Source organism: Vibrio sp. PSi01 (genome assembly GCF_054960695.1).
On sequence record NZ_JBHNYN010000025.1, the window covers coordinates 1 to 49,490 of the forward strand.

Consider the following 49,490-nt stretch of genomic DNA (forward strand, 5'->3'; position numbering starts at 1 on the left):
CAGATTTACAGTCTGCTCCCTTTGGCCACTCGGGAACCCCTCCAGGGTGTTTTTTCCTAACTCGTAATGGATAGGCTAAAGAGATGTTTTTCCCAACGCATCTCTCAAGTGCGGAGCGCATCATAGCAAACACGTTAAACCTGTAAAGAGTTTTTCTTATGGTTTTGTGTTAAATGCTGCCTTTTTGGGCAAAGATGGCGAAAAGTACGCATATTGCTCGTGAAGTGAACATCTCTATTAAGGTTTGCGTAGTGATAGGTAACACCTTGAGGTAACTGGCTTTCTGTATTGTGTTTGGTTTGTGTAATTTGCGACGAAACGTAAATGGAATTTGACCTAGATTTACACTTCTTGACGTTACAGCATTCATCAGTTGATAGAATATCGTTAATTTCATTTATAGATCTTAAATCTTACTTGCAGACCATTATTATGAAGCATAAATCTGTTTTAACCCTGCTTAGCTTGTCTATTCTTATGGCGTCTCCAGCCGCACTCGCAAAACGCATGGGCCCAAGTACTGTTACTGTTGTTACTGAACAGGTTGATATTCACCAAGTTAGCCAATCTCTCTCGTTGGTCGGTAAGTTAGAAGCCGAACAATCTGTGATTATTACTTCTGAAGTGGCTGGCAGAGTTGATTCTATTAATTTCAAAGCTAATCAAGATGTCACCAAAGGGCAAATGTTGGTTCAGTTAGATGACGACAAAGCTAAAGCTGCGGTTTCAGAAGCGCAAGCATATCTAAAAGATGAAAAACGTAAGCTAGCGGAATTTGAACGCCTAGTGAAACGTAACGCGATCACACAAACCGAAATCGACGCTCAGAAAACCAATGTAGAAATTGCTAATGCTCGACTGGCTGCCGCAAATGCAAACCTAAAAGATCTTCACATTAGCGCACCTTTCTCTGGCACCGTTGGTTTCATCGACTTTAGCCGCGGAAAAATGGTCACTGCAGGCACTGAACTGGTGACATTAGATGACTTGTCTGTGATGCAGTTAGACCTTCAAATTCCTGAGCGTTATCTTTCTAAGCTATCTAAAGGCATGAAAGTAACGGCTCGCACCAGTGCGTGGGGCGATACTCAATTTACAGGTACTGTGGTCGGTATTGATTCTCGTATCAACGCTGAAACCTTGAACTTACGAGTTCGAATCCATTTCGATAACAACAATGATTATCTGAAGCCAGGCATGTTAGTGGCGGCTGATATGGATTTTCCACCAGTAGAAGCGCCGATTATTCCAGTTCAAGCATTGGAGTATTCGGGCACTAAACGTTTTGTTTACGTAATTGATGAAGATAACAAGGCAACTCGAACAGAAGTGTTCCTAGGTGCACGTATCGATAACGAAGTCGTGATTGAGAAAGGTATCGAGATTGGTCAGAAGATCGTGGTGCAAGGTATCGTGAACATGCGCGACGGTGTTTTGGTTCAAGAGCTAGCCGTTAATCGCCCCGCTAAACTTGAGGCCGATACAGCTAATCTTGATGAAAATGCAGCAACACAAGAAGGCGCTAACTAATGTTGTTATCTGATGTTTCTGTAAAGAGACCAGTAGCGGCTATCGTATTGAGCCTGCTTCTGGTTGTGTTTGGTATTGTCTCATTTAACAAGCTTGCCGTTCGTGAGATGCCAGATATTGAAAGTCCAGTGGTGTCGATCAGTACACGTTATGAGGGTGCGTCTGCCACCATCATTGAAAGCCAAATAACTTCCAATCTTGAAGATCAGTTATCCGGTATTAGTGGTATCGATGAGATCGAATCTACAACGCGTAACGGCATGTCGCGTATCACGATTACTTTTGAGCTTGGTTACGACCTCAATACGGGTGTGAGTGATGTGCGTGATGCGGTCGCTCGTGCTCAGCGATCATTGCCTGATGAAGCCGACGACCCGATTGTTTATAAGAACAACGGTAGTGGCGAAGCATCGGTTTATATCAACCTAAGTTCAACCGAGATGGACCGAACGCAGTTAACTGACTACACAGAACGTGTGTTGATTGACCGCTTTAGTTTGATCTCTGGTGTGAGTTCGGTGGATATCTCGGGTGGCTTGTACAAAGTAATGTACGTGAAGCTGAAACCTGCGCAGATGGCGGGTCGTGGCGTTACTACCTCGGACATCACTTCTGCTCTTAACAGTGAGAACATTGAAAGCCCAGGTGGTGAAGTACGTAACGATGCGATTGTAATGTCGGTGCGTACCGCTCGTTCTTACACTGAAGCGGAAGATTTCGAATACCTAGTCGTTAAACGTGCCTCTGATAATACACCTATCTATTTGAAAGACGTAGCGGATGTGTACATTGGCGCAGAAAACGAGAACTCGACCTTTAAAAGTGACGGCGTTGTTAACGTAAGTATGGGTATCGTGCCTCAGTCAGATGCGAACCCACTTGAGGTTGCTGACTTAGTCCATAAAGAAGTCGAAGCAATTCAAAAGTTCTTGCCAGATGGTACTCGTTTGGCTGTCGATTATGACTCAACAGTCTTCATCGACCGTTCGATATCAGAGGTTTACAGCACACTCTTTATTACGGGTGGCTTAGTTATCCTTGTGCTTTACATCTTTATTGGTCAAGCACGTGCAACACTTATTCCCGCGGTAACCGTGCCGGTATCTCTGATCTCGTCGTTTATTGCCGCGTACTACTTCGGTTTCTCTATCAACCTGATTACCCTGATGGCACTTATCCTGTCGATTGGTTTGGTGGTCGATGATGCGATCGTGGTGGTTGAGAACATTTTCCACCATATTGAACGTGGTGAATCGCCACTGCTTGCTGCGTATAAAGGTACTCGTGAAGTAGGCTTTGCGGTAATCGCAACAACGCTTGTATTGGTAATGGTATTCCTACCAATCTCGTTCATGGACGGCATGGTTGGTCTCTTGTTTACCGAGTTCTCTGTATTGCTCGCTATGTCGGTGATCTTCTCGTCGCTAGTCGCATTAACGTTAACGCCAGTGTTAGGCAGTAAAATCCTACAAGCGAACGTTAAACCAAACCGCTTTAACCTGTTTGTCGAGCGCGTATTTGGCAAACTTGAATCTGGATACCGCTCAGTATTGCGCCGTGCTTTAAACTGGCGTTGGGCTGCTCCAATCATCATTATCGCGTGTATGGGCGGTAGTTATGGTTTGATGCAACAAGTGCCGTCGCAACTGACTCCACAAGAAGACCGTGGTGTTATCTTTGCGTTTGTTCGTGGCGCTGATGCAACCAGCTATAATCGTATGTCTGCCAATATGGACATCGTTGAAGAGCGTCTAATGCCGTTGCTTGGTCAGGGCTTCTTGAAGTCATTCAGCATTCAATCACCAGCGTTTGGTGGTAATGCGGGCGACCAAACGGGCTTCGTTATCATGATCTTAGAAGATTGGGATGAACGTGAAGAGACGGCTCAGGAAGCGTTGAGCGAAGTCCGTAAATCGTTGAATGGTATTCCTGATGTGCGTGTATTCCCGTTCATGCCGGGCTTCAAAGGTGGTTCAAGTGAGCCTGTGCAGTTTGTACTGGGTGGCTCTGATTACTCTGAGCTTCAGAAATGGGGCGAACTGTTAAAGCAAGCGGCTGAAGATTCACCAATGATGGAAGGTGCGGACATCGATTACTCGGAGAAAACACCAGAGTTGTTGGTAACCGTAGATAAGCAACGAGCAGCCGAGTTGGGTGTCAGCGTATCAGATATCTCAGACACGCTAGAAATCATGCTTGGTGGGCGCAGCGAAACCACGTTTGTGGACCGTGGCGAAGAATACGATGTTTACCTTCGTGGTGATGAAAATAGCTTCAATAACGCTAACGACTTAAGTCAAATCTATATGCGTACTCAATCTGGTGAGTTAGTGACACTAGATACGCTGACGCATATTGAAGAAGTCGCTTCATCGATTCGTTTGTCGCACTACAACAAGCAGAAATCGGTGACCATTAAAGCGAACTTAATGGAAGGTTATACGTTGGGTGACGCACTCGACTTCCTTGATGAACAAGCGATTGAGCAACTACCGGGTGATATTTCTGTGAGCTACTCTGGAGAGTCAAAAGACTTCAAAGAGAACCAATCGAGTATTTTAGTGGTGTTTGCGTTAGCGATGCTAGTCGCGTACTTGGTATTGGCTGCGCAGTTTGAAAGCTTCATCAACCCGTTAGTGGTGATGTTCACGGTTCCTATGGGTATCTTCGGTGGCTTCTTAGGCCTCGTACTGATGAACCAAGGTCTTAACGTGTACAGCCAAATAGGTATGATCATGTTGATCGGTATGGTAACTAAAAACGGTATTCTGATCGTAGAGTTTGCTAACCAACTTCGTGACCGTGGCATTGAGTTTGAAAAGGCGATCATTGATGCTTCAGCACGACGTTTGCGTCCAATCTTAATGACGGCGTTTACGACGCTAGCCGGTGCAGTTCCATTGATTACCTCAACAGGCGCAGGCTATGAAAGCCGAGTGGCAGTGGGTACAGTTATCTTCTTCGGTATGGGCTTCGCGACGTTGGTTACTCTGTTCGTCATCCCTGCGATGTACCGATTGATTTCAGGCACAACACGTTCACCTGGTCATGTGGAAGCGGTTCTAAATAAAGAGCTGAGCCATGACAACGTGGGAAGAAGCAGTCACGGTTAATGAACACGCACGGCCAATGAACATGGAATAGTGTAACAATATAGAAAAGCCTGCGTTTGCTCCTAGCGAATGGCAGGCTTTTTTTGTATAACAACTACAGCTCAACGAATGAATACAAGAAAACAAATACTAAAGGAAAGTAAAGTGGCTGAATTTAAATACAAAGATCTTTCTCAAGAAGAACAAGATAAACTAGACGCAGCAACCTTTCGTCGCCTGTTAGCACATTTAGATAGCAATAAAGATGTGCAAAACATCGACCTAATGATCTTGGCGGGCTTCTGCCGCAACTGTTTCAGTAAATGGTACAAAGCCGAAGCTGAGCAACAAGGCCTAGATTTGGATATCGATGACGCTCGTGAGCGCGTTTATGGCATGACTTACGATGAGTGGAAACAAAACCATCAGCCAAAAGCGACACCTGAGCAACTAGCGGCGTTTGAAGCAAAGCAGAAGCCAGAATAATTTGTCGCATTAGCAGTAAAGACATAGGAATAAGCGACACTGACTGCAAACTATCTATAGCAAAAAGAGCCCATCATGGGCTCTTTTTTGTTTTGTATTTAGGGCGTGTTGATCTTTCGAGCTGATTTTTGCAGCGAGTTGCAGGGTATTTATACAAGGCAGAGGCTTTGATGTGTAGCTAGCCTACATGAGAAGCCGATAACGCAGTAGAAATGACCAGCAAACGCTGCCCGGAGGGTTCGAGCTGGGCGTCCCCGCAAAAAGCGTTTTACTCTTTGTTGAGGGAGATTTGCTTAGAATGACTAGGCGACTTCCCCCTCGCCGCGATTAAAACGCTTTTGACTAGGCGTCCCCATCCGAACAAAATTTAACCACGAAAGGTCAGCACGCCCTAGTCTTAGCTATGAATGCTAGTTTCGATCTTAAGCCAGCTCACCCGTTTGCGAGAAAGCTTCTAGCTTCGCCGCGTAAGGTTGTAGGTCACCGATATTCAGATTTACCCACTCGTCATTGAAGTAAGTGTCTAGGTAACGTTCACCGCTGTCACATAGCAAAGTCACGATAGAACCTTTCTCTCCACGCGCTTTCATCTCACTGGCTAGCTGAAGCACACCGTACATGTTAGTACCGGTTGATGCGCCAACTTTGCGGCCAAGAATATCAGACAACCAATGTGTCGTTGCGATGCTTGCTGCGTCTGGGATTTTACGCATTTCGTCAACCACACCAGGAATGAAGCTTGGTTCTGCACGTGGGCGACCAATACCTTCAATCTTGCTGAATGTATTGCCTTTCACGTTCGCATTGCCTGTTTGGAAGTATTCGAGGAATACTGAGTTCTCTGGGTCGACAACACAAAGCTTAGTTTCATGCTGTTGGTAGCGAATGAAACGGCCAATAGTCGCTGAAGTACCGCCAGTACCGGGGCTCATTACTACCCATGCTGGAACTGGGTGATCTTCCATCTGCATTTGATTGAAAATCGAGTTCGCGATGTTGTTGTTACCACGCCAGTCGGTTGCGCGCTCAGCGTAAGTAAATTGGTCCATGTAGTGACCATTCAACTCTTCTGCTAAACGGCGAGACTCATCGTAAATCTCATCTGAGCGATCAACAAGGTGCGCTTGGCCGCCGTAGAATTCAATCTGCTCAATCTTCTTCTTCGCTGTGCATTTTGGCATTACCGCAATAAACGGAAGACCAAGTAGGCGAGCAAAGTACGCTTCAGACACCGCCGTACTGCCCGATGAAGATTCAATGATCGTTGTTTCTGGGCCAACCCAACCGTTACAGATAGCGTATAAGAACAGAGAACGCGCTAAACGATGCTTCAAAGAGCCAGTAGGGTGTGTACTTTCATCTTTAAGATAAATATCAATGCCTTCTACGCTAGGTAAATCGAGCTTGATCAGGTGCGTATCCGCTGAGCGTTGGTAATCTGCTTCAATTTTACGAATCGCGTTGTTAATCCATTGATGGTCAGTACACATAGGCATTCTCTTGATACTAAGTAGGAATTATTTGTAATTGGTATGGTTATAATCTAGCGATATCTAAGGAGAAAAACTTTGCCATATTTCCTTTGTTTTGCTTAAATTGTAGAAAATTATTCTCTTTAAAAGTGGTTTGGTGAAATTGTGATAGATGCCGTAGATAAAAAGATATTAAGGCTGTTACAAGAGGACAGCACGCTGTCGTTGAATGACATATCTGAAGCGGTCAACTTGACGACCACGCCTTGTTGGAAAAGGCTTAAGCGACTTGAAGAGAACGGCATTATTGAGAAAAAAGTCGCGTTGTTGAATCCTGAAAAACTCGACCTTTCCTTTACCGCGTTCGTGTTGATTAAAACCAGCGATCACTCTCATGAGTGGTACGGTCGTTTTGTAAACACCGTGTCTGAATTTCCAGAGGTGATGGAGTTCTACCGTATGGCGGGCGAGTATGATTATATGATGAAGGTTCAAGTGAAAGACATGAAGTGCTTTGATGATTTCTACAAACGCTTAGTGAATAGCATTGATGGTATCTCTAACGTGACATCGACTTTTGCGATGGAACCATTGAAGTACACGACAGCATTGCCGCTTTAAGCAGTGTCTGATAAAACACTCACCATCGTCTCAGTTTAGATGTCGCCTCTGCGATAAAGAAAAGGACTATTCATGTTTGCAAAAGTATCTACTGCTATCCAGCTGGTATTGGCGGTCGCCATTTTTTATTTGGGTTACACCATCTACTCATTTACCAATAAAGTCGGTGAAATCGTTGATACTTACCCGCAGGTGATCGAAGACTTATCGGTACTGACCAAGGAACTCAAAGTTGAAGAGTGGTTGGCATTTGCTGAGCATGTTGATGAACTTGCTCCTCAAGTATTAGAGACGGTTGAAGATGTTAGAAAAACCATCGCTCAAGTCAATAACACAGTTTCATCGGTCGATAGAAAAATCCCCGCCATTCTAGATGAAGTTAAGAGTGTTCGAACAGAAGTCGAACAAGTTAGAACCGATGTGATTCCTCCAACATTGACGGAATTAAAGCGATATCGTGTCGATGTGATGCCACCAATGCTTGCTGAGAGTAAATCTTATCGAGAGCAAACCATTCCAGTGATTATTACTGAATCTGAAATGCTAAGAGCGGAAGTACCGGATATTTTGGTACAAGCGAATTTGTTGGCAGATAAGAGTAGAGAATTAGCTCAGGGCGCAGCAGAAGGAGCGGTGAAAGGAGTGGTGCTATCACCATTTAATTTACTGCGAGACGCGGGAGATGGCATTAAAACGCGCGTACAAAGTGAACTCGAGCCGATGCTTGAGGTTGAATAGAGTTTTATTGATTTTTATGTGACGAGTTTTCTTAAGCGTCATTAAAGAAAGAGGCTAGGTATTATAAACCTAGCCTCTTTTTGTTTGCTCGTACTTATTTGGGGCTTTTAAAACAGCGCTTGATCGCTATTTAGTAAAGCGCATCACACCTTCTTGTACTGCAGTCGCGACTAATTCACCTTTTTGGTTGTAAATTTCACCACGTACTAGGCCGCGAGTATTAGCCGCGGTCGGGCTTTCAATCGCATAAAGTAGCCATTCATCCATCTTAAACGGGCGATGGAACCAAATAGAGTGGTCAATCGTAGCGACCTGAAAGTTTGGCGTCATAATGGACACTTCATGAGGATGAAGCGCTGTCACTAAGAAGCCCCAATCGGATGCGTAGGCCAACAAATATTGGTGAATAAGCTGATTATCTGGCAACGCGCCATTTGCTCTTACCCACAGATATTGCTTCGCTTCGGCCTTTTTAGGGTTTAGCGGGTTAACAACCGTGACAGGGCGCATCTCAATCGGTTTTTCTCCACAGAAAGTCTTACGCAGTTTCTCAGGTAAGAATTCAGCAATGTGACTTGCCAGTTCAGTTTCTGATGCAAAGTTCTCCGGACCTGGAATATCAGGCATAGGATTTTGGTGCTCGAAGCCTGGAGCATCGCCATGATAAGAAGCCGTGAGATAGAAAATAGGGCGGCCATTTTGAATCGCTTTAACACGGCGTGTGCTAAAGCTGCGTCCATCTCTTAAGTTTTCAACATCATAAATAATGGGCTTTTCGGGATCACCTGGGTACAGAAAGTAACTATGGAACGAGTGAACACTTCGGTCATCTTGAACAGTATAGCGAGCAGCAGAAAGCGCTTGTCCCAATACTTGACCGCCATAAACCTGCGGAAGACCTAGGTTTTCACTTTGCCCTCGGAATAAACCTTCTTCCAGCTTTTCAAGCTGAAGTAAACTGAGTAATTCTTGTAAAGGTTGACTCATCGTCAGTATTCCTCTTCGTAAAATGGGTGTCAGATTAGTGTGCTAATGATTTAGCTTAGTCAAATATCTGTCAATAAATCATAGGGTTTCGAGACAGAATATGAAAGCTCTCTTATAATTAGGCCGTAGATTTGTCGATTCCGACAAACATGTTGAGAGAAATTGAATATGAAAAAGGCTCTAATTTTTATTACGTCTTTATTATCGTTTGGCCTACTTGTTGGTTGCCAAGCAACATCAGAAACGAGCGCTTCTCAAGAAGCCGTTGCAGAGAATACTCAAGTGATTTCAGGCACAGTAAGCTATCGCGAAAGAATTGCATTACCAGAGAATGCCGTGATTACCGTAACGCTAGAAGATATCTCACTTGCTGACGCATCATCAATCGTGATTGCGACTCAAGAGTTCACTGCTGATGGTAAACAAGTCCCTTTCGCATTCGAATTGAGCTACGACAACAACAAAATTCAAGCTAACCACCGTTACAACATGCGTGCAACGATTCATGTAGACGGTAAGTTACGCTTCACGACAGATACAGTTAAGTCTGTGATTACTGATGTAGAAAACACGCAACAAGCAGACCTGCGCTTGGTTGGTGTTCGTTAATTAGAAATGGATGGCACCCCTAGGGCTGCCATTTGTATATTCTGAGTTTGATCTTTCCTGCATCACTCACTTCAATCCCTTCTTCGACCAGATGCTTCTTTTGGCGATCCAATGAATCCCCTTTCAAAGAGATCTCACCTTTACTGTTAATCACCCTATACCAAGGTAGTTTACTTCCTTCTGGTAAGTTACCTAACGCTTTACCTACATGGCGTGCATAGCCCGGAAAACCTGCAAAACGTGCTATATCTCCATAAGTTGTTACTTTTCCATATGGAATTTGGTGAATCACAGCAAAGATTTGGGCTAAAAATTGGTCCATACTAAAAGTTCCTAGTTCATTAATACCACGGATCGGTAGAAGGAGAGGGCTATGGTATTTTCAACATTTCAGTTCTTGATCACCACATTATTAGCGGTTGTTTGTGCGAGAGCAATCAGTTTAAGTGAAGGTGACATTCCAGTGCTTGCAATGGTCATTCCTGCATTGTGGATATTACCGCAGGGCGGCATTGCAGGATTAGCTTTGCTTGTTTCTATGACCACTTATGGTTTAACGCTTCCTTTACAGCCTATCACGCTATCGGTCAGTGCATGGGTTTTGTTCCCATTGCTGATGGTTGTCTTTTCAAAACGCAGCAGTTTATCCGTTGTCATTATTTCCGGACTGATCGTTACCACTTTACAGGTGGGAATCATGGTTACGCAATCGGCAGGTAAGCTTGATGGTGTTCCATGGGTTACCACACTACAAACATTGTCAATCATCGTTATTTGGTGGGCGGCAAATCACCTTAAGCCAGCCAGCCGACACAGCTGGTGGTCATTGGGTTTGATATTGCCATTATGGATAGCCGACTTGCCATATGCCGCTTTGGTTGCTTTGTGTGTAACGGGCATCATGGCGTCGATGGAAACGCTGACACGCTTGAAGACCTTCCGTTGGAACAAGCTATTATGTTGGACACTGCCTACGGTAGGCTTTGCTGCTCTGGTGATCACGCCAAGCATTGAAGTTCCAAATCCGGTATTTGTGGTTTGGTTGTGCTTGCTAGGCACAGCATGGATGACTGATTACATCATTCGTACCGAAGATAACGAAGACATCGATATCTAGCCTTAAAGATGCTCAAATCCTTCGAACGTAGGTAAATGGTGAATTTACCTACGATTTTCTAGTGGTTTGAATAAAGGATAAGCACTTAGACCGCAATTGTTCAAAAATAGGGTCGAAGAGCTTGCAATGGTTGCTGCGATGCTTAATAATCCAATCACTCTTTGAGGCAAGCCTCTTAGAAAAAGAATCTATGGAGGCTCTGGTCCTCCCGCAACACTAACTTGTGAACTCGGTCAGGCCTGGAAGGGAGCAGCCGCAGCAGGCGACGTGTGTGCCGGGATGTGGCTGGGGCTTCCACCCATAAAAAAAGCCGCTCTTAATGAGCGGCTTTTTGCTATCTGTAGCTTTAAAAAAGTGAACAATACTTGTAAGTAGTGAAGTTCACTTTTTACTCTAGTCTATTCGTAAATGCTGTACGAAAAGTATTTGCTCGCAATTTTTTGGTGCTGACCATTGTCAATCAGCCTTTGTAGCCCGCTATCGATAAGATCTTTCAATTCGTTATCTTGTTTTCTAACAGCGACGCCAATACCTCGACCAAACCACTTCTCTTCTGTAAATTTAGGGCCGGTAAAATGGTAGTCCTTGCCTTGTTCCGTTTCAAGGAAGCCTGTGTTGAGTCCCATTGAGCCACCAAACACAGTATCAAGGCGACCGTTCAGTAAATCAGTAAAGGCTTCATCGAATGATCCATAACGTTTAATGTCTACATCTGGGTATATCTCAGAAAGATATTTATCACCAATCGTTGCCCGCTGAACCCCAATAGTCAGGTTATTCAGGCTGTCATCATCCATGTTGATCTCTCTGCCTTTTTTCATCACAAAGCGAGTAGGTACTTTGGCATATGGGATGGTGAAGTTAACTTTCTTTTCACGTTCTTCGGTGATTGTCATTGCTGCGATTATCGCATCATTCTTACGACTTAAGAGTGACGGGATAATACCGTCCCAATCTGTTTTTGAGATAATACATTTGACACCCAACTCAATACACAACGCGTTGGCTAAATCGACCTCGAACCCTTCAAGCTGACCATCTTGTGTTGTCCAACTAAATGGTGGGTAAGCCCCTTCAACAGTAAAACGAATCTGTTTCCAATCTTTTGCGTATGTGAACACAGAGAAAACACTGACGAATGCAACTAATATCCATTTCATTTTCATTTCCTTATAGTAGTAATGGATATCGATAGTTAACTACTTGTTAATATTTATCAATATAAATGTGGGTAAATTTGTAATAAGGCTCAAATATGCAGATGAGTTGGTATAAGTACAGTGTGTAACTTCGTTGAATCGCCTTCTAATATGCAACTGGTTTTATTTGTCCTAATTAGCTGGCAGCACAACAGCAGAAGCTTCTTCCTCTGAATCTTCTTTGTGTTCTATTTGCCCCGCAAACCAATCTACTGTCTTTGTGAAATACAGTTTGTTGGTTTCGGTATCGCACCAATTTTTTGACAACCCTCTTCGATTAAACTCGCTGCCAATTGCGGCGAGTGTTTGGTTACTTGAGCGCCCGTAATATAAAGTATCGCACAGTTGTAAGTTGGACATCGACTGTGGGTAGGTATTGACTGATGAAGTGTTCACATTCAGTATTTTTGACTGATTGTGCGTGCATCCTGTCAGGTTTAACAGAAATAAAATAATCAAGGTTGGTGTTGGTTTCATGGCTTTTTAAGAGAACTAACGGAGTTTGGTGTCGATTATGAGGATGGATGACGTTAAAAATTGTCAATTTTAATTCAATCCATGACGCAATGAGATCTTTGTACCAACTAAGTGGTAGGTTGTTGTGTTCTGTTGTTTCTTGACCTTCTTGTTAAACGACCAAATGCGCAATTTTGTACAAAAGTTGCGAGAGCCTATAGAGTAGACTGATAAGTCGCTCGATAATTAACAGGCTTGGGGATGGTTATGGATAACAAAAAGCGTTCTAAAGAGAAAGCCGAATACAAGATCACAGAAGAGCTCGGTGGCCTTGAAATCCTCAATGCAGAATATGAAAAGCAGAACTTCTCACGTCATAGCCATGAAGGTTACACACTCGGTGTGATTGAGCAGGGGGCTCAGCGCTTCTATCGAACCGGAGGGCATCATGTCGCGCCTCAAGATGCGATCATTCTGGTCAATGCTGATGAAGTTCATAGCGGTCATTCTGCTACCGAAGGTGGCTGGGCGTATCGTGCAATGTATCCACTGCCAGAACAACTTGCCAAAATCACGCAGGAACTCAATCTGCCGAATTATGGGGCTCCTTACTTTCCTAGAGCGGTGGTTGAAGACCCTGAACTCGCCAATCAACTCAGATTAGTTTTCAACACGATTGATGAATCAGATAATCGCCTGCTAAGAGAAACCTTGATGTACGGGATGTTGGTTAAACTGATTAGCCGACATGGGAAGTCGAGCCTTAAGCCTCTGTTAGATGGAAAAACTCAACGCCAACTTGTTCTAGTGAAAGAGTTTTTAGACGATTTTCCACAAGCAGATGTGTCATTGGAAGAATTGTCGAAGCTTGCGGCTTTAAGTCCATTTCACTTGGTGCGCTCCTTTCAAAAAGAATTTGGTCTTCCGCCACATGCATATCAAATTCAATCCCGACTCAGGCTTTCGCGTAAATTGTTAAAGCAAGGGCATTCGATCTCGGATACCGCGCAAGAGTGTGGTTTTCACGATCAAAGTCATTTTCATAGGCACTTTAAGAAAGCCAACGGTTACACTCCAGGTCAGTACATTAAGATGCGTTGATTTAATTTGATTGCTTTGACTTGGTACCTTAGCTTTTGTGACAAAGCAACTTTGTACAATCGAATAAGTGAGCGCTCTTTTACAGTGGAAAACCAATGTAACGAGAACTAAGAGAATATGGATAACAACACAATGGATAAACGTACGCAGTTATGGAAAGGCGTTATGGCAGCGATGCCGTTAAGTATTGCCGTCATACCGTGGGGCATATTAGCAGGCTCGTATGCGATAGATGCTGGACTGAATCAGCTTCAAGCTCAGGCTATGTCTGCCATTTTATTTGCGGGCTCAGCTCAGCTAGTGGCTGCGGGTATGTTTAAAGCGGGTATTGGTTTAGGGACTATGTTGTTAACTACGCTGTTTATTACGTCAAGACACTTTCTTTATAGTGTCTCTATGCGTGACAAAATTAGTCACCTTCCTGCACGTTGGCGTTTACTGCTTGGTTTTTGGCTCACTGATGAACTGTTCGCGATTTGCAGTGGGCAATCCCAACAAGAGTTTAATCGTTGGTATGCCGCGGGCGTGGGTGGCGGATTTTACCTCGTTTGGAATATTGCCAGCTTTGTCGGCATTGTCGCAGGTAGTCAAATTCCATTACTTAACGAAATTGGCCTCGATTTCGCGGTCGCCGCAACTTTCATTGCTTTGGTTTTTCCTTTGATTCGAACACTGCCAACGGTGGTGTGTGTTGTGGTGTCATTGGTGACCTCTGTGGCAATGGCGGTCAATCAGGTTGAAGGGGGGCTGATGATTGCTGCGATTTCAGGTATGTTGGCGGGCTTCATTAGTGAATCATTTGTTGAACGACACAATGGTCAGAAACAAGCGAATGAAGGAGAATCAGCGTGATTTGGTTATCGATATTGCTCATGACAGCGATTGTTTTTTTTAGTCGGTATGTGTTTCTAGAGCCTTCAATTCCTCTTCGGCTGAATAGTACGGCAAGGCGCCTACTGCGATATTCAAGCCCCGCTGTATTAACGGCTATTTGGGGGCCGATTGTATTCGCTCCTGAGCAATCATTCTGGCCAAGCCTCGAAAACCCATATTTAATCGGCGCTCTTGTGACTGGGTTACTGATATGGAAAACAGGAAATGTGCTGTTAACGATTGGAGTCAGTATGGCCGTGTTTTTGTTCTATAACTTAGTCGCAGTTGAGTTTCTTTTCCTTTAATTTCCTGCTTAAAAGACATGGTATGTCTAAAACACAGTGATCTTTTGAAACGAGCTGCTTTCAGTGATGTCCTTCGTATATTTTCGTAATGGTGCGGTTTAAGATTAGATGCATTTGATTACATATGCTTTCGTGTGGTTTAATCTGTTTTAATTATGAATTGCAAGTAAGTAAATTTATAGTTAATTCAAAAGGTTGATATGTAATTTGTGTTGAGCCACACAATCACTTAGTGATAAATCGAACGAATCTTTTCTCTAATATAAATCGCCCAAAGGACTTAATAATGCACAAACTTCTCGCCATTTTCTTTCTGCTAGTTCCGCTACAATTGTCAGCTGCACAGGACACGAAGCAAGCGTTAGTAAAAGAGCTTCTTCAGATCATGGATGTCGATTCCACGTTGGACGCGGTATTCCTTCAAATGGATAGCATGATGGCTGATATGTCTAAAGAACTCGAGGTTTCAGACTCAGAACGAGATATTTTTGATGAATACTATCACAGCATGAATGACTTGATGAAAGAAGAGATGAGTTGGAAAAAGCTAGAGCCAACAATTGTAACGATCTACAGTGAGCAGTTCACTGAAGCTGAGGTCGAGGCTATGATCGATTTCTACAAAACAGAACATGGTAAGAGTATTCTGAAAAAGATGCCAACTGTGACAACAGAGTCAATGATTATGACTCAGTCGGTAATGCAGCAAGTTATACCTAAGATTCAAACTTTAACTTCCAAATTAAAACAGGATCTTAAGGAACATAGAGGCTCCTAATTAGATGGATGCTTTCAGGTTGTGATTAAAATTAGCGCTCTATACTTGATTGACAACGCATCTATTCTCACAACACAGTGTGTCTTCTATGTAATGATTTATGTGTTGCGAACATAATCAGGCATAATAACATCCCCACAGCAGAATCATTTTGGTGTGGGGATCGTGTTTTAAGGTTCTGGTAAGGAGTTAGTTTGGCTAAGAAATATTATGTGGTTTGGAAAGGTCGTACACCGGGTATTTTTACCACTTGGAATGAATGTAAATCGCAAGTTGATGGTTTTGCCGGTGCGAGATACAAATCGTTTCCCACATTAGGTGAAGCTGAATCTGCTTTCGGTGGTAAAAAGTCGTCTGTGTCTGCTCCAACTTATAATTTTACATCCGTAAAACCAAGTGCTACAAGTAAGGCGAGCAAAGCTAAAACTCCGCCGCTTTCGGAGCAGCAAATCACTGATATGCCTTTTGACATCAAGATCTTTACTGATGGTGCTTGTGAGCCAAACCCTGGAGAGGCCGGTACAGGTTTAGCGGTTTATCTAAATAATGAGTTAACGGAATTGTGGTATGGCTTGTACCAAGCTACGGGCACCAACAATACCGCAGAGCTACAAGGTTTGAAGCAAGCATTTATACTCGCCAAAGAAAAACTGCAAGCTGGATTGTCTGTTGCGATTTATTGTGACTCAAAATACTCAATTGACTGCATTACCAAGTGGGCTTCAGGTTGGGAGAAAAAGGGCTGGACGAAGTCGGGTGGTGAGATTAAAAACCTCGATATCATCATGCCAGCCTATGCAATGTACCAAGAGATCGCTTCTCAAATCACTATCTATCATGTTAACGGTCACGTTGGTATTGAAGGTAATGAACTTGCAGACCGAATGTCTATCGTTGCGATTGCATCGAAAGAACAAGGCCTGAGTCAATATACAGAGACGGACGATCTTACTGAGATTTTAGCGTTGCGAGCGGGTTAAGAAGCACACGACAAACTGTTTTAGTCAAAGGAATCATTATAGCCCAGAGTTATTGGGCTACTTCTATTCAGACTCATGGTGTATAGAACTAAAGCGTTACAGTGTGTATCAATGTGACGCTATGGTTTTTTGTTTAGCTTCTAATCCATTGCACACCTATTTGCGTGTTTATAGACAATCTTAAACTGGATTCTCTATCCAGTGAGACAGCTGCTGAGCTTGTTTAAGAGAGTTGAAGCGTTTCTCTACTCTTGTTCTTGCCATCATGCCCATCTCTATTTTGTCATTACTACTTAATTGCGCAAAACGCTCAATGCTTTCTCTTAACTCGTCGACGTTTTTTTCATTCACTAAAAAGCCAGTATCAGGTGTGACAATCTCCTTACAGCCCATAATGTTGGTTGTAATCACGGGGGTTCCGACAGCCATAGCTTCTTTTAGTACTAACGGCCCAGTATCAACACAACCTGTTTCTGAAAAACAGAAAGGAGCGACTAAACAATCGTAATGCGGAAGGTTTTCTTTTACCCATTCATGAGGCTTTGAGCCCAGAAAGGTGACATTTCGAGTTAACCCTTGTTGCTCTACTTGCATTTTTAACTGCGACTCTAAATCTCCAGTGCCAACGATATCGAGATGAATGTCGAGAGGCTCGGCTATCGGTGCTAAAGCGTCAATGAGAAAGTGGATACCTTTTTGTTCAACTAGTCTTCCCAGGAAAACAAAACGAAGCTGCTTGGTTTCAGTCTTTGGGTGTAACCGGAATTGCTTGGTATTTACACCGCAATGTAGGAGCTTTATGTTTCCTTTGGCCATGTGATTAAAGTCTGTGAGCATGTCTTTACAGACTGCGACCACAAAATCACTCGATGTAATTTTACGTTCAATATCGTAAGCGAATTCGTAAACATCATGACCATGGGCGACAAACGAACACGTTATATTGAGAAGCTTAGCGGCGACTATAGCGTGGGCGGTGGTGTGTTGGCAGAAATGAGCATGAACATGGTTGACGTCTTTTTCTGCAAGTTGTAAAGCCAGCTTAAACCCATAAGCAAAAAGTGACTTCTTCGGCATGCTAGTCTGCTTAGAGACAAACGAAAGTGCTTTGACAAAACCCACCCAATTGATGCTAGTTATCTTGCCCGCCCGAACATCCTTGCCAATTTTGACAATGTCATAGTCGAAAGCTTTTTTACTTTTTTCTACTTCGAATGCCATTACGCATACCTGATGCCCACACGCTTTCACGGAGTCGACCTCTGTTTGAATGAAGGTCTCACTGAGCACAGGATAGGTTGGCGCTATAAATGCTACTTTTTTCATTTTCTTCTCCTTGTGTATCGGCCACTACAATGGTTTAAGCAAAATACGAACCAAGATGAGAGGGTACTGAAGAGGTGCTTTTTAACGGTTTTTTGCTGTTATCGTCAGATCGCTTTTGATTTTCTCAAATTGGTAGTCAAATTGGATATTTGAATTTCTGTGTCGACAGTGCTTGTTCGTCATTTTGCGAACAGATACGTAGGGTGCTGATATAAGGCCAGTTTAATAGTGAGGAATACTCGGCACAGGATATGCAGACATGCTGTGTAAGATATAAATCTGAGATCGTCACTATGGCTAAAGTTAGTATTGTTATTCCTACTTATAATTGTTTGGGCTACCTGCCGAAGGCAATCGGCAGCGTACTCAAGCAGACTCATCAAGACCTTGAGCTGATCATTATTGACGATAACAGCAATGACGGGACGTCAACTTATCTTTCTTCGATACACGATGAGCGAATTATAAAGTTATCGACGTTGGGCGTAGGTGCTCCTCAAGCCAGAAACTTAGGGATCGAAAAAGCGTCCGGTGAATTCATCGCTTTTTTAGACGCTGACGACTTTTGGTTCCCTGAAAAAATTGAACGACAACTTGAATTCCATCAGCGGAACCCCGATCTGGCGATGAGTTTTACTAACTACGAGCATCTCACTGAAGACTACCAAGTGATTGTCGACTGCTTCAGTTATTGGTCGCAGTTTCAAGATCATGACGAGTTATTCTTTAATATTGAAAACCCACTAGAGTTTATTATTGAAAATAACGTGATTGGCACATCGACAGTGATGGTGAAAGCCGATGTCTTTTCGCAAACAGACACTTTTAACGCGGACATTACTTACGGAGAAGATTGGGAGCTTTGGCTTCGCGTGAGTGAGAATCATCAGATTGGCGTATTGAATTCAGTGCAAGTTGGTTACTTGATGAGAGCGAATTCTGTTACTCAAACGGAAAGCTTCAAGCTGAGGAATTTGCAGTCTATAGAATCTATTCTTCAGCATTACCAAAATGACAGTGAACGTTGGAACCTACCTTCTTCTAGTTTCAAGATCGCAAAGGCGAGAATACTTGAAGGTTACGCTGACTATTACCGAAGCCTACAACACAACCGACAGGCGGCCGCTTACAGTTTTAGATCTTTGGTTTTGGCTCCTCAAAAACGAACGTTACTACACCTAATCAGAGACTGTAAAAGTTTCCTAACGCCAGCAGGGTAAAGGATAGGTGACCGCTATGGGTTCATTAAAACAGTCAGCCTATTACGCTATTGGTATTGTGATGATGAAAGGGATATCACTTGTGATGATTCCTTACATTACTCACAAAATGACACTAGCAGAATATGGTTCTTTAGAAGCGATTGTCTTGTTAGCAGACATTGGAACGATATTGTTTAGCTTTGGTATCGTTGAGGCAATGTATCGTTATGTGGGCGTGTCCGATGGCGATGAAAAGCGGGAACTCGTTTCTAACTGCTTTACGCTAAGTGTTTTGGTGTGCGTGCTAGGAGGGTTATTAATTGCGCTCAGCATGCCGCTATTGATTTTAATGTTACCCGTCGAATTTCAACCCTACCAAATTTTTATCCTACTCATTCCTACAATGCTTGATGGGGCAATCTCTATTCCTCTGACCTTAATGCGAATGAACGCGATGGCGAAACAATTTTGCCTGCTTAATGTATTGAAAGCCGGTGTTCAAGCCGTGATGACTTTTGCATTGCTTGAGGCCGGATATGGTATTGATGGTGTGTTGATTTCGGCAGCGGTATCGAGTTTGCTGCTAATGATCTGTTTACTGCGCTATCAATGGCAAGAGATGGGAACATTTGGTTGTTTTAAATACTCAACCAAGATCCTGAAGTTTGGGTTACCCGCTTTGGTGGGAGGGGCATCAATGTATATGATCATGGGGTTAGATCGTTGGGTAATGGCAAGTTTCGTTGGAGTCGAAGAACTGGCGATTTATGCAGTCAGTGGTAAATTTGCGTTGATCCTTGGATTGTTATTGCAACCCTATGCACTGTGGTGGTTCCCAAACCGTGTCGCCATTCTTCAGCAATCAGGAGGTAGTAAGGATTGTGCAGACAAAGCCTTAGTTGGCGTCAATTTCGCCATCGTATTGGGTGCTTTGATGATTTTAACTGTTCCAGGCTTTATCGCTTTAATTCTGCCAAGCAGCTATCAATATTCGGGTACGATTGTTGTCGCATTGCTTGCCATTAGTGTTATCAAGAACGCAGGTGATTATTTGAATCTTGGTTGTTTCAGTGGGAAATCAAGTCAATCGCAAATGTGGATTCAAGGTGGATGCGCGATCTTGGCCGCTATTGGTTATGTCACCGTGACGCCCAGTTATGGCGTATGGGGGGTTATTGTTGTCCTCTGCGGAACTTACATATTGCGATTACTACTTTTATATTTCGTCAGCCAAACAATGGAACCGTTACCTTATCAGCACAGTAAATGGATAGTTGCGCTCAGTATTGCCGTAGTTGCGGTCGCTTGTGATCGATTGCTCGGGTTGGTGCTCGTTGATGTTCATGACTTTGTTTTAGGCTGCTTTGTGGCAGTGGTGACATTAGTGGCCTTCGTAAAATATTCGGTCATCATTATTCCGCCTGTGTTGCTTGATAAGTTCACGTTACGCAAGCACTCCCAGATAAGTTGAAATTACGGCATTTATCTTTAAGCTTTTTCCGGGGTAGACAATGAAAATCTAAGTTTATCAAAATAAAACACTGTTCATAATGTTTGTGATTAGATAGTATTTATAAGTTTGATGAATATTAACTATGGAATGAATTATGAATAAGTGGATTGTATTTTCAGCTATGTTTTCGACCTTATCACATGCTTCCTTAGAGCTTTCTAGTTCTGATTTATCGGCTGGAGATTTTGATATCCCCGAGGCTATCTCGTTAGAACAACAAAGCATCGTATGTGAAAGTGTTGTTTGTAATACGGTATCAGAACCTAAATCTGTCCCGGTTGTTGGTGAAGTGCCGGAGCGTGAGCCTAATCAAACGATAGAAACTTTCGCCAGTGCGATTTATATCGTTGGTGAGATTGGAGCTGCGGAAAACTTATCAACTCCAGAATATGAACAATTTTTCGAAAACTGATTCAAAGGTTTTGACAGAGGGAGGGACAGTTTTCAAGTGTCACTATAAAAGATTTCAAATGCTGTTATAAAAGGTAATCTTGCGTTAAACGATTCAATAACCTTGGTATATTGTAGCTAGGAAGCCCTCAATGGAAATATGGAAGTACTGCTATTCATCCCAGCCTGCTTTGCGCTCAATATGCTTAAACAGGTAAAAACTCACTCAAGTTAACAGCACGATACCATGCATCAACACAACGCTAGAAGTTAGTCGAGTTCTCATTTCAAAATACCCATCAGGCCCTTCGCTTTTATTCTGTTCCTTCATCGACCTCTCTGCTCGCCAAACCGAAATGTAACCGACCAAGAGAATAAGTGTGGTTATGAATTCCTTTTGCTCACCGAGTAGTACCGCTAGCCACGCTGCTAACACAATAACATTGCTTAGAATTAGAGCATTGTTACTTGATTGGATTTTGAAGTTCTCTATGCCATTTCCCCATAAAATACCAGACAAGAAACTTAAGATAACCACGCTGTAAGTGATGAAGAGTGTTTCTCCGCTCAAGTTAAAAAACTGACTGTCGGTGAGCGATAACAATAGGCCGAATAAAAAGGGGACTAAACCCATATAGCCGAGCTTAGCCATGGTGTTACGTGTTTGAGTTGTTTCCATGTAATCTGACTTCATAGCTGCTGCTCGATAGCATTTTTGAGGGTACTACTGGTTGGCGACGTAGAACTCGGGAAGGTTGCTATCACTTTGCCTTCTTTGCTGACCAAGAACTTGTAGAAATTCCATTTCGGTTTGATACCAGCTTGTTGTTGGATTTCGGCAAAGACTGGATTTGCGTTCGGCCCAGAGAGTGAAGCACGCGCCATCATTGGAAACGTGACGCCGTAATCCAGATAACAGATTTTGGCAGACTTCTCCTCGCTTCCTCTGTCTTGACGAAAATCATTGCTTGGGAAACCAACAACCGTGAATCCTTGATCTTTATATGTTTGATGCAGTTGCTCAAGTTGCTCGAACTGTGGCGTGAAACCGCATTGACTTGCTGTATTCACGATCAATAAAGTTTTACCTTGAAACTCTTCACACAGCTCAATCTCTTCGTTTGAATTTAACAGCCTTTGTTTGCCGTTGAGTATCTCAGGACAGCTTGCTGAAAAAGCGAATGAACTTGTTAGGCTCGCGATTAGGGCGGTGGAGCACAGCAGCGAATGCTTCATTAGTCTGACTCATTTTAGTTGGCGTAACTGTTACTACTGTTCAACGACTTGAAATGATCACTTTAAAGACCAGAATGGCTTTAGTATCAGCTGTCGCTTAGCAAATAGGGTTCTACCAAGCGCCTGATGTTCACCTTGGCCCCAAGGCGAGATGCCAGCAGATACATGCCTCCAATCTTTCGGTGGAGGAATAGGGCATCGGCTGGTGGTGTGTGCCAATACTCTTGCTCCATGCTGAGTATGGTTCCTGCCTCACGAAGCCTTTGTGCTAAACCACTAGCTTTGAAGTCGTAATCTTCATCGACAAGCATGGGTTCACATGCCATTGTCACTAGGTTGAGAATCGCTTGGCGCTGGTCAGGGAGGATGGTCTCGCTAAAAAATCCAATTTGCTCTAACGCCTTGTTGAGTCCTTGTTCATTGTGATCAATCACAGAGGTAAAGGCTGAACGATAACCATCACTGAAGCGATCACTGTATTCACGGGTGGCACCAAAATCCAACAAGCCAATTTGACGTGTTTGTTCTACATACAAGTAATTAGCGAAATTGGGGTCGGTTTGCACCATCTTGAAGTCAAACAGCTCTTTGAACATTAACTCGATTAGGCTGTGCATCACGAAGTCACGGGTGCTTTGGTCGTAACCTTCTATTTGCTCTATCGAGACACCTTCAATGAAGTCCATGGCGAGGACGGAGTCTGAAGAGACTTGCGGGTGAATTTTAGGTACGACGAAGTGAGAGTGCTCTTTTAATGCATCATGGTAACGAATCGCGTAGTCAGCCTCGCGAGCATAGTCCGCTTCATCATGGAGCTGTTTCTTTGCCTCTTCTAGTAAGCTTTTGTAGTCGACCGACTTTGGTATCAACCCAACAATGTTGAGCAGTGTGCCTACGTTGTCTACATCGCTGTCGATACTTTTTCGAATGCCTGGATATTGGACTTTGATAGCAAGTTTGTCTCCTGCATCACTGTAAGCTTGGTGGACCTGGCCGATAGACGCACTAGCTAAAGGCTTAAAGTTGAAGGTAATAAATTCCACCTTCCAATTTATTCCAAGTGAATTTTCTAATACTTGGTTAAGCTGCTTAGCGGGTAATGGGTCGGCGTCTGAGCGCAAGCGAGCGAGTATATTGGCTAACTCCGGTTCTAGGATATCACCGGCATCCATCGACAGCATCTGACCTAGCTTCATTGCAGCGCCTCGCAAATGTGCCAACTGATCTGTAAGGCGAGCGATATTTTGAGGTGTTAATACCAAGTCTTTTGCTTTGGGTCTGTTTCCCTGCGCGAGCTGTTTCGTGCCTTCAGTTATGACACTTCCCGCTACTCGAGTTGCGAGAGACGCGAATTTACTGAATCTTGAAATACGATGGGTAGGTAGATTTCTTTCTTTTGCCGACATAAAAGTTCTCTCTGGGAATCAAGGTTCTCTACAAAGTTCTATAAATCATTACCCAACCGAATGTTTTGTTGTGGTAACTTATCTCGCGAAATAGTAAACAGAATTTAAAGGACAAAACATGAAATTTATTTGGTTAAAAGTCGCGGTTACCGTTTTAGTTTTTGCTGCGCTGTTTGGTGTGGTGTATTACAAAGTCGCGAGTGGTATGTCTTAACCAAGCACTATTTAGTGCAGCTGTTTCCATTGCAGCGTGACTTTCCTGTTAGCCAGAAAGAAACTTTGTATCTGTTCTTGGCAAATCGTAGATAACACCAGTCGGCCATTGGCTTGAATATGGCCCAGCGCAATGGGGCGTATAGCCAACCTTTTCCTACTAAGCGCCACGCTTGGTAGGTCACGTCTAAACCTAGCAAAAGTTTTCCATTCTCATCCAGTGCATGCAAAATGGTGTTGGCTGCGTCCGCATCAATCTGAGGGTAGTCTGAAAAGGCTTCACTGTAGATATCGATGGTTTGAATCTTATTTTCAGTGTCATGCTTGGCAAGTGCCGCCATCTCTTTTGCACACAATGGACATGTCCCATCATAAAATATCGTTAATGCCGTCATCATTTTCCTTACTATTCTATTCCTATTAATTTGTACGGTGTTATTTCTTCAGTGGATCATTTTGCGGAGTTAACCGACACTGTCATTGTGACAACTATTTTACGGTATTATTCCAAGATAAAATCCGTGCCTTGCAATGACATATTAAGAGTTTAACCGCAATGACAATAAAGTTAATCAACCGCTTCATTATCGCTTTTTCTGCCCTGATGCTAGGTGGTTGTGTGAGCTACAGTATTACTGAACAAGACATGACGAAATACCTACAAGATTCAGTGATGTTAGAACAAGAAGTTGGTGTTCAAAGTGTTATGTATGCGCAAGTGGCTGTTGATGATTTAGAAGTGAAAATTGGACGAACAGACAATCAACGAGTCTCGGTTATAGCTAATACTAATGCAAAAGTTGAGATATTTAATATGCCAAATATGGGATTGGATTTGGATATTGAGTTCAGTGCTATCCCTGAATATGACAAAGAAAGTGGTGAAGTGTATTTGAAATCGTTACGACTAGAGCGTTTTCAGGAAAAAGGACAACAACTCTCCCCTGAGGTTGAGAGGTTGCTTAAGCCTGCGGTATCCATGATTGGCTTTGCTTTGTCTCAGTCACCGGTTTATAAATTGGATAGCAACAAGGTGCAAGAGTCATTGATTAAGTCATCGGAGCCTAATCTAGTGATTAAAGATAACAAACTGGTTATTGAGTTGTTTGATTAGTTTTTTAAATTCTGAACGGCATTATGGTTATCTTTCAGGTAGCCATTTTTTATTAGCTTCAGTTAATTTGCACCTCACTACTTTATTGCCAATTACCTAGTTCCTAATTACTTCGCCGCGAGTCGGTTTATTAAAAATCATATCGTTATCATAAAAATAGTAATCGCTTAGCTCGTTGGTGTTGGTATTCAAAGTTCTGCTCTCTTTACTGGTGATGGAGGCAAGCTGTGGTTACTATTAAGTTAAAGTGAACTTTATCTATTTGTGAGCACCAAGGACAAGGTAATAATGAGGAACATCGTATATTTGACGATAGGACAGTTATCAGAGCGCAGTGGTGTTGCTCCTTCGGCACTCCGCTTTTATGAAACCAAAGGGTTGATTGCTTCGATTCGCACCAATGGCAACCAACGTCGTTACCAATCAGCTATGTTGCGACGAATTGCTTTGATACAAGTAGCGCAGTCGATAGGTTTTACGCTGGAAGAGATTACGGAAGAGTTATCTACCTTACCTATGAACCAGACCGCAACTAAGCGAGATTGGGAGCGAGTTGCGAAGAAGTGGCAAGGTCAGTTAGACAGCAAAATGTCGCAGATCCGTTCGTTACAAGAGAACCTGACAGGTTGTATTGGCTGTGGCTGCTTGAGTATGCAGAAGTGCCACTTGTTGAACCCTGAAGATATTTTGCATGATCAAGGGCAAGGTGCACAACGCATTGTTGATTAGTCTTTATTGCGTTAAATAGCTAACCAAACTCTATGCTTTCATTCAATGAGTTAAGCAACAACTATGACCGAATAGCGTGCCTGGACAAACGCAAATTATAGGTCTAGCTTGGGAGGTTCTTTCAATCAAAAGAGGTGAGTTATGTTTAGTCATGTTTTTCTCGGAACCGAAAATATTGAACGCGCGAAGTCATTCTATGATCCAATTATGCAAGAGCTTGGTTACAGCGAAGGGACAATCGATCCCAAGGGGCGTTGTATATACGTTAGTAAAACGGGCGTACTAGGTTTAACTAAGCCGATTGACGGTCAGCCCGCGACTTATGGTAATGGGATGACCGTCGGGTTCTTGGCAAGCTCAACAGAAATAGTCGATGAATGGCATCGTCTTGGTGTTGAAAATGGTGGTACCAGTATTGAAAATGGTCCAGGTGCCAGAGGAACAGATGAACGTCGACTCTATATGGCCTATTTACGAGACCCTGATGGAAACAAGATTTGTGCAACTCACTTTATGCCATAGTTAATTTTATGCCATAGTGGCGTATAATTAGCTGATGTTGATAGTTTTGAGCCAATTTATCGCTGCTCTTAACCTCCCTCATGATTCTAAAGACTGGCTGATTATTGCAAAGGAATTGCTAGATGAAACCGAATGAACTGTTTTATGAAAGCTTTGAGCGTTGCCGGATTGATCAAGAATTCTTGGAAAGCTTTCTGGCAGACTTCTGCGAGCATAACCCAAGGTTTTCAGAACGTTTTGAAAAGATAGGGTTAGAGCAGCAAACTAAGATGCTTAAGGCCTCGATCATTCTTATTTATAATTCCTCTGGTCTGCCAAGTGTGCGGAACTCGGTCAAGAAACTGGGTAAAAGGCACAAAGATTTGGGGTTGGACATTTCAGAAATTGAATTAAACGAATGGTTTAATTCGCTGCTCAATACGGTTAAAAAGTACGATCCTCATTATGATGAGAACGTAGAACGAGCTTGGGCAGAAACGCTGGATGTTGGTCTAACGATCATGAAAAAAGAGTGTGTTGAAAAATAAAATAAACTTCGCATAATAACACGAGGTTTATCTTATTTTTAAAATGATGGCTTTTAATTCATTACCCTAAATGGTTTTTATTCAGGGTAATGAATATGTTGGCTTAAAAGGTAAAGCCAGTTTGAATACCTAAAGTTGTTTCCTTGGTATACCAATCATTTGAACCTCCGAGCTCATACCAATCAAACCCTACACGAGTCAACAGCTTGGAGTTGCCAAACAATGGTTTTGATGACTTGTACTCTGCGCCGATACCGTAAGTTAAGCCAAAATTACCATGAGAACTTTTATGAATTTCATTTCCTTTGCTAGAGCTTCATTTAGATTGAATTAGAGAACAATTTAATAGAGATTAAATACTCTGGCTGACTAGTCATTCCGCTTGTGCTTAATGGTAAAACAACCAGTGGCTTAAAAGTGAGCAGCCCAACCAATCAAAAACCCTTGCGATGCGGTATCGTATTCAAAGGTTCCCTTGTTTTCGTAATCAACCCAAGTGGATTTATACGCCAGATTTAAATCCGACCAATCGTTAATTTGATAGCGAGCGCCGGTTAGTATGGAGCTAGTAAAATCGGTGTCAGCACCAAGGCCGATATCTAAACTGGTGTGAACTGTCCAATCTTTGTTGAGTTCTTTAGTCCAGCGAACGCCGACAAGGTAATCGATCCAATCTTCATTTAAAGACCGAGAGTTGATTGTTGTACCATCGTTTTTATAAAGCCTTGAGTCAATATCATTGTCCCACCAACGTATACCGACCATATAATCAATCATGCCGATATCGTATTGAAAGCGTTTAAACCCTTTTGCTTCCAAAACACCCTGTCTTATATCGAGTTTACCATTAAGAATTCCTGTATTACCTATTATGGAGTCAGATTTGCCACTCAGTTTCATGTAGCTGTAGTCTAAATAGTAGCCCCATTGATTGTCGTAAATCCCCTCTAATCGCAGCATCGCACCCATATCCAGATGATCCATGATAAACGCTGGGTCAACATCAACACCTGTAGATATCTTGCCGATTGTACTATCACCACGGATATTCAAAGCGAGCGCATAAATTTCTATACTGTGCTGCCATTTTTTTGTGTCCGAGTGCGAGCTTGTTTCTTGTGCATTTATGGTTGAACTTGCAGCCAACACTGATGCGATGAGGTAATGCCATTTAGCCATGTTGATATCCCTATCCCAAGATTGAAGAGTACATACCATAAATGTATGTATTAATTATCCATTTTCCGTGTATGCAACTTGTACATTGCTGATTGTAGACTATGTTTTTAGAAAAGAGCCAAATTACAAAGAGGAAATAAATGAAGCAACAGAGTGTGTTTTTGTTGGTCGCCGTTCTGGGTTTAACGCCCATAGCTTTGTCTTATGGTTATGCACCAGTTATTTCTCTGGACTACCTTTTCGGGATAGATGCTCGTCCTGTTAACGTTACCCACATCTTTCGTGCGGTAACGGGTTTATATTTGGCACTTGCTCTGTTTTGGGTGAGTGGCGCATTGACTAAAAAGTATCGACTGCCAGCGCTTTATAGCTTGGTGGTCTTCATGTTGGGTTTGGCTGCAGGCCGAGTCGTCAGCTTAGTCTTAGATGGCATGCCTCACTGGCTGCTTTTTGTCTATCTAATCTTGGAGCTTGGCTTTGGTTTAGTCGGAATAAAAATGATTCAAAAAGAGCAATCTGAAACAATATAAGGATATTCTATGAAAGGGATTTTTCACCTTCTCACCTTAAGTGTGCTGAGTAGCTTTTCGCTATCGGCATGGTCTGCACAAGAACAACCTAATATATTTGTTATTTTTACTGATGATATTGGGATCTCAAACTTGAGTGCTTATCACAATGGCGTGATGAGTAGCCAAACACCAAACATTGATAGTATTGCTGAGAAGGGAATGCTTCTGACAGACTACTATGCGCAGCCATCTTGTACCGCGGGTCGTTCAGCTTTCTTAACCGGGCAATTACCAGTTAGAACCGGAATGCATACGGTTGGATTACCGGGTGGTCCAGTGGGTTTAAGCGCAGATACACCAACACTTCCCGAGGTATTAAAAACCATGGGCTACGTGACTGGGCAATTTGGCAAAAATCATTTGGGTGACCGAGATGAGTATTTGCCAACGATGCATGGTTTTGATGAATATTGGGGTTGGTTATATCACTTGAATGCCATGGAATACACCGAAGATCCAGATTGGCCGAAAGATGGATCGTTAGATGCCTTTGCTCCTCGAAACGTGATTTACTCTAAATCTGATGGTAAAGGTGGCCAAAGCATTGAAGACGATGGTGCGCTGAATATCGAGCGTATGAGAACACTAGATGATGAAGTAAACAAACATGCGATTAACTTCATTGAACGAGCCGTAGAAGCGGATAAACCGTTCTTTACTTGGTACTGTCCATCTAGAGGGCATGTGTGGACGCACCTTTCTCCTGAATATGAGGCAATGCTTGGCCAAAATGGTTGGGGGCTTCAAGAAGTCGTGATGAAAGATCTGGATGATCATGTCGGTGAAATGTTGGCGAAAATAGATGAACTTGGCATCGCCGATAACACGATTATTATTTTCACGTCCGACAACGGGCCTGAAATTATGACGTGGCCAGATGGTGGTATGACACCATTCCACGGTGAGAAAGGGACAACATGGGAAGGGGGAGTTAGAGCTCCTGCACTGGTTAGCTGGCCGGGTGAAATCCCTGCGGGTAGTGTCGGTAATGGCATCTTCGATGGTATGGATTGGTTACCAACATTGGTTGCAGCCGCAGGTGGTCCAACAGATTTAAAAGAGAAAATGCTCAAGGGCCACGATGGCTTTAAAGCACACCTAGATGGTTACAATCAAGTCGATATGCTGACGGAAAAAGGCGAATCTAATCGTAACGAAATTTACTATTATGAACGAGATAAACTACAAGCTGTTCGCGTAGGCGATTGGAAGGCTCACTTCATTGTACAAAATCGCGGATGGGGTGGTCCGAAAGATGAATTGAATGCGCCGTTACTCTTCAATCTACGTCGTGACCCTTATGAAAGAGCGGCAGAAGAGTCAGGTATGTACTTGAAATGGATGGGCGAAAAAATGTGGGCATTTGGTCCTGCACAAGCTGCTATTCAACAACACTTAGCGACATTCCAAGAATGGCCTCCAATAACGCCTGAAACACCAGCAGAGAAAGTAGGTGGTGTGGGTAATTAGTTGGCAACTAATAAAAAACATCTAGAGACAAAATAAAAACTAGTAGAAAAAATCCCGTTAGACATCTTATATACTCTTGATATAAGGCGCCGAACGGGATTTTTGTATTTTGGTCGTTTAAAGGCGTATTTTAATCATTCAAAAAAGCTGAAGAACAACACTATTTCGCTTTCAACGTGGTGTTTCTTTCAATGAACTTCACTGGCACCATCAACTTGACCAAGCTCGTGTCTTGCTCTTGAATCTGACTAACCACAATTTTCACAGATTCACGTGCAAGGCGTCTGAAATCTTGCTTAAAGGTAGTGAGTTGATAGTTCAACCACTGAGTTTGTGGAATATCATCAAAACCAATCACTTGAAGATCTTCAGGAATACGCAGATTGAACTCTAAGCGCGCCACATCCATGACGGCCATCGCTAGGTTATCTGTCGCGCAGAAAATAGCTTGAGGATGTGTGGGTTCAGAAAACAGAGTCCTAATGGTTTCTAGTGCATCAAGGTAGTCATAGTCGGCTTCAATAACTCGAGCTTGTTCACCGGTAAGTTCTTCAAATTCTGAGCAGAACCCTGCTTCACGTTCGCCGTTAGTGTAGGTTGGAACATTACCTGTCAGGTAAACCGCTGACTTTGTCCCTACGCTATGCAAATGCTGAGCGGCAACTTGGCCAGCGGCGTAGTTGTCGCTCACCACATGGCTACTCTTAGTCCCTTCAACAACACGTGCGAACTGAACGATAGGAATGTCGAATTCTTCACACTCTTCATAAAGCGACTTGTTAAAGGTCGCAGAAGCAGCAATCACGCCATCAACTCGGTATTGGAAGATATTGGGAATTGAGTGGTTATCGTTGCCATCAACTTGCCAAGGGATCAATACCGCAGAATATCCCTGTTTTTGTAGTTCTGTGGAGATAAGCTGCAGCGTTTTCATGTGAATAGGGTAGTCGGCATCAGGGAAAACTAAGCCAATCAATTTTGATTCATTTGTCGTAAGGCTACGGGCAAAAGCATTGGGACGATAATTCAACGATTTCGCGGCGTCGAACACTTTCTGCTTGGTCTTTTCAGACACTGAACTTCCCGGTACAAATACGCGAGATACAGTTGATTGAGAAACGCCAGCAAGTCTAGCGACATCTTTAGATGTTACGGTTGTTTTGGACAGCGAAGAGTGTTTTGGAGAGTTCATAGACCATACTTTTGAACCAAATTGATTGTGCATAGAGTAACATAATTAGGTACGTACTCAAAAATACAATATGCCATGATAGGATGAAAATAAGGGGTAATAGAGAATGTTGGATATTATTCTGGGTACGACCCAAAAAAGCTCTGCATTAAGAACAGAGCTTTGTTTAGCGAATTTATGACTCGATTAACTGGGCGTTAGAAGTAGTAACGGATACCCGCAGCGAATTGGTCATCGCTATTTTCATAATGGTTACCAACAGATTTGTCGTTGCCATTATCAAATTGGTATTCAGTCCATACTAAGAACTTGTTCTTCTTAAAGTGGTATTCAAGGCCAGGGATAATCAACTGACGATCGTAGCCATTAGCGTTGTCGTCTGTGTCCATTAAGTAGTTAACGTTAAAGGTTGGACGCAAACCATTTTCAAAGTGGTAGTAAGTGAAGAATTCAGCACCACGGTGGTCGTAAAATTCTGCTTTGCTGGTGGTTTCCCAATTTGAGCCTTGGCTGTAAGTGAAACCAACGAATAGGCTATTATTGGTGTAGTTCACACCCAATAAACCAATACGTTGTGTATCACCATCTTTGATGTTTTTAACGCCCGCATCGACATCATCAAACTCATTCTGGTGGTAAGCTAAACCAATTGTTAGGCCATCCATAACCGTGTACAGCGTTGATGCGCCCATACCGTTTTTCAGCGTTGCTGTTAAACCGTCAGCAAGGCCAACATCTTCACGGGTAGTTTGGTAAGTGAAGCCGTATTTCCAGCTGTCGTTAATGCTGTTGCGGTAAGTAATCGAATTCTCAGCTCGGCCTGTACCAGACGCAATACCCCAGTCAGATAAATTGTAGTAGCCTGAACCACGCGAACCAAATACACGACCCATATCGGTAAACCAAGCCACATCGTAGAAGGTAGACCACTGCTTAGTGCCGGCAGCAATCTTGCCATATTTGTCGTGCTCTACGCCTGCGTATAGAAGTCGGTCGTAAATATTGTCGCCGTTAGCACCCGAGTTGTAACCCCATTCAGCATGGCCAAAGCCAGTCCAGCCGTTATCAAATCCCATTTGGCCTTTTAGGCCGAAACGAGAGCTACCGCTGTTCCACTCACCGTTGTGGTCGCCGCCTTTATCTTGGTAACGAACGTCGAAACGACCGTCTAAAGTAAGGCTATCGCCCGCGTCATTGGTGAAAGTGTGTGCAGCAAAAGCAGAACCCGAGGTAAGTGCTGTCAGGATCACTGCAGAAAGAATCGACTTTTTCATTGTAATTCTATTTATTCAGGCTGTAGAAAGCCACCGTGCTTTCAAGCCCGTTATATTGGTAATGGTTTGGCAGGGTGTACCCCATCCATGAGGCACTAGTAGATTCAGTTATTAGTGGAGCAATAATGAATTGGTTGGAGCACCTACTAGGAGCGAGAAGGATCTCCCAGCAAGCGTGGAAACCTAAATCAGATGTCTATTTAGGTTGCCACTATTTCGTTTCAATCTTTTGGATTAAAGCGTTTCGATTACAGTGTTGGGTTCATGATGGTTGAAGTGCGTTCGAACACGTCTAGACCTTGCTGTTGTAGCCAGTAAGGAAGGTCGATAAGAACCCAGTTCTCAGATAGCTTGTCACCGTCACGGTAGTACACGTCAACCACTTGCATGTTTGCGCGTACTTCGCCGCCAGTCATACCTAGGAAGCCACCCGTTGGTGTGTTTGATAGGTTTGGCCAACCGAAGAAACAAGAGAAGTTACCTTCAGCGAAACGACAAACATGGCCGTTAAATTTCTTGTCTTTCAAGTTGTTACGGAAAGGAAGTTGGTGCTGTTGTTGGTAACGAGGAATCGTGTAAGACGCGCCGATACCACAAGGACCGTACCAAATCATGTCTTTTGACCAGCTCTTCGCGAGTACTTCTGGTGGGCAACCCATTGCGCCGCTGTCGTTAAGTGCAGAAAGGTCATCAACCATCTTGTTCACTAGAGCAAGTGTCGCAACGCCTTCTTCTGGAGCTGCATCTTCAAACAACAGACCATCGTGGTTACGTGGACCAGGGTATACGAAGTGCTTACCAGTTGATGGTGGAAGTGGGTAGCAACCCGCTTGATCCATCATGCCTAGTAGGTCTAGGAACAGGCCTGTCTTAGTGATTTTGCCATCAACAACACAGTTAAACTCTGCGTAGCGAACGTTCATGATCTTGCCAGTAGGGCGCATGCCTAGGTATTCAGCGTCGAACAGACCCATGAAGTGACCCATGCTCATTACCCAAATTTCATCTGGGTTAACTTCGTTGTTACCACCGATGAAGATATCTTGACGACGCTGCATGCGTGTCATTGATTTCATCATTGGTGCCCAGAATACGTCAGCCGCTGCTTGTGCGCCTTCTTGCTCACGGAATGGGTAAACACCACGCCACAAGTAATCTTCAGAAGTGTGTGCTTTTAAAACTTCAGCAACGTTTTCGTGGGTAGCGTTTTCCATTGCGTCAAAGTAGTCACGAACAATGCGTTTAGCTTCTTGATATTTAGACATAGTAAATTCTCTTTTGTGTTGTCGAGCCAACATTCGGAACAGGACTCGATTTGGATTTTGTTACCGGCTGACTTCTCAGCCGGATTGATGTTTATTTCGTGCCTTTAGAGGTTTCAACTTTTAGAGGTTTTAACTAAAGGGGATTAAGCTTTTGCTGTTTCCGCTTTTTTACTCTTGTCGAAAATGCCGCCTTTCAATGTTTCTGGTAGAGATAGCCACAGTAGACCAGCCAGAATCCATACGATTGGTGAACCCCACATTGCTGTTGCAAGGTCGCTGCGCTCTTGGATGAATACCAACACCATTGGTGCCCACATACCGATGATACGACCGCCGTGGAATAGTGCTGCACCGAAGCTACGTAGGTGAGCAGGGAACAACTCAGAGAAGTAACCACCCCATACCGCAGAAGCAGAGAGGCCGAAGTTGTAGATAAGGCCTAGGATAGCCAGCATGTTTAGGCTGCCGATCATCACGTCGCTTGGTGCCACGAAGAATACTGAAGCCATGACACCTGCAAGGATGAAACCAAACGCGTTCACTTTACGGCCGTATTTGTCGGCGATTGCACCCCATACCCAAGCACCGAATAGAGAACCGAATGCTGAGATAGAGAAGATGATACCGATAGTTGAACCGTCAAATTGGCGAACTTCTTTCAGGTACGTTGTCACGAAGCCTGAGAAGAATTGGTAGCCGTAGAAGTTAAGGCCAGCCAGTAATAGACAAGTGATGGTGAGTTTGCGGTAAGGCGCGCTTAGCATTTCACCCCAAGAACCTTTCTTTGCTGGTGCGTTAGATGCTTCAGCTGCGGCTTGATCTTCTTCCCCGTAGGCGATCACTTTTTTGTCGCTAGGCAGGATAAAGATCATCAGTGCAGCAGCGACTAGAGGAGGAATACCACCTACCCACATTAGGCTCTGCCAAGGTGCATCGATGCTAGAAATGAACGCTGCGTATGCACCCATTGCCATTAGGGCAACCGAGAACATAGAAGAAGCGAATGCGGTTAACTTACCGCGAACGCTTGGTGTGAAGAGGCCGATCATCAGGCTTACCGCTACTGTGAAGTAACCACCCAAAGATATACCGATAATGAAACGCATCGCTGCCCACATTGCGTAGTCAGTAAACATCATATTGATGATGGTTGCGCCGCCGTTCAGTGCCGTGATGACAATAAGAGTTGATTTCTTACCAAAGTTTGATGCCACCCATGCACAGCTTAGAGCACCAATAAGTGCACCAACCGACTGCCATGTATAGAACTGAGCGGTATCCGCCAAGTTAATACCATCATACGCATCAACGATATATGGGCGTACGTAGTCAATAATTACAAAGTTATAACAATAGAAAAAGTAGCCAACTAGAATTGCAAGATAAGCAGCTACCCTTTGAATCATAGGAACTTCGCTCATGTGTTTTTTAGTAGTCATGACCGATAAACCTTTATTTTTTATAGGGTGTTTGTAGTTTTGATTTTTGTGTGGTGATTATCAATCTTCATCACACAGTCTTCATTTCGGGAGAGATGATAGAATTTTTGTGGTTATTAGATCCGTGATCAAAGTCAACTTTAAAATGAGTGCGTACCCATTTTGTGTGTTTTAGTGATCTTGATCTCATTAGATCGTATTTTTGCGCTTTTGAAAGCGTTTTGAGCGTTTAATCATCTATATTAGTGACAATACTCACACTTACTATGGGTTTTTGAGGGAAGTTATCCATTTTTGAGTAATATTAGCGGCGAATTGATTGCACAATATAATAAACGGAATCTAGAAATGGTTACGTACTCAAGTTTTTTGGTTATTGCTCTTTATGTGCTAACTACCCTATTTATCAGCTACTTAGTTAATAGACGCTATAGCGTTGGTGGCGACTTTTCGACTGGTGGTAAACAGTTTGGTTGGTTTACGGCAGGTGTGTCGATTCTTGCGACCTACATCAGTGCAATGACGTTCGTGGGCATGCCGGGTTGGGTTTACAGCTCGGGCATGGAAGCGATGAGTGTTCACCTGAACTACCCAGTTGTGATCTTTTTCACTGTGATTTTCTTTGTTCCGGTGTTTTACAAGCTCGGCTTAACTTCGATCTATGAATACTTGGAGCACCGCTTTGGCGTTGTTGCTCGCACGATCAATTCCATCGTGTTTATTGTGGTTCAGTGTATTTCGGCAGGAGTTATTTTGTATGCGGTTGCTCTGATCTTAGTGCAAGTGCTGCCGATCAGTATCTCTGAGGCGATCATCTACATCAGCTTATTTACCGCGTTGTACACCTATGCGGGCGGTATCTCGACAGTAATATGGACTGATATGCTGCAGTCAGCAGTGTTGATTATCGGCAGCATTGCGATCTTTGTTTTATTGTTGATGAAAATTGATGCGGGCGAGGTGTTGTCTCCTGAACATCTGAATATCATCAACCTTGATTTTGACTTAGGCGTTGATACCACATTGTGGGCAGGCGTAGTGGCTGTGAGCTTCCTGCACCTGAGTGTGTATGGAACTAATCAATTGATTATTCAGCGAACATTAGCAACTAAGTGTGTTAAAACAGCGCAAAAGTCGATGTTGCTTTGTGGTTACGGCGCATTCTTTGTTTATCTGTTTTTTGCTGTGATGGGGGTGCTGTTAAGTGTCTTTTATCAGGACAGCAGTTTTGAAAACAGCAATGAAGTAATTCTCGATTTTGTGTTTAATCATACTAACCCGATCATTGTTGGTTTGGTGATCTCGGCTTTATCTGCAGCGGCAATGTCGACATTGGATTCCACTTATAACTCAATGGCGACTGTGGCAACGTTCGATTTCTACAAGCGCTTTTTCCGTAAGAAAGCCTCTGACGCGCACTATGAATCGGTTGCTAGAAAAATGAGCCTTGTTGCAGCGGCGTCGGTTGTTGTTCCTGCACTGCTTGCGGTTTCAAATGAATCCGTACTTAAAACCATTGCTAGCCTGACCTCCATTTTTGTTGGTATTCGCCTTGGTTCTTTCATTCTTGGTTTGTTCTTCAAACAAGCGAACGAGAAAGGGGTGATTGCGGGCAGTATTGGCAGTGTGGCCGTCGTATTCATCGCTAAATACAGTGGAATAGCTTGGCCTTGGTTTGCCTTGATTGGCACCGTGGTTTTCTTAGTGTTAGGCGTTGTCGTCAGTCGCTTCTGGGGAGAGGTAACCGAGCAACAGAATGAATTTATAGCCAAGCAAAAGCATTTGTTTGCAAAGCCTACCGCGAGTCATTACGGCTTGTTGGTGTTCGCTGTTGTGACGATTGCTGCTTGTACTGTTATCCCTGATTGGCTTTATGCCGCTCTTTCTTAATTGACCGATTTTTTACTGGTATATCTATGTTATCGATCTTTGATATCTACAAAATTGGTGTGGGGCCATCGAGCTCTCACACCAACGGCCCAATGATTGCGGGTTTCCATTTCACACAGTTAATCGCTGATAAAATCGCAGAAGTGACGCGTGTTCAGGTGGATTTATACGGTTCTTTGTCATTGACTGGCATAGGTCACCACACAGATAGAGCAACCATCTTGGGGTTGCTCGGTAATAAGCCAGACACCATCAAAATTACCAGTGCCAACCGAGCTATGCGTCATGCAGTAGATAATGGTGAGATGGATCTTGCGGGCACGAAGCGTATTGTCTTCAACTACCAAACCGACATGTTATTCCACGAAGACAACCTGCCTTTACATGAAAATGGCATGATGATTACTGCATTCGATCAGACTGGAAACGTAATCGTTGATGAAACTTATTATTCGATTGGCGGTGGTTTTATCGCAACTGCTGACGAACTGCAAAATGGCACTCAAATCCAAGCAGTAGAAGTCCCTTTTCCATTTAAAAATGCCGATGAAATGCTGCAACAAGCCGATAATAGTGGAATGAGCTTGGGTGGCATGATTCTAAGAAATGAAGCGCAGTTCGAAGGATCTGACATTATTTTAGAGAAAGCGGATCAAATCTGGCGAGTGATGAGTCGTTGCATGGAACGAGGCTTTGAAACTGAGGGCATTCTTGATGGTGGCTTGAACGTCACTCGTCGTGCTCCAAACTTGTTGAAGAAGCTTGAAGCGAATGCGGCGGTTGAAAACGATCCAATGGAAATCATGGATTGGATTAACTTGTTCGCCTTTGCGGTGAGTGAAGAAAATGCGGCTGGTGGCCAAGTGGTAACATCACCAACCAATGGGGCGGCGGGTGTTATTCCTGCCGTGTTGATGTATTACCATCGCTTTATTAAAGAGCTCGATACTAAGCAATTAAAAGACTTTTTAGCCGTATCGGGCGCGATTGGTATTTTATACAAAACCAACGCTTCCATTTCCGGCGCGGAAGTAGGGTGCCAAGGTGAAGTAGGCGTGTCGTCTTCTATGGCGGCTGCGGGATTAACGGCACTACGCGGTGGCAGTAATGAGCAAATTTGTATTGCCGCAGAGATTGCGATGGAACATTCACTCGGTATGACGTGTGATCCGATTGGTGGCTTAGTACAAGTACCGTGTATTGAGCGAAATGCGATGGGCGCGATGAAAGCTATCAACGCATCACGCATGGCTTTGAAGCGTAATAGTAAATCTTTGATCTCGTTAGATAAGGTTATTGCGACCATGTATCAAACGGGCAAAGACATGAACAAGAAATACCGAGAAACCTCACTCGGTGGCCTTGCCCTAATTCACCTTGCAGCGCCATGTGAGTAGCTATCAAACAGATCAATTAGGCTCAATATCAAAGCCCAGCATCGTTAGATTTTAAGATTTTAAGATTTTAAGGTGGCTGGGCTTTTAAGTATCATTTTTTGTTGCAAGACGACTGCTTATTAACTGAGAGCAAGATTATTCTCCAAGAGGGAGCTTATAGCTGTTTTTCAACTCTTTAACCGAGATATTCGATTGAATCGCACTCACACCTTTGACTCGCCTGATCGAGCTAATACGCTCAAAGTACTCTTCTAAATCTTTAGCCAATACTTGCACCATATAATCGGCACCGCCGGCAATACAATGGCACATAGGAATCCAATCGGTTACAGCAACAAACTCTTCGAACGGCTCGGTATTCTCAACTTCATGGTTGCCCAGTGTAACTAAGGTAAAGCCTGCTACATGCAAACCTAACTTCTTGCGATTGAGTTTGGCGGCATAACCATCGATATAGCCTGTCTCTTCCATGCGTTTCCAACGGCGCCAGCATGGGGTTTCGCTGAGGTTAACCTTCTCAGCGAGCTTACTGTTGCTCATGCGTCCGTCTTGTTGGATGTGTTCTAAGATGGCGATATCAGTATCATCTAATACTTCTTTGGTGGATTCTTTCTGTTTCATAGTTTTTTTTGAAAAGTCTTGCTCAAATTTGCATTGATATTAGCCTATATAGCAATTTAATTCCTAGTCGAATCTGTAAACTCTCTCCGTATAAATACTTTACTTATTAGGAGTGAGAGGAAATGAGCTCTCAATTAATGCTGGCGTTCTTGCTATTTTCAACATCCATTGCAATTACACCTGGGGCAGGCAATATCGCATTACTTGGGATTTCAAGTCGTTATGGATTTGCTGCGACTTTACCTTTTATATCTGGAAACGCTGTTGGCATCATCATCGTACTGGCGGGTTCCAGTGTCGGTTTAGTGAGCCTATTCACCCTTTATCCAGAACTGTACAACATTTTGAAATACGCAGGCGCGGCTTATTTGCTATTCATGGCGTGGTCGATTGCGAACATGCAAATCGAAGAAAGCACTGTCGACAATCGCTCGGGCTTTATGTCTGGCGTATTGGTGCAGGTGTTAAACCCTAAAGGTTGGATAGCGTCATTAACCGTGTTTTCACAGTTCATCACTCCGAACGCAGACTACCTGATTCAAGTGGTGACGATTATTGCTGGTATGGTGATCACGGGCGTACCGTGCATGTTGGTGTGGGCGTATTGCGGCACCATGCTTAAAAAGTTACTGCAATCACCAAAACAGATGATGTTTGTGAACCGTTGCTTGGGCGGAAGTCTCGCTCTGGTGGTTGCTTTCATGCTTTATCAACCCGCATAAATTACAAATAAAAAAACCACTCCTAAATCCATAGGAGTGGTGTCTAAAAATCGACTAAGTGGTTAACAATAATTAGTAAGTTAACAAGAACGTTTTAAGGAATGTTTGCTTAAAAGATTAAGCGGTTTCAGCTTCTTTAACCGGAGCTGAGTTACGGATTAGGTGGTCAAATGCACCTAAACTTGCTTTTGCACCTTCACCCATCGCAATGATGATTTGTTTGTAAGGCACTGTTGTTACATCACCCGCTGCGAATACACCTTTCATTGATGTTGCACCATGAGCGTTAATTTCAATTTCACCGCGTGGTGAAAGCTCAACTTTTGAACCCTTCAACCATTCACTGTTTGGCATCAGGCCGATTTGAACAAAGATACCTGCTAGTTCGATCTGTTTAAGTTCATCGGTGTAGCGGTCTTTGTATTCCAGACCCGTTACTCGATTACCATCACCAACCACTCGTGTTGTTTGAGCCATTTTGATGATTTCGATGTTCGGTGTCGTGTTCGCTTTGTCTATAAGCACTTGGTCAGCACGTAGTGTGTCTGCAAATTCAAGTACGGTTACGTGTTCAACGAGACCAGCCAAGTCAATCGCCGCTTCGATACCTGAGTTACCGCCACCAATAACCGCTGTTTTCTTACCTTTGAACAAAGGACCGTCACAGTGTGGGCAGTAAGCGACACCTTTATTGCGGTACTCTTGCTCACCCGGAACGTTCATTTCACGCCAGCGCGCACCAGTACTGGTGATCACCGTACGAGCTCGCAGTGTTGCACCGCTTTCTAACTCAATATGGATGTAACCGTCTTCTGTGTCTTCTGCTGCGATGATGTTCGCTGCACGCTGCTCAGTCATTACCTCAACACCGTACTCTTTTACGTGCTCTTCTAAGCTTGCGACTAACTTAGGACCGGTGGTTGCTTTTACTGAGATAAAGTTCTCAATCGCCATGGTATCCATCACTTGACCACCGAATCGGTCAGCAACAACACCAGTGCGAATGCCTTTACGTGCCGCATAAATTGCCGCTGAAGAACCCGCAGGGCCGCCGCCTACAACCAATACATCAAACGGTGCTTGTTGGTTTAGGTTTGCCGCTTTCTTTTCTGCTGCGCCTGAATCGACTTTGTTCAATATTTCAGCCAGTGACATACGGCCTTGACCAAATAGCTCACCGTTAATGAATACGCTCGGTACTGCCATGATGTCGCGAGACTTCACTTCGTCTTGAAATGCTGCGCCGTCGATCATGGTTGTCTTAATCAGAGGATTAATCGCCGACATCATGTTGAACGCTTGAACTACTTCTGGACAGTTTTGGCATGATAGCGAGATGAAAATCTCGACATTAAGCTCTTGATCTAATTCTTTTACTTGCTCGATTACGTCAGCTTCAAGCTTGATAGGGTGACCACCACTATGAAGCAGTGCCAGTACCAGTGAGGTGAACTCGTGACCCATCGGTAAACCTGCGAAGCCAATCGCTGTACCTTTATCTTGGTTCACCACCTGCATGATAGGGCTGCGAGTGCTTGCGCTATCATTTCGAATTACTTCAATTTTGTCAGTGAGAGAGGCGATATCATTCGCTAGGTCTTGAAGTTTGTTTGCGGTATCGCTGTTATCAAGGCTCAGCACTAACTGAACATTGGTTTTTAGGTTTTCTAGGTATGCTTTTAGCTGCTGCTTCATTGCTTGATCTAACATAATCGTGCCTGCTCTTAATTCTGTGTCTTGGTATTGACCAATACCTTCTTGCTGAAAAAGGAAAATAAAAAAAGGGCGCAAGTCGGCAAATATTGTGGTGTTGATGGTTTGAAAGGGTGGCGCGCAACTGCCCTTTAGGAGGGAGGCCGAAGCGCGCCTGTAGAACCGTTTTATTTGTTCTTTTTAGCTATTCTTGTTAGCTAGGCTTAGATTAAATCTTACCTACTAGGTCTAGAGATGGCGCTAGAGTCTCTTCGCCTTCTTTCCATTTAGCTGGGCAAACTTCACCTGGATGAGCGGCTACGTATTGTGCTGCTTTAACCTTGCGTAGTAGGTCTTCAGCGTCACGACCGATACCTTCAGCGGTGATTTCCATTGCTTGGATAACGCCTTCAGGGTCGATTAGGAAAGTTGCACGGTCTGCAAGGCCTTGACCTTCACGCATTACGTTGAAGTTATTTGTGATGTTGCCCGTTTGGTCGCCTACCATGAAGTATTCGATAGTGCCGATTTTGTCAGAAGTATCGTGCCATGCTTTGTGAGAGAAGTGTGTGTCAGTTGATACTGAGAAAACTTCTACGCCGCGAGATTGAAGCTCTGCGTATTTGTCTTGTAGGTCAACTAGCTCAGTTGGACATACAAACGTGAAATCTGCTGGGTAGAAGAAGAATACAGCCCACTTACCTTTAACGTCTTGCTCTGTGATTTCTACGAATTCGCCGTTTTTGAATGCTGTTGCGTTGAATGGTTTGATTTCTGTGTTGATCATGATTTGACTCTCTTTCTAATTTGTAGTGTTTAACGCTATCCCGCGTCGATGTAGATATATTGCATTCGCACCGAAAATTAGTGAAATCGGACATTTCTATAGATTCAATAGGCAAATCCTATCCTTGATAGAAGAAGGCTATCGATAAAAGTTATCAACAGAAGTTATCGACAAAGCTTATCAACAAAAGCCATCAAAGCGGGCACCGCTCTATTTGGGTAGCTACGCTTTTTAGGTTGTTCTCTACATAAGGCTTATCTCTATTAGCGTGAGCATCTATTTATAGTGTGAGCATCTATGTATAGCGTGAACATCTATGTAGATACTGCTTCTTTAAGTGTTCTGAGATCTCATGGTTATCTATAAATAACAAAAAATTATCATTAATATAAATTATGATAATTTCAGTTAATCTTATTATATCCATATACTCTCTCCATCGAAACGAAACACCGAAGCTACTCTTCGGAAAGCACAGAATTAAAAACGAATTTGGAGCAAGTTATGAAAATGAATCACGTAGGCATCATGGTGGGCGACATGGATAAAGCAGTCGAGTTTTACACTAAGGCTCTGGGTCTAAGAATCGTAATGAACAACACTAAGGTTATGGAAGAGCGTGAATCAGCAATCGGACGTATGTGTATCGCAGTATTTGGCGAAGGCTTCAAAGGCTTCAACATTGCACACCTAGTAACATCTGATGGTATCGGTGTTGAGCTGTTCGAAATGAAAGATCGTCAAGAGCGTCACGAAGTAGACTTCTCTCGCCTAGGCATCTTCCACTTCTGTCTACAGCTTCCAAAAGAGCAGTTTCATTCAGCGATTAAGCGCGTTGAAGAGTTTGGCGGTAAGGTTCGTATGGACATCATGCGTTACCACCCAGAAGACGAACTAAAACAAGCGCAAATGGTTTACCTAGAAGACCCGTTTGGCAACCTATTCGAATTCTACTCGCACACATACGAAGACACGTACGCGACTGATTACGAGTAATCGCGTTACCTGCCTGTTATAAGGCAGAAAAACGAAACACCCCCTAAAGAGGATTGGTAGAGATACCAATCCTTTTTTTGTGTCTGCGATATTGAGTTAGAGGTGATGGATAAACCATATCAAAGGAGTGCTTCGTGGTCTCCGTTTGCACTAAAACAAGCCGACAGTGTTGCTCTATAGTGCAGCAATGGCTAGAGATGAAACTTAACCGATTGATAAATATAATGTTAAACCATTGGCATATATGTTGCTCTATTGTCTTTATGTAAATTGTATACAATAAAAAATACATTAAGGAAATCACATGGAACATAACAGTGAATTGATTTACGGATTGGATGACCGACCATCCGTCAAAGCAGCCAGTTACGCGGCGTTGCAACACGTTTTAGCAAGCTTTGTTGGAATTATCACACCCACACTCATTATTGGCGGCGTTTTAGGGTTAGGTGAACACATTCCTTATTTGATCAGCATGGCACTGATGGTGTCTGGTGTAGGTACATTCATACAAGCGAAAAAAATTGGCCCTGTTGGTGCTGGAATGATTTGTGTCCAAGGGACTAGCTTTGCATTCTTAGGGTCAGTTCTAGGGGCAGGCTTTCTAGTGAAAGCGAATGGAGGTGGTCCAGATGAAATGCTTGCAACTATCTTCGGAGTTTGTTTCTTTGGTGCGTTTGTCGAGATCCTATTATCGCGTTTTATCGAAAAACTGAAGGTGGTTATCACTCCTGTTGTCACCGGAATCGTTATCACGACGATTGGTATCTCTCTGATCAAGGTCGGTGTTACTGATATTGCTGGTGGTGTTGGTGCAGAAGATTTTGGGTCTGCAAGTAACCTGATGCTAGGTGCTATCGTTCTCGGAACCATAGTTGCACTTAACCTTAGTAACAGCACTATGGTAAGGTTGTCATCAATTTTAGTCGGGTTGGTTGTTGGTTGGTGCGTGGCTATTTTGATGGGTAAGGCTTCAATGGTAACCTTTGCTTCTCAACCTTTATTGAGTATCCCTGTCCCATTTAAATATGGTTTCGCTTTCGATTGGCAAGCATTTCTCCCGATTGCTTTTATCTACTTAATCACCGTTATTGAAACGACAGGTGACCTTACCGCCAATAGCATGTTCTCAGGACAGCCTGTTAAAGGGCCTAAATATATCAATCGACTAAAGGCAGGTGTGCTAGCTGATGGCGTGAATTCGCTTATCGCCGCTGTTTTCAATACTTTTCCGAATACGACTTTCAGCCAGAACAATGGTGTGATTCATTTTACGGGAATAGCGAGCCGATACATCGGCTACTTTATCGCGGCTATCCTTTTCCTATTAGGGCTTTTTCCTATCTTAGGTTCGGTATTAATGACAATTCCAAAGCCAGTATTAGGCGGAGCTACATTGGTGATGTTTGGTACGGTTGCCGCTGCTGGCATCAAAATTATTGCTAATGAGAAGCTGGATCGCCGAAGAATCATGACGATTGCTATCTCACTAGGTTTGGGGCTAGGGGTCATGCTTGTGCCGGACTTATTGAAAGAAGCTCCTAAGTTAGTGCAAAGCATATTTGGCTCGCCAGTGACCATGTCGGGTATTGCCGCACTTGTAATTACAGGGCTGATGTCTTTAGTGCCAGACACTAAAACAAAACCGCTTACGAATTCGGTACAAGCCAGTAAAGCGTAACTGTTTTGATGGGAATGGCTTTTATAATCTTAAACAGAGCCGAATACTGCTATACATGGCTCTGTTTAATTTTACTGGGGAAACCTTAGAAAAATGACAGGTTAATTCCAAAGGGCGTTACCTCACGTAAACGTCAGATTGGTCCTGCTGTCCAAAAGGCAATTGAGAGCTTTTGGAAAGTAAAAGCTGTTATCTAATAAATAGGTAACGAAAAGGATTGGTAGCAATACCAATCCTTTTTGTATTTTGAGTATGTTTAAATTTTTATGTGTATATACGTTAGTTCACTTTGGATGCTGCGTGTTGCTCTAGCATGAAGGTGATCACTTCATCATTTAAGCAAGACTTGCTCACATATTGGCGCTGTTTACCTATGTGAAGAATAAACCCTAAATCCGTTTGTTGAAGTTGGTCGATTTGACTCCAGGTAATGCTACGGGTGTTTTTAACGTTTTTATAACTTACACCTTTAGAATCAACCTGAAATACTACCCTGCTGCCAGAACCCGAGCTGATGGTTTGTCGCCATAACCACCAGGTTCGCTTGCAATAAACACTGAACGCTTCAATAACACTTAAAACAATAAAGAACCAACCAACATAACCGTTGGGCAATAGCTCAAATTCTAATAAAACCACACCGAAAATAAGAAAAAGTATGCCTTTCAAATAGGCTTTCGGAAATTTAGCAGGAAGGCTAGTTTGATCATAACACTCCGCAAAAAAGGGCTTATCGAGGGTGTATTCTGTAGTGAAATCGAAGTCTTTAGACATAGGTGGCTGCTTTCAGGTTTTCTGTGAATGAATATTCTATGCTGCGATCTCGCAACCCGAGTATTGTATAGCTTCTTTTGGCTTTTCTTTAGCTGTTTTGATTCTCTTTTGTAAACCAATGATACGACCGAGGCCGCTCTCACCATCGCTAAATTGGTTGGTTTTTTGCTAACTTGGCTATCAAATTGTACTGTGAGATCTCTCAACTCAATACTCAGGTCAAAACATCGCCTGTTATTGTTTGTTTATTCGAGCGTTTAGTTATCTAAAGAACGGCTTGCATTAACCACTGAAAATAACGATGAGGAACACACTATGCCTACACAAACCATTCTGTTCGATATAAATGAAACGGTGCTTGATTTGCGCATACTTAAACCTAAGTTTCGTCAATATCTTGGAGATGAGAGTCATATGAGTACCTGGTTCTCGATGTTATTGCATTCATCCACCGTTTGCTTAGTTACTGACACCTCCAGTGATTTCAAAAGCCTTGCATTATCAGCCTTACAGTCGATCGTGGGTCGTTTAGGTAAAACAATCTCTGATGAGGGCTACCAAGATATTTTGAGCACATTTGCTTGCTTGCCTGCTCATGATGACATTAAGCCCGCGATGATTGAATTAAGACAAGCTGGCTATCAGTTGGTTGCGTTGTCCAACTCTTCATCGGAGCTTCTTAAATCTCAGTTGTCCTTTTCGGGTTTACTCGACTATTTCGATAATACAATTTCTGTCGAGCAAGCTAATACTTTTAAGCCCGCGAAATCAGCTTACCAATATGCGTTGCAACAACTACAAATAAAACCTGCTCAGGCTCGATTAGTTGCAACTCATGATTGGGATACGCATGGTGCGCTCAGTGCTGGTTTAAAAGCCGCTTATATTGATCGATCCGGCGCGCCATATAATCCACATTATTCGGTGCCAGATGTCTTGAGCGATAATATGGGTGATATCGTTAAGCAGATTATAAGTAAGGACGAACGTTAAGCTCTTTGTTCCAAATAAAGTAAGCTTTCGTTTCACTATATGACTCTGATTTTTAAGAAGAGGTGCAATTTAGCGCCTCCTTTTAACGGTAACGTTAATCGTCAAGTCACATAAATCGTGCATAAGATTTTAGTTAAACTTCAAATTGACAACACCTATAAGGTAAATGCAATTCTACTTTCTCTTACCTTTCCTGCCTTTACCGCGATGGTGATATTCACGATGTCACGATACTTCTTCAGATATCCATGGTCATTTATGGCATGGGGTTACGCGTCAAATAAACTCAACACTCGTGGCAGATTAAGCCAAATAGCCACTAAAGTGGGGAATACCCGCACAGAGCAATCAACATTATCCTCGTAGACGCTGGCGATACCATCCAAGGTAACTTCGTAGAAACATCAACGATGATCTCGTCAATTCAATGATGCTTGGTTTTAATCACCTAAAAGATCAAATGTGCTGATTCTGATGAGGACATGGACGAACTGTATCATCGATATCATAAACAAATTCGAGAAATCATCCAATTTAAGACGTTGTTAAAATTGACGGTTTGACGATAAAACCTTTCACGAATATGACGGAATAAATCGTCGTACATGAAAATATTGGTAAGTCATACCGAATGGAAGCCTTGACTGATTAGCGACTATACTCAGACGTATACAGCTGAACCAAAAACAACGAAAACAGAGAACATGCAGAAATTAGCGCACCTAAATCACATGAAAAAATTACATATTATCTTTACCGCTTTTATTCTTATGATATTAGCCGGATGCACCTCAACATCGGCTGTCGGCAGTTCTAAAACAAAGGAATATGCCGAGTCACATGCTCTTGCTGGTAAAGCTTCTTGGTATGGCGATAAATTCCATGGAAGGCTCACAGCAAGTGGTGAGACATACAATATGAATGCGAATACTGCGGCTCATAAAACCTTACCTTTCGGGACTATTGTGAGAGTGACCAATACAGTCAATAATAAGTCTGTTGATGTGAAAATTAATGATCGAGGCCCTTATGTCAAAGGCCGGGTTATCGACCTTTCGCACAAGGCATTTGCAAGAATCGGCAATGTTAAGCAAGGAACCGTGCCTGTCAAAATCGAGATTGTTGATGATAGCAATACCTTTAGGTACAAACATTAATTGCCTCTTAGCCTGAACTGGTTTGTGAAACTCAAAGGATTGGTAGAGATACTGATCCTTTTTTTTGGGTAAACCTAATGAGAGGCGAATTACATTTCGTTACTTACTGAAGTAAATCTGAAACATCGCTGACACGGTTCTGAAATTTTTAATGGCTAGCTTATGGGGTTCTGAAACAAATCCAAATAAGGAAATACCCGTGAAGCTAACACCTGTCGTTACCGCCGTAATCATGTCTTTCAGTTCAGCAAGTTTTGCTTTTAGCTTGCAACAATCAGCCAATGAAAACAGTGAAGATCTCGTATGGACGGGGCACCTTAGCCCAGATAGCGACACGGTAATGTCTGCAATGCTCGCGGCTCATATCTATGGTGGTACAGCGACAGTGCCTGAGCCAATCAACCCTGAATCAACGTTTATCTTGAACTACTGTAATGCAGAATCACCACGAGTAGAGTCAGATTACTCTTCATACCGAGTAGGGCTGGTGGACTTTAACCAAGTGACTCAATTAGCGCCAACCATCGATCAATCATCTATTGTTGCTGTGGTCGATCACCATGCGATTGGTGGCTCACCGATTAATACGCCACAAATTGTCGAGATGGATATTCGAGGTTGGGGTTCGGCTGCCACTATTCTGGCTGACAACGCTGAAAAGCTTGATGTGACCTTACCTAAACACCTTGCTTGTGTCGGCTTAGGCGCGATTCTTTCTGATACTGTGGTATTCCAATCATCAACCACCACTGAACACGATCGTGAATACGCAGAGAAACTGGCAAAAATTGCAGGTATTCCTGATGTCGAAGATTTCGGACAACAGATGTTGATTGCTAAATCGGATCTCAGCCATCTTACTTCTGAAACCATTCTGACGCTGGATTACAAAAACTTTAAATACGGTGGCAAACAGGTGGGCATCGGCGTTGCTGAAACACTAACCGCTCAACAACTGATTGACCGCAAAGACGAGCTTTTGGCGGCTATGAAGTCTTATAAAGAAGAGAACGGCTTAGACCACCTGTTCTTCTCAATCACAGACACCAAGAACAAAGAAGCTAACCTATTGTGGGTAGACGAAAGCGATTATCAAGTCATCAAATCGGCTTTCAACGCTGAACCAACAAGAGATATGTTAACTTTGGAAGGCGTCACTTCACGTAAGCGCCAGATTGGCCCTGCGGTTCAAAATGCAATTGAAAGCTTGTAAGTATTAAGAGAGTTTGGGAGAGGGATTGGTAGAGATACCAATCCCTTTTTGTTTTGGGACTGAATTGGAGTTGGACAGAAATGAGTTTCGGAGAACCAAGTCTTAGCAAATCACGAATTAGCATAAGTATGGAAAGTCACTAAGATCACTGTCCAGTATTGATGGTGCACATCACTATCTTGCTTTTACACAAATCTGACATTGATGAATGCCATAAGCTATCGATATAAACATCGATATATTGTATTATTACATCCGTATTTATACTTATTAGGATTTTCTATGTTGATTCACGAATTTTCGAATAAGGACGTTACCGCTGAGCATGTAATTTTAGCTCAAGCAATACTAGCAGGGACTGCTCAAGGTGATAAAAGTAAAGCACAGCGCTTTATGATTTTTGTAAATGAGATTCCCGATGCGCCGACTGTGCAAAACCTGATTCCACGCTTTAGTCAATTTATGAAGCGCTTTAAAGCCAGTTGACATTCTGAATACGTTACACAGGGATGTGTAATTAAGATCATCAACTCCCCCCAACCACTACCTACTTTTAAACTCTATCTGACCCTATGCTCGCTCTATATCTAGCCGTTGTTGTCGGAGGACAATAGAGTTTGATCAGCTTTAAAAACGTTTCTGGACAAAATCTTT

At 43.1% G+C, this 49,490-nt stretch carries 49 protein-coding genes, 1 other RNA gene and 2 pseudogenes; 32 read left to right on the forward strand and 20 right to left on the reverse strand.

Annotation, left to right across the window (positions count from 1 at the left end):
* The first annotated feature begins 432 nt into the window (after window positions 1–432).
* The 3 genes from ACFI6G_RS20685 (at window position 433) to ACFI6G_RS20695 (ending at window position 5,108) form a co-directional block, all read left to right on the forward strand.
* Window positions 433–1,530 carry an efflux RND transporter periplasmic adaptor subunit gene (locus tag ACFI6G_RS20685; protein WP_022570816.1) on the forward strand — a complete coding sequence of 366 codons (1,098 nt, stop codon included), beginning with the start codon at window positions 433–435 and terminating at the stop codon, window positions 1,528–1,530.
* Window positions 1,530–4,643 carry a vibriobactin export RND transporter permease subunit VexH gene (gene vexH / locus ACFI6G_RS20690; protein WP_010439574.1) on the forward strand — a complete coding sequence of 1,038 codons (3,114 nt, stop codon included), beginning with the start codon at window positions 1,530–1,532 and terminating at the stop codon, window positions 4,641–4,643. Before ACFI6G_RS20685 ends, vexH begins: the two co-directional genes overlap by 1 nt.
* Window positions 4,644–4,787: 144 nt before the next feature.
* Window positions 4,788–5,108 carry a DUF1244 domain-containing protein gene (locus ACFI6G_RS20695; RefSeq protein ID WP_010439576.1) on the forward strand — a complete coding sequence of 107 codons (321 nt, stop codon included), beginning with the start codon at window positions 4,788–4,790 and terminating at the stop codon, window positions 5,106–5,108.
* Between the two features lie 422 nt (window positions 5,109–5,530).
* On the opposite strand, the gene ACFI6G_RS20700 is transcribed toward ACFI6G_RS20695, so the two are convergent.
* Entirely contained in the window at window positions 5,531–6,598 is a 1,068-nt protein-coding gene (locus ACFI6G_RS20700; protein ID WP_010439578.1) for a PLP-dependent cysteine synthase family protein, read from the reverse strand.
* Window positions 6,599–6,745: 147 nt separating this feature from the next.
* Between ACFI6G_RS20700 and ACFI6G_RS20705 the strand changes: the two genes are divergently transcribed.
* Both ACFI6G_RS20705 and ACFI6G_RS20710 read left to right on the forward strand, forming a co-directional pair.
* Complete coding sequence (locus tag ACFI6G_RS20705; protein ID WP_010439581.1) at window positions 6,746–7,201, forward strand: Lrp/AsnC family transcriptional regulator; 456 nt, start codon at window positions 6,746–6,748, stop codon at window positions 7,199–7,201.
* Between the two features lie 72 nt (window positions 7,202–7,273).
* Window positions 7,274–7,939: a hypothetical protein gene (locus ACFI6G_RS20710; protein ID WP_010439584.1), complete on the forward strand. Its 666-nt coding sequence runs from the start codon at window positions 7,274–7,276 to the stop codon at window positions 7,937–7,939.
* A 126-nt stretch (window positions 7,940–8,065) separates the two neighbouring features.
* Here ACFI6G_RS20710 and tesB read toward each other — a convergent pair whose 3' ends face one another.
* A complete protein-coding gene (gene tesB / locus ACFI6G_RS20715) occupies window positions 8,066–8,926 on the reverse strand; it encodes an acyl-CoA thioesterase II (RefSeq protein WP_010439587.1) in 861 nt (286 codons plus the stop codon).
* Between the two features lie 168 nt (window positions 8,927–9,094).
* On the opposite strand from tesB, the gene ACFI6G_RS20720 reads away from it, so the two are divergent.
* Window positions 9,095–9,535: a YbaY family lipoprotein gene (locus ACFI6G_RS20720; protein WP_016768483.1), complete on the forward strand. Its 441-nt coding sequence runs from the start codon at window positions 9,095–9,097 to the stop codon at window positions 9,533–9,535.
* A gap of 19 nt (window positions 9,536–9,554) precedes the next feature.
* Here the strand turns inward: ACFI6G_RS20720 and ACFI6G_RS20725 are convergent, their stop codons facing one another.
* The gene (locus ACFI6G_RS20725) at window positions 9,555–9,857 is read right to left on the reverse strand and encodes a DNA base-flipping protein (protein WP_010439592.1); all 303 of its coding nucleotides are present in this window, start codon (window positions 9,855–9,857) and stop codon (window positions 9,555–9,557) included.
* Between the two features lie 51 nt (window positions 9,858–9,908).
* Here ACFI6G_RS20725 and ACFI6G_RS20730 point away from each other — a divergent pair, with 51 nt between their 5' ends.
* On the forward strand, window positions 9,909–10,652 hold the full coding sequence (locus ACFI6G_RS20730) for a VP0952 family biofilm-associated protein (protein WP_016768484.1): 744 nt from the start codon (window positions 9,909–9,911) through the stop codon (window positions 10,650–10,652).
* A gap of 197 nt (window positions 10,653–10,849) precedes the next feature.
* Window positions 10,850–10,946: signal recognition particle sRNA small type (gene ffs / locus ACFI6G_RS20735), an RNA gene on the forward strand.
* Window positions 10,947–11,050: 104 nt separating this feature from the next.
* Here the strand turns inward: ffs and ACFI6G_RS20740 are convergent.
* Together ACFI6G_RS20740 and ACFI6G_RS20745 are read right to left on the reverse strand one after the other, a co-directional pair.
* Window positions 11,051–11,812, reverse strand: coding sequence for a transporter substrate-binding domain-containing protein (locus ACFI6G_RS20740; protein ID WP_010439644.1), 762 nt, complete (start codon window positions 11,810–11,812; stop codon window positions 11,051–11,053).
* Window positions 11,813–11,983: 171 nt separating this feature from the next.
* Window positions 11,984–12,328 carry a hypothetical protein gene (locus ACFI6G_RS20745; protein ID WP_010439646.1) on the reverse strand — a complete coding sequence of 115 codons (345 nt, stop codon included), beginning with the start codon at window positions 12,326–12,328 and terminating at the stop codon, window positions 11,984–11,986.
* A gap of 246 nt (window positions 12,329–12,574) precedes the next feature.
* Between ACFI6G_RS20745 and ACFI6G_RS20750 the strand changes: the two genes are divergently transcribed.
* From ACFI6G_RS20750 to ACFI6G_RS20770, 5 genes are all read left to right on the forward strand, one after another.
* Window positions 12,575–13,408: an AraC family transcriptional regulator gene (locus ACFI6G_RS20750; protein WP_010439648.1), complete on the forward strand. Its 834-nt coding sequence runs from the start codon at window positions 12,575–12,577 to the stop codon at window positions 13,406–13,408.
* Between the two features lie 117 nt (window positions 13,409–13,525).
* Window positions 13,526–14,260: an AzlC family ABC transporter permease gene (locus ACFI6G_RS20755; protein WP_016784685.1), complete on the forward strand. Its 735-nt coding sequence runs from the start codon at window positions 13,526–13,528 to the stop codon at window positions 14,258–14,260.
* Complete coding sequence (locus ACFI6G_RS20760; protein ID WP_010439654.1) at window positions 14,257–14,586, forward strand: AzlD domain-containing protein; 330 nt, start codon at window positions 14,257–14,259, stop codon at window positions 14,584–14,586. Before ACFI6G_RS20755 ends, ACFI6G_RS20760 begins: the two co-directional genes overlap by 4 nt.
* Before the next feature lie 286 nt (window positions 14,587–14,872).
* A complete protein-coding gene (locus ACFI6G_RS20765; RefSeq protein WP_010439656.1) occupies window positions 14,873–15,364 on the forward strand; it encodes a DUF2059 domain-containing protein in 492 nt (163 codons plus the stop codon).
* Window positions 15,365–15,558: 194 nt separating this feature from the next.
* Window positions 15,559–16,344 carry a ribonuclease H family protein gene (locus ACFI6G_RS20770; RefSeq protein ID WP_010439658.1) on the forward strand — a complete coding sequence of 262 codons (786 nt, stop codon included), beginning with the start codon at window positions 15,559–15,561 and terminating at the stop codon, window positions 16,342–16,344.
* Window positions 16,345–16,524: 180 nt separating this feature from the next.
* On the opposite strand, the gene ACFI6G_RS20775 is transcribed toward ACFI6G_RS20770, so the two are convergent.
* Window positions 16,525–17,670, reverse strand: a complete 1,146-nt coding sequence (locus ACFI6G_RS20775; protein WP_010439660.1) for a glycosyltransferase — start codon at window positions 17,668–17,670, stop codon at window positions 16,525–16,527.
* 293 nt (window positions 17,671–17,963) lie between these two features.
* Between ACFI6G_RS20775 and ACFI6G_RS20780 the strand changes: the two genes are divergently transcribed.
* From ACFI6G_RS20780 to ACFI6G_RS20790, 3 genes are all read left to right on the forward strand, one after another.
* The gene (locus ACFI6G_RS20780) at window positions 17,964–18,890 is read left to right on the forward strand and encodes a glycosyltransferase family 2 protein (RefSeq protein WP_010439661.1); all 927 of its coding nucleotides are present in this window, start codon (window positions 17,964–17,966) and stop codon (window positions 18,888–18,890) included.
* A gap of 16 nt (window positions 18,891–18,906) precedes the next feature.
* Window positions 18,907–20,343 carry a lipopolysaccharide biosynthesis protein gene (locus tag ACFI6G_RS20785; protein ID WP_102370359.1) on the forward strand — a complete coding sequence of 479 codons (1,437 nt, stop codon included), beginning with the start codon at window positions 18,907–18,909 and terminating at the stop codon, window positions 20,341–20,343.
* Between the two features lie 136 nt (window positions 20,344–20,479).
* Window positions 20,480–20,797 carry a hypothetical protein gene (locus tag ACFI6G_RS20790; protein ID WP_010439666.1) on the forward strand — a complete coding sequence of 106 codons (318 nt, stop codon included), beginning with the start codon at window positions 20,480–20,482 and terminating at the stop codon, window positions 20,795–20,797.
* Window positions 20,798–21,001: 204 nt separating this feature from the next.
* Here the strand turns inward: ACFI6G_RS20790 and ACFI6G_RS20795 are convergent, their stop codons facing one another.
* The 4 genes from ACFI6G_RS20795 to ACFI6G_RS20810 all read right to left on the reverse strand — a co-directional run bounded on the left by ACFI6G_RS20795 (window position 21,002) and on the right by ACFI6G_RS20810 (window position 24,025).
* Window positions 21,002–21,469 (reverse strand): DUF3429 domain-containing protein, encoded by a 468-nt coding sequence (locus tag ACFI6G_RS20795; protein WP_016784683.1) that lies wholly within the window; start codon window positions 21,467–21,469, stop codon window positions 21,002–21,004.
* On the reverse strand, window positions 21,466–22,011 hold the full coding sequence (locus ACFI6G_RS20800) for a glutathione peroxidase (RefSeq protein WP_016784682.1): 546 nt from the start codon (window positions 22,009–22,011) through the stop codon (window positions 21,466–21,468). Before ACFI6G_RS20800 ends, ACFI6G_RS20795 begins: the two co-directional genes overlap by 4 nt.
* Before the next feature lie 86 nt (window positions 22,012–22,097).
* Window positions 22,098–23,417 (reverse strand): ABC1 kinase family protein, encoded by a 1,320-nt coding sequence (locus tag ACFI6G_RS20805; protein ID WP_102370356.1) that lies wholly within the window; start codon window positions 23,415–23,417, stop codon window positions 22,098–22,100.
* Between the two features lie 221 nt (window positions 23,418–23,638).
* On the reverse strand, window positions 23,639–24,025 hold the full coding sequence (locus ACFI6G_RS20810; RefSeq protein WP_010439678.1) for a thiol-disulfide oxidoreductase DCC family protein: 387 nt from the start codon (window positions 24,023–24,025) through the stop codon (window positions 23,639–23,641).
* 161 nt (window positions 24,026–24,186) lie between these two features.
* Here ACFI6G_RS20810 and ACFI6G_RS20815 point away from each other — a divergent pair, with 161 nt between their 5' ends.
* The 4 genes from ACFI6G_RS20815 to ACFI6G_RS20830 all read left to right on the forward strand — a co-directional run bounded on the left by ACFI6G_RS20815 (window position 24,187) and on the right by ACFI6G_RS20830 (window position 26,522).
* Window positions 24,187–24,744: a DUF1439 domain-containing protein gene (locus ACFI6G_RS20815; RefSeq protein ID WP_016784680.1), complete on the forward strand. Its 558-nt coding sequence runs from the start codon at window positions 24,187–24,189 to the stop codon at window positions 24,742–24,744.
* 288 nt (window positions 24,745–25,032) lie between these two features.
* Entirely contained in the window at window positions 25,033–25,473 is a 441-nt protein-coding gene (gene soxR, locus ACFI6G_RS20820) for a redox-sensitive transcriptional activator SoxR (RefSeq protein ID WP_016784679.1), read from the forward strand.
* A 141-nt stretch (window positions 25,474–25,614) separates the two neighbouring features.
* Complete coding sequence (locus ACFI6G_RS20825) at window positions 25,615–25,995, forward strand: VOC family protein (RefSeq protein WP_010439683.1); 381 nt, start codon at window positions 25,615–25,617, stop codon at window positions 25,993–25,995.
* A gap of 122 nt (window positions 25,996–26,117) precedes the next feature.
* Window positions 26,118–26,522 carry a globin gene (locus tag ACFI6G_RS20830; RefSeq protein WP_102341137.1) on the forward strand — a complete coding sequence of 135 codons (405 nt, stop codon included), beginning with the start codon at window positions 26,118–26,120 and terminating at the stop codon, window positions 26,520–26,522.
* 103 nt (window positions 26,523–26,625) lie between these two features.
* Here ACFI6G_RS20830 and ACFI6G_RS20835 read toward each other — a convergent pair.
* Window positions 26,626–26,835 (reverse strand): annotated as a pseudogene (locus ACFI6G_RS20835) (hypothetical protein); the annotation flags it as partial.
* Window positions 26,836–26,933: 98 nt separating this feature from the next.
* Complete coding sequence (locus ACFI6G_RS20840) at window positions 26,934–27,701, reverse strand: hypothetical protein (protein ID WP_010439687.1); 768 nt, start codon at window positions 27,699–27,701, stop codon at window positions 26,934–26,936.
* 140 nt (window positions 27,702–27,841) lie between these two features.
* Between ACFI6G_RS20840 and ACFI6G_RS20845 the strand changes: the two genes are divergently transcribed.
* Entirely contained in the window at window positions 27,842–28,231 is a 390-nt protein-coding gene (locus tag ACFI6G_RS20845) for a DUF4345 domain-containing protein (protein ID WP_010439689.1), read from the forward strand.
* A 9-nt stretch (window positions 28,232–28,240) separates the two neighbouring features.
* Complete coding sequence (locus ACFI6G_RS20850; RefSeq protein ID WP_102370355.1) at window positions 28,241–29,743, forward strand: arylsulfatase; 1,503 nt, start codon at window positions 28,241–28,243, stop codon at window positions 29,741–29,743.
* Window positions 29,744–29,903: 160 nt separating this feature from the next.
* Here ACFI6G_RS20850 and ACFI6G_RS20855 read toward each other — a convergent pair whose 3' ends face one another.
* The 4 genes from ACFI6G_RS20855 to ACFI6G_RS20870 all read right to left on the reverse strand — a co-directional run bounded on the left by ACFI6G_RS20855 (window position 29,904) and on the right by ACFI6G_RS20870 (window position 34,913).
* Window positions 29,904–30,935, reverse strand: a complete 1,032-nt coding sequence (locus tag ACFI6G_RS20855) for a LacI family DNA-binding transcriptional regulator (protein ID WP_010439694.1) — start codon at window positions 30,933–30,935, stop codon at window positions 29,904–29,906.
* A 197-nt stretch (window positions 30,936–31,132) separates the two neighbouring features.
* The gene (locus tag ACFI6G_RS20860) at window positions 31,133–32,209 is read right to left on the reverse strand and encodes a porin (protein ID WP_010439695.1); all 1,077 of its coding nucleotides are present in this window, start codon (window positions 32,207–32,209) and stop codon (window positions 31,133–31,135) included.
* A gap of 248 nt (window positions 32,210–32,457) precedes the next feature.
* A complete protein-coding gene (locus tag ACFI6G_RS20865) occupies window positions 32,458–33,474 on the reverse strand; it encodes a nuclear transport factor 2 family protein (protein ID WP_016788980.1) in 1,017 nt (338 codons plus the stop codon).
* A gap of 143 nt (window positions 33,475–33,617) precedes the next feature.
* Window positions 33,618–34,913, reverse strand: a complete 1,296-nt coding sequence (locus ACFI6G_RS20870) for an MFS transporter (protein WP_010439698.1) — start codon at window positions 34,911–34,913, stop codon at window positions 33,618–33,620.
* 348 nt (window positions 34,914–35,261) lie between these two features.
* On the opposite strand from ACFI6G_RS20870, the gene ACFI6G_RS20875 reads away from it, so the two are divergent.
* Entirely contained in the window at window positions 35,262–36,803 is a 1,542-nt protein-coding gene (locus tag ACFI6G_RS20875) for a sodium:solute symporter family transporter (RefSeq protein ID WP_102277564.1), read from the forward strand.
* A gap of 26 nt (window positions 36,804–36,829) precedes the next feature.
* Window positions 36,830–38,200 (forward strand): L-serine ammonia-lyase, encoded by a 1,371-nt coding sequence (locus ACFI6G_RS20880; protein ID WP_016791103.1) that lies wholly within the window; start codon window positions 36,830–36,832, stop codon window positions 38,198–38,200.
* A gap of 135 nt (window positions 38,201–38,335) precedes the next feature.
* On the opposite strand, the gene ACFI6G_RS20885 is transcribed toward ACFI6G_RS20880, so the two are convergent.
* Complete coding sequence (locus ACFI6G_RS20885) at window positions 38,336–38,821, reverse strand: Lrp/AsnC family transcriptional regulator (RefSeq protein ID WP_016768523.1); 486 nt, start codon at window positions 38,819–38,821, stop codon at window positions 38,336–38,338.
* 122 nt (window positions 38,822–38,943) lie between these two features.
* On the opposite strand from ACFI6G_RS20885, the gene ACFI6G_RS20890 reads away from it, so the two are divergent.
* Entirely contained in the window at window positions 38,944–39,543 is a 600-nt protein-coding gene (locus ACFI6G_RS20890) for a LysE family translocator (RefSeq protein WP_010439706.1), read from the forward strand.
* A 117-nt stretch (window positions 39,544–39,660) separates the two neighbouring features.
* Here ACFI6G_RS20890 and ahpF read toward each other — a convergent pair whose 3' ends face one another.
* Window positions 39,661–41,253 (reverse strand): alkyl hydroperoxide reductase subunit F, encoded by a 1,593-nt coding sequence (ahpF, locus tag ACFI6G_RS20895; RefSeq protein WP_016791101.1) that lies wholly within the window; start codon window positions 41,251–41,253, stop codon window positions 39,661–39,663.
* 211 nt (window positions 41,254–41,464) lie between these two features.
* Window positions 41,465–42,022, reverse strand: a complete 558-nt coding sequence (gene ahpC, locus ACFI6G_RS20900; protein WP_004736364.1) for an alkyl hydroperoxide reductase subunit C — start codon at window positions 42,020–42,022, stop codon at window positions 41,465–41,467.
* Between the two features lie 504 nt (window positions 42,023–42,526).
* On the opposite strand from ahpC, the gene ACFI6G_RS20905 reads away from it, so the two are divergent.
* Together ACFI6G_RS20905 and ACFI6G_RS20910 are read left to right on the forward strand one after the other, a co-directional pair.
* On the forward strand, window positions 42,527–43,018 hold the full coding sequence (locus tag ACFI6G_RS20905; RefSeq protein WP_010439712.1) for a VOC family protein: 492 nt from the start codon (window positions 42,527–42,529) through the stop codon (window positions 43,016–43,018).
* Between the two features lie 304 nt (window positions 43,019–43,322).
* Entirely contained in the window at window positions 43,323–44,699 is a 1,377-nt protein-coding gene (locus ACFI6G_RS20910; protein ID WP_016768525.1) for a uracil-xanthine permease family protein, read from the forward strand.
* Window positions 44,700–44,978: 279 nt separating this feature from the next.
* Here ACFI6G_RS20910 and ACFI6G_RS20915 read toward each other — a convergent pair whose 3' ends face one another.
* A complete protein-coding gene (locus tag ACFI6G_RS20915; RefSeq protein WP_016784673.1) occupies window positions 44,979–45,473 on the reverse strand; it encodes a YcxB family protein in 495 nt (164 codons plus the stop codon).
* Window positions 45,474–45,788: 315 nt separating this feature from the next.
* Here ACFI6G_RS20915 and ACFI6G_RS20920 point away from each other — a divergent pair, with 315 nt between their 5' ends.
* The 5 genes and pseudogenes from ACFI6G_RS20920 (at window position 45,789) to ACFI6G_RS20940 (ending at window position 49,322) form a co-directional block, all read left to right on the forward strand.
* On the forward strand, window positions 45,789–46,466 hold the full coding sequence (locus ACFI6G_RS20920; protein ID WP_010439735.1) for a haloacid dehalogenase type II: 678 nt from the start codon (window positions 45,789–45,791) through the stop codon (window positions 46,464–46,466).
* A gap of 144 nt (window positions 46,467–46,610) precedes the next feature.
* Window positions 46,611–46,917, forward strand: a pseudogene (locus ACFI6G_RS20925) (bifunctional metallophosphatase/5'-nucleotidase); the annotation flags it as partial.
* A 253-nt stretch (window positions 46,918–47,170) separates the two neighbouring features.
* Window positions 47,171–47,623 carry a septal ring lytic transglycosylase RlpA family protein gene (locus ACFI6G_RS20930; RefSeq protein ID WP_010439737.1) on the forward strand — a complete coding sequence of 151 codons (453 nt, stop codon included), beginning with the start codon at window positions 47,171–47,173 and terminating at the stop codon, window positions 47,621–47,623.
* Between the two features lie 199 nt (window positions 47,624–47,822).
* Complete coding sequence (locus tag ACFI6G_RS20935; RefSeq protein WP_016786075.1) at window positions 47,823–48,836, forward strand: manganese-dependent inorganic pyrophosphatase; 1,014 nt, start codon at window positions 47,823–47,825, stop codon at window positions 48,834–48,836.
* Between the two features lie 282 nt (window positions 48,837–49,118).
* On the forward strand, window positions 49,119–49,322 hold the full coding sequence (locus tag ACFI6G_RS20940; RefSeq protein WP_004736343.1) for a hypothetical protein: 204 nt from the start codon (window positions 49,119–49,121) through the stop codon (window positions 49,320–49,322).
* Window positions 49,323–49,490: the final 168 nt, after the last annotated feature.

What these genes read in the sequence shown, in the direction of transcription:
- ACFI6G_RS20780 (WP_010439661.1), top strand. Translation starts at nt 17,964, where the DNA reads ATGGCTAAAGTTAGTATTGTTATTCCTACTTATAATTGTTTGGGCTAC.
- ACFI6G_RS20915 (WP_016784673.1), bottom strand. Translation starts at nt 45,473, where the DNA reads ATGTCTAAAGACTTCGATTTCACTACAGAATACACCCTCGATAAGCCC.
- ACFI6G_RS20740 (WP_010439644.1), bottom strand. Translation starts at nt 11,812, where the DNA reads ATGAAATGGATATTAGTTGCATTCGTCAGTGTTTTCTCTGTGTTCACA.
- ACFI6G_RS20855 (WP_010439694.1), bottom strand. Translation starts at nt 30,935, where the DNA reads ATGAACTCTCCAAAACACTCTTCGCTGTCCAAAACAACCGTAACATCT.
- ACFI6G_RS20730 (WP_016768484.1), top strand. Translation starts at nt 9,909, where the DNA reads ATGGTATTTTCAACATTTCAGTTCTTGATCACCACATTATTAGCGGTT.
- ACFI6G_RS20910 (WP_016768525.1), top strand. Translation starts at nt 43,323, where the DNA reads ATGGAACATAACAGTGAATTGATTTACGGATTGGATGACCGACCATCC.
- ACFI6G_RS20860 (WP_010439695.1), bottom strand. Translation starts at nt 32,209, where the DNA reads ATGAAAAAGTCGATTCTTTCTGCAGTGATCCTGACAGCACTTACCTCG.
- ACFI6G_RS20790 (WP_010439666.1), top strand. Translation starts at nt 20,480, where the DNA reads ATGAATAAGTGGATTGTATTTTCAGCTATGTTTTCGACCTTATCACAT.
- ACFI6G_RS20830 (WP_102341137.1), top strand. Translation starts at nt 26,118, where the DNA reads ATGAAACCGAATGAACTGTTTTATGAAAGCTTTGAGCGTTGCCGGATT.
- ahpC (WP_004736364.1), bottom strand. Translation starts at nt 42,022, where the DNA reads ATGATCAACACAGAAATCAAACCATTCAACGCAACAGCATTCAAAAAC.
- ACFI6G_RS20940 (WP_004736343.1), top strand. Translation starts at nt 49,119, where the DNA reads ATGTTGATTCACGAATTTTCGAATAAGGACGTTACCGCTGAGCATGTA.
- ACFI6G_RS20785 (WP_102370359.1), top strand. Translation starts at nt 18,907, where the DNA reads ATGGGTTCATTAAAACAGTCAGCCTATTACGCTATTGGTATTGTGATG.
- ACFI6G_RS20850 (WP_102370355.1), top strand. Translation starts at nt 28,241, where the DNA reads ATGAAAGGGATTTTTCACCTTCTCACCTTAAGTGTGCTGAGTAGCTTT.
- ACFI6G_RS20825 (WP_010439683.1), top strand. Translation starts at nt 25,615, where the DNA reads ATGTTTAGTCATGTTTTTCTCGGAACCGAAAATATTGAACGCGCGAAG.
- ACFI6G_RS20930 (WP_010439737.1), top strand. Translation starts at nt 47,171, where the DNA reads ATGCAGAAATTAGCGCACCTAAATCACATGAAAAAATTACATATTATC.
- ACFI6G_RS20725 (WP_010439592.1), bottom strand. Translation starts at nt 9,857, where the DNA reads ATGGACCAATTTTTAGCCCAAATCTTTGCTGTGATTCACCAAATTCCA.
- ACFI6G_RS20815 (WP_016784680.1), top strand. Translation starts at nt 24,187, where the DNA reads ATGACAATAAAGTTAATCAACCGCTTCATTATCGCTTTTTCTGCCCTG.
- ACFI6G_RS20810 (WP_010439678.1), bottom strand. Translation starts at nt 24,025, where the DNA reads ATGACGGCATTAACGATATTTTATGATGGGACATGTCCATTGTGTGCA.
- ACFI6G_RS20755 (WP_016784685.1), top strand. Translation starts at nt 13,526, where the DNA reads ATGGATAACAACACAATGGATAAACGTACGCAGTTATGGAAAGGCGTT.
- ACFI6G_RS20800 (WP_016784682.1), bottom strand. Translation starts at nt 22,011, where the DNA reads ATGAAGCATTCGCTGCTGTGCTCCACCGCCCTAATCGCGAGCCTAACA.
- vexH (WP_010439574.1), top strand. Translation starts at nt 1,530, where the DNA reads ATGTTGTTATCTGATGTTTCTGTAAAGAGACCAGTAGCGGCTATCGTA.
- ACFI6G_RS20880 (WP_016791103.1), top strand. Translation starts at nt 36,830, where the DNA reads ATGTTATCGATCTTTGATATCTACAAAATTGGTGTGGGGCCATCGAGC.
- ACFI6G_RS20920 (WP_010439735.1), top strand. Translation starts at nt 45,789, where the DNA reads ATGCCTACACAAACCATTCTGTTCGATATAAATGAAACGGTGCTTGAT.
- ACFI6G_RS20890 (WP_010439706.1), top strand. Translation starts at nt 38,944, where the DNA reads ATGAGCTCTCAATTAATGCTGGCGTTCTTGCTATTTTCAACATCCATT.
- ACFI6G_RS20805 (WP_102370356.1), bottom strand. Translation starts at nt 23,417, where the DNA reads ATGTCGGCAAAAGAAAGAAATCTACCTACCCATCGTATTTCAAGATTC.
- ACFI6G_RS20795 (WP_016784683.1), bottom strand. Translation starts at nt 21,469, where the DNA reads ATGAAGTCAGATTACATGGAAACAACTCAAACACGTAACACCATGGCT.
- ACFI6G_RS20710 (WP_010439584.1), top strand. Translation starts at nt 7,274, where the DNA reads ATGTTTGCAAAAGTATCTACTGCTATCCAGCTGGTATTGGCGGTCGCC.
- ACFI6G_RS20720 (WP_016768483.1), top strand. Translation starts at nt 9,095, where the DNA reads ATGAAAAAGGCTCTAATTTTTATTACGTCTTTATTATCGTTTGGCCTA.
- ACFI6G_RS20700 (WP_010439578.1), bottom strand. Translation starts at nt 6,598, where the DNA reads ATGTGTACTGACCATCAATGGATTAACAACGCGATTCGTAAAATTGAA.
- tesB (WP_010439587.1), bottom strand. Translation starts at nt 8,926, where the DNA reads ATGAGTCAACCTTTACAAGAATTACTCAGTTTACTTCAGCTTGAAAAG.
- ACFI6G_RS20745 (WP_010439646.1), bottom strand. Translation starts at nt 12,328, where the DNA reads ATGAAACCAACACCAACCTTGATTATTTTATTTCTGTTAAACCTGACA.
- ACFI6G_RS20750 (WP_010439648.1), top strand. Translation starts at nt 12,575, where the DNA reads ATGGATAACAAAAAGCGTTCTAAAGAGAAAGCCGAATACAAGATCACA.
- ACFI6G_RS20845 (WP_010439689.1), top strand. Translation starts at nt 27,842, where the DNA reads ATGAAGCAACAGAGTGTGTTTTTGTTGGTCGCCGTTCTGGGTTTAACG.
- ACFI6G_RS20865 (WP_016788980.1), bottom strand. Translation starts at nt 33,474, where the DNA reads ATGTCTAAATATCAAGAAGCTAAACGCATTGTTCGTGACTACTTTGAC.
- ACFI6G_RS20875 (WP_102277564.1), top strand. Translation starts at nt 35,262, where the DNA reads ATGGTTACGTACTCAAGTTTTTTGGTTATTGCTCTTTATGTGCTAACT.
- soxR (WP_016784679.1), top strand. Translation starts at nt 25,033, where the DNA reads ATGAGGAACATCGTATATTTGACGATAGGACAGTTATCAGAGCGCAGT.
- ahpF (WP_016791101.1), bottom strand. Translation starts at nt 41,253, where the DNA reads ATGTTAGATCAAGCAATGAAGCAGCAGCTAAAAGCATACCTAGAAAAC.
- ACFI6G_RS20885 (WP_016768523.1), bottom strand. Translation starts at nt 38,821, where the DNA reads ATGAAACAGAAAGAATCCACCAAAGAAGTATTAGATGATACTGATATC.
- ACFI6G_RS20870 (WP_010439698.1), bottom strand. Translation starts at nt 34,913, where the DNA reads ATGACTACTAAAAAACACATGAGCGAAGTTCCTATGATTCAAAGGGTA.
- ACFI6G_RS20840 (WP_010439687.1), bottom strand. Translation starts at nt 27,701, where the DNA reads ATGGCTAAATGGCATTACCTCATCGCATCAGTGTTGGCTGCAAGTTCA.
- ACFI6G_RS20765 (WP_010439656.1), top strand. Translation starts at nt 14,873, where the DNA reads ATGCACAAACTTCTCGCCATTTTCTTTCTGCTAGTTCCGCTACAATTG.
- ACFI6G_RS20685 (WP_022570816.1), top strand. Translation starts at nt 433, where the DNA reads ATGAAGCATAAATCTGTTTTAACCCTGCTTAGCTTGTCTATTCTTATG.
- ACFI6G_RS20775 (WP_010439660.1), bottom strand. Translation starts at nt 17,670, where the DNA reads ATGAAAAAAGTAGCATTTATAGCGCCAACCTATCCTGTGCTCAGTGAG.
- ACFI6G_RS20905 (WP_010439712.1), top strand. Translation starts at nt 42,527, where the DNA reads ATGAAAATGAATCACGTAGGCATCATGGTGGGCGACATGGATAAAGCA.